The organism is Pseudomonas sp. B21128, assembly GCF_044218865.1.
GTDB classification, from domain to species: Bacteria; Pseudomonadota; Gammaproteobacteria; order Pseudomonadales; family Pseudomonadaceae; genus Aquipseudomonas; species Aquipseudomonas iridis.
The window spans coordinates 2823094-2880048 of the sequence record NZ_CP162590.1 but is presented as its reverse complement, the minus strand read 5'-3'; the positions used below and the strand labels follow the sequence as shown (position 1 = coordinate 2880048).

At 58.3% G+C, this 56955-nt stretch carries 50 protein-coding genes and 3 pseudogenes (2 of these 53 cut by a window edge); 25 read left to right on the top strand and 28 right to left on the bottom strand.

The features are described from left to right. A protein-coding gene (locus AB4P91_RS12745; RefSeq protein ID WP_395604899.1) for a dermonecrotic toxin domain-containing protein crosses the window boundary here: on the top strand, positions 1-7652 show its 3' portion. 136 nt of this gene lie to the left of the window's left edge; the window shows 7652 of its 7788 coding nt (coding positions 137-7788); the start codon falls outside the window, past its left edge; the stop codon is at positions 7650-7652. Positions 7653-7668: 16 nt separating this feature from the next. On the opposite strand, the gene argR is transcribed toward AB4P91_RS12745, so the two are convergent. The 7 genes from argR to acs all read right to left on the bottom strand — a co-directional run bounded on the left by argR (position 7669) and on the right by acs (position 15672). Continuing rightward, positions 7669-8649 (bottom strand): transcriptional regulator ArgR, encoded by a 981-nt coding sequence (gene argR / locus AB4P91_RS12740; RefSeq protein WP_395604898.1) that lies wholly within the window; start codon positions 8647-8649, stop codon positions 7669-7671. 184 nt (positions 8650-8833) lie between these two features. After that, a complete protein-coding gene (locus AB4P91_RS12735; protein ID WP_395604897.1) occupies positions 8834-9598 on the bottom strand; it encodes an ABC transporter ATP-binding protein in 765 nt (254 codons plus the stop codon). 27 nt (positions 9599-9625) lie between these two features. Further along, positions 9626-10738 carry a M14 family metallopeptidase gene (locus tag AB4P91_RS12730; protein ID WP_395604896.1) on the bottom strand — a complete coding sequence of 371 codons (1113 nt, stop codon included), beginning with the start codon at positions 10736-10738 and terminating at the stop codon, positions 9626-9628. A 1-nt stretch (position 10739) separates the two neighbouring features. Further along, the gene (locus AB4P91_RS12725) at positions 10740-11438 is read right to left on the bottom strand and encodes an ABC transporter permease (protein ID WP_042560548.1); all 699 of its coding nucleotides are present in this window, start codon (positions 11436-11438) and stop codon (positions 10740-10742) included. Beyond that, positions 11435-12124 (bottom strand): ABC transporter permease, encoded by a 690-nt coding sequence (locus AB4P91_RS12720; RefSeq protein WP_007912702.1) that lies wholly within the window; start codon positions 12122-12124, stop codon positions 11435-11437. The genes AB4P91_RS12725 and AB4P91_RS12720 overlap by 4 nt, the downstream gene beginning before the upstream one ends. A 91-nt stretch (positions 12125-12215) precedes the next feature. Beyond that, a complete protein-coding gene (locus AB4P91_RS12715) occupies positions 12216-12989 on the bottom strand; it encodes an ABC transporter substrate-binding protein (protein WP_395604895.1) in 774 nt (257 codons plus the stop codon). Between the two features lie 727 nt (positions 12990-13716). Then, a complete protein-coding gene (acs, locus tag AB4P91_RS12710) occupies positions 13717-15672 on the bottom strand; it encodes an acetate--CoA ligase (protein WP_042560550.1) in 1956 nt (651 codons plus the stop codon). A 462-nt stretch (positions 15673-16134) separates the two neighbouring features. Between acs and AB4P91_RS12705 the strand changes: the two genes are divergently transcribed. The 8 genes and pseudogenes from AB4P91_RS12705 (at position 16135) to AB4P91_RS12670 (ending at position 22700) form a co-directional block, all read left to right on the top strand. Further along, complete coding sequence (locus tag AB4P91_RS12705; protein ID WP_042560551.1) at positions 16135-16395, top strand: DUF2790 domain-containing protein; 261 nt, start codon at positions 16135-16137, stop codon at positions 16393-16395. Between the two features lie 550 nt (positions 16396-16945). After that, positions 16946-18196: a ribonucleotide-diphosphate reductase subunit beta gene (locus AB4P91_RS12700; RefSeq protein WP_042560552.1), complete on the top strand. Its 1251-nt coding sequence runs from the start codon at positions 16946-16948 to the stop codon at positions 18194-18196. A gap of 174 nt (positions 18197-18370) precedes the next feature. After that, a pseudogene (locus AB4P91_RS12695) lies at positions 18371-18817 on the top strand (phage antirepressor protein); the annotation flags it as partial. Positions 18818-18918: 101 nt separating this feature from the next. After that, positions 18919-19632, top strand: coding sequence for an HNH endonuclease (locus AB4P91_RS12690; RefSeq protein WP_150597766.1), 714 nt, complete (start codon positions 18919-18921; stop codon positions 19630-19632). Positions 19633-19811: 179 nt separating this feature from the next. Then, positions 19812-21008 (top strand): colicin E3/pyocin S6 family cytotoxin, encoded by a 1197-nt coding sequence (locus tag AB4P91_RS12685; RefSeq protein WP_395604894.1) that lies wholly within the window; start codon positions 19812-19814, stop codon positions 21006-21008. Continuing rightward, the gene (locus AB4P91_RS12680) at positions 21005-21235 is read left to right on the top strand and encodes a hypothetical protein (protein ID WP_150597765.1); all 231 of its coding nucleotides are present in this window, start codon (positions 21005-21007) and stop codon (positions 21233-21235) included. The genes AB4P91_RS12685 and AB4P91_RS12680 overlap by 4 nt, the downstream gene beginning before the upstream one ends. 61 nt (positions 21236-21296) lie before the next feature. Next, entirely contained in the window at positions 21297-21530 is a 234-nt protein-coding gene (locus AB4P91_RS12675; protein ID WP_395604893.1) for a hypothetical protein, read from the top strand. 180 nt (positions 21531-21710) lie between these two features. Further along, a complete protein-coding gene (locus AB4P91_RS12670) occupies positions 21711-22700 on the top strand; it encodes a hypothetical protein (protein WP_395604892.1) in 990 nt (329 codons plus the stop codon). Between the two features lie 3 nt (positions 22701-22703). Here AB4P91_RS12670 and AB4P91_RS12665 read toward each other — a convergent pair whose 3' ends face one another. Further along, positions 22704-23900, bottom strand: a complete 1197-nt coding sequence (locus tag AB4P91_RS12665; RefSeq protein ID WP_395604891.1) for a hypothetical protein — start codon at positions 23898-23900, stop codon at positions 22704-22706. Between the two features lie 63 nt (positions 23901-23963). Further along, complete coding sequence (locus tag AB4P91_RS12660; protein ID WP_395604890.1) at positions 23964-24779, bottom strand: sulfite exporter TauE/SafE family protein; 816 nt, start codon at positions 24777-24779, stop codon at positions 23964-23966. 112 nt (positions 24780-24891) lie between these two features. Between AB4P91_RS12660 and AB4P91_RS12655 the strand changes: the two genes are divergently transcribed. Next, positions 24892-25692 (top strand): AraC family transcriptional regulator, encoded by an 801-nt coding sequence (locus tag AB4P91_RS12655; RefSeq protein WP_395604960.1) that lies wholly within the window; start codon positions 24892-24894, stop codon positions 25690-25692. Between the two features lie 60 nt (positions 25693-25752). Next, positions 25753-26070 (top strand): XRE family transcriptional regulator, encoded by a 318-nt coding sequence (locus AB4P91_RS12650; protein WP_150592931.1) that lies wholly within the window; start codon positions 25753-25755, stop codon positions 26068-26070. Positions 26071-26137: 67 nt separating this feature from the next. Here the strand turns inward: AB4P91_RS12650 and AB4P91_RS12645 are convergent, their stop codons facing one another. Continuing rightward, positions 26138-27193: an MBL fold metallo-hydrolase gene (locus tag AB4P91_RS12645; protein WP_395604889.1), complete on the bottom strand. Its 1056-nt coding sequence runs from the start codon at positions 27191-27193 to the stop codon at positions 26138-26140. Positions 27194-27410: 217 nt separating this feature from the next. Here AB4P91_RS12645 and AB4P91_RS12640 point away from each other — a divergent pair, with 217 nt between their 5' ends. From AB4P91_RS12640 to AB4P91_RS12630, 3 genes are all read left to right on the top strand, one after another. Further along, positions 27411-28019, top strand: coding sequence for a TetR/AcrR family transcriptional regulator (locus tag AB4P91_RS12640; RefSeq protein WP_150592929.1), 609 nt, complete (start codon positions 27411-27413; stop codon positions 28017-28019). 223 nt (positions 28020-28242) lie between these two features. Next, positions 28243-29562: a PAS domain-containing methyl-accepting chemotaxis protein gene (locus AB4P91_RS12635; protein WP_150686878.1), complete on the top strand. Its 1320-nt coding sequence runs from the start codon at positions 28243-28245 to the stop codon at positions 29560-29562. Between the two features lie 183 nt (positions 29563-29745). Beyond that, on the top strand, positions 29746-30276 hold the full coding sequence (locus AB4P91_RS12630) for a DUF1003 domain-containing protein (protein ID WP_042560565.1): 531 nt from the start codon (positions 29746-29748) through the stop codon (positions 30274-30276). Between the two features lie 292 nt (positions 30277-30568). Here the strand turns inward: AB4P91_RS12630 and AB4P91_RS12625 are convergent, their stop codons facing one another. After that, a complete protein-coding gene (locus AB4P91_RS12625; RefSeq protein ID WP_115146165.1) occupies positions 30569-30895 on the bottom strand; it encodes a DUF2025 family protein in 327 nt (108 codons plus the stop codon). A 222-nt stretch (positions 30896-31117) separates the two neighbouring features. Here AB4P91_RS12625 and AB4P91_RS12620 point away from each other — a divergent pair, with 222 nt between their 5' ends. Both AB4P91_RS12620 and AB4P91_RS12615 read left to right on the top strand, forming a co-directional pair. Further along, on the top strand, positions 31118-32245 hold the full coding sequence (locus AB4P91_RS12620; RefSeq protein ID WP_395604888.1) for a glycerophosphodiester phosphodiesterase: 1128 nt from the start codon (positions 31118-31120) through the stop codon (positions 32243-32245). A gap of 162 nt (positions 32246-32407) precedes the next feature. Continuing rightward, positions 32408-32713, top strand: coding sequence for a PepSY domain-containing protein (locus AB4P91_RS12615; RefSeq protein WP_150592925.1), 306 nt, complete (start codon positions 32408-32410; stop codon positions 32711-32713). Positions 32714-32976: 263 nt separating this feature from the next. On the opposite strand, the gene AB4P91_RS12610 is transcribed toward AB4P91_RS12615, so the two are convergent. Continuing rightward, positions 32977-33585: a methyl-accepting chemotaxis protein gene (locus AB4P91_RS12610; RefSeq protein WP_395604959.1), complete on the bottom strand. Its 609-nt coding sequence runs from the start codon at positions 33583-33585 to the stop codon at positions 32977-32979. A gap of 1635 nt (positions 33586-35220) precedes the next feature. On the opposite strand from AB4P91_RS12610, the gene AB4P91_RS12605 reads away from it, so the two are divergent. Continuing rightward, positions 35221-36723 (top strand): inorganic phosphate transporter, encoded by a 1503-nt coding sequence (locus AB4P91_RS12605; protein WP_395604958.1) that lies wholly within the window; start codon positions 35221-35223, stop codon positions 36721-36723. Between the two features lie 54 nt (positions 36724-36777). Here the strand turns inward: AB4P91_RS12605 and AB4P91_RS12600 are convergent, their stop codons facing one another. Further along, complete coding sequence (locus tag AB4P91_RS12600; protein ID WP_150592922.1) at positions 36778-37215, bottom strand: multidrug/biocide efflux PACE transporter; 438 nt, start codon at positions 37213-37215, stop codon at positions 36778-36780. A gap of 89 nt (positions 37216-37304) precedes the next feature. Between AB4P91_RS12600 and AB4P91_RS12595 the strand changes: the two genes are divergently transcribed. Next, positions 37305-38159: a LysR family transcriptional regulator gene (locus AB4P91_RS12595; protein ID WP_150592921.1), complete on the top strand. Its 855-nt coding sequence runs from the start codon at positions 37305-37307 to the stop codon at positions 38157-38159. Positions 38160-38824: 665 nt separating this feature from the next. Here the strand turns inward: AB4P91_RS12595 and AB4P91_RS12590 are convergent. Genes AB4P91_RS12590 through AB4P91_RS12580 form a run of 3 tightly spaced genes read right to left on the bottom strand, consistent with a single transcriptional unit; the run spans position 38825 to position 40869 of the window. After that, positions 38825-40066 (bottom strand): RNA polymerase sigma factor, encoded by a 1242-nt coding sequence (locus AB4P91_RS12590; protein ID WP_395604887.1) that lies wholly within the window; start codon positions 40064-40066, stop codon positions 38825-38827. After that, positions 40059-40403: a YciI family protein gene (locus AB4P91_RS12585; protein ID WP_008081988.1), complete on the bottom strand. Its 345-nt coding sequence runs from the start codon at positions 40401-40403 to the stop codon at positions 40059-40061. Before AB4P91_RS12585 ends, AB4P91_RS12590 begins: the two co-directional genes overlap by 8 nt. Before the next feature lie 40 nt (positions 40404-40443). Beyond that, a complete protein-coding gene (locus AB4P91_RS12580) occupies positions 40444-40869 on the bottom strand; it encodes an SgcJ/EcaC family oxidoreductase (protein ID WP_150592918.1) in 426 nt (141 codons plus the stop codon). Positions 40870-41010: 141 nt separating this feature from the next. Between AB4P91_RS12580 and AB4P91_RS12575 the strand changes: the two genes are divergently transcribed. Both AB4P91_RS12575 and AB4P91_RS12570 read left to right on the top strand, forming a co-directional pair. Further along, positions 41011-41496: an N-acetyltransferase gene (locus AB4P91_RS12575; protein ID WP_042560576.1), complete on the top strand. Its 486-nt coding sequence runs from the start codon at positions 41011-41013 to the stop codon at positions 41494-41496. Positions 41497-41515: 19 nt separating this feature from the next. After that, the gene (locus AB4P91_RS12570; protein ID WP_150597747.1) at positions 41516-42121 is read left to right on the top strand and encodes a pyridoxamine 5'-phosphate oxidase family protein; all 606 of its coding nucleotides are present in this window, start codon (positions 41516-41518) and stop codon (positions 42119-42121) included. A 38-nt stretch (positions 42122-42159) separates the two neighbouring features. Here the strand turns inward: AB4P91_RS12570 and AB4P91_RS12565 are convergent, their stop codons facing one another. From AB4P91_RS12565 to AB4P91_RS12555, 3 genes are all read right to left on the bottom strand, one after another. Next, positions 42160-42648: a GNAT family N-acetyltransferase gene (locus AB4P91_RS12565; RefSeq protein ID WP_150592915.1), complete on the bottom strand. Its 489-nt coding sequence runs from the start codon at positions 42646-42648 to the stop codon at positions 42160-42162. 88 nt (positions 42649-42736) lie between these two features. Beyond that, positions 42737-43222 carry a GyrI-like domain-containing protein gene (locus AB4P91_RS12560; protein ID WP_150592914.1) on the bottom strand — a complete coding sequence of 162 codons (486 nt, stop codon included), beginning with the start codon at positions 43220-43222 and terminating at the stop codon, positions 42737-42739. A 68-nt stretch (positions 43223-43290) separates the two neighbouring features. Beyond that, positions 43291-43953: a LysE family translocator gene (locus tag AB4P91_RS12555; protein WP_395604886.1), complete on the bottom strand. Its 663-nt coding sequence runs from the start codon at positions 43951-43953 to the stop codon at positions 43291-43293. Between the two features lie 138 nt (positions 43954-44091). Between AB4P91_RS12555 and alaC the strand changes: the two genes are divergently transcribed. Next, entirely contained in the window at positions 44092-45309 is a 1218-nt protein-coding gene (alaC, locus tag AB4P91_RS12550) for an alanine transaminase (RefSeq protein ID WP_395604885.1), read from the top strand. A 181-nt stretch (positions 45310-45490) separates the two neighbouring features. Here the strand turns inward: alaC and AB4P91_RS12545 are convergent, their stop codons facing one another. After that, positions 45491-46843, bottom strand: coding sequence for a gluconate:H+ symporter (locus tag AB4P91_RS12545; protein WP_042560582.1), 1353 nt, complete (start codon positions 46841-46843; stop codon positions 45491-45493). Positions 46844-46925: 82 nt separating this feature from the next. Next, positions 46926-47459 carry a gluconokinase gene (locus tag AB4P91_RS12540; RefSeq protein WP_150592911.1) on the bottom strand — a complete coding sequence of 178 codons (534 nt, stop codon included), beginning with the start codon at positions 47457-47459 and terminating at the stop codon, positions 46926-46928. 216 nt (positions 47460-47675) lie between these two features. Here AB4P91_RS12540 and AB4P91_RS12535 point away from each other — a divergent pair, with 216 nt between their 5' ends. Then, positions 47676-48707, top strand: coding sequence for a LacI family DNA-binding transcriptional regulator (locus tag AB4P91_RS12535; RefSeq protein WP_150592910.1), 1032 nt, complete (start codon positions 47676-47678; stop codon positions 48705-48707). Positions 48708-48958: 251 nt separating this feature from the next. Here AB4P91_RS12535 and AB4P91_RS12530 read toward each other — a convergent pair whose 3' ends face one another. Beyond that, entirely contained in the window at positions 48959-49831 is an 873-nt protein-coding gene (locus tag AB4P91_RS12530; protein ID WP_395604884.1) for a LysR family transcriptional regulator, read from the bottom strand. Positions 49832-49952: 121 nt separating this feature from the next. Between AB4P91_RS12530 and AB4P91_RS12525 the strand changes: the two genes are divergently transcribed. Beyond that, positions 49953-50396: a PACE efflux transporter gene (locus AB4P91_RS12525; RefSeq protein WP_150597743.1), complete on the top strand. Its 444-nt coding sequence runs from the start codon at positions 49953-49955 to the stop codon at positions 50394-50396. A 110-nt stretch (positions 50397-50506) separates the two neighbouring features. Here AB4P91_RS12525 and AB4P91_RS12520 read toward each other — a convergent pair. Next, positions 50507-50935 (bottom strand): annotated as a pseudogene (locus AB4P91_RS12520) (methyl-accepting chemotaxis protein); the annotation flags it as partial. 162 nt (positions 50936-51097) lie between these two features. Further along, positions 51098-51721 (bottom strand): annotated as a pseudogene (locus AB4P91_RS12515) (PAS domain-containing protein); the annotation flags it as partial. An 860-nt stretch (positions 51722-52581) separates the two neighbouring features. On the opposite strand from AB4P91_RS12515, the gene AB4P91_RS12510 reads away from it, so the two are divergent. Continuing rightward, positions 52582-52992, top strand: coding sequence for a GNAT family N-acetyltransferase (locus tag AB4P91_RS12510; protein WP_150592905.1), 411 nt, complete (start codon positions 52582-52584; stop codon positions 52990-52992). A gap of 65 nt (positions 52993-53057) precedes the next feature. Here AB4P91_RS12510 and def read toward each other — a convergent pair whose 3' ends face one another. The 3 genes from def to AB4P91_RS12495 form a co-directional block, all read right to left on the bottom strand. Continuing rightward, positions 53058-53597: a peptide deformylase gene (def, locus tag AB4P91_RS12505; RefSeq protein ID WP_150597740.1), complete on the bottom strand. Its 540-nt coding sequence runs from the start codon at positions 53595-53597 to the stop codon at positions 53058-53060. Beyond that, a complete protein-coding gene (locus AB4P91_RS12500; protein WP_395604883.1) occupies positions 53594-54550 on the bottom strand; it encodes a YihY/virulence factor BrkB family protein in 957 nt (318 codons plus the stop codon). The genes def and AB4P91_RS12500 overlap by 4 nt, the downstream gene beginning before the upstream one ends. 164 nt (positions 54551-54714) lie before the next feature. After that, positions 54715-54906 carry a CsbD family protein gene (locus AB4P91_RS12495; RefSeq protein WP_150592902.1) on the bottom strand — a complete coding sequence of 64 codons (192 nt, stop codon included), beginning with the start codon at positions 54904-54906 and terminating at the stop codon, positions 54715-54717. Between the two features lie 195 nt (positions 54907-55101). Between AB4P91_RS12495 and AB4P91_RS12490 the strand changes: the two genes are divergently transcribed. Then, a complete protein-coding gene (locus tag AB4P91_RS12490) occupies positions 55102-55479 on the top strand; it encodes a hypothetical protein (protein WP_042560592.1) in 378 nt (125 codons plus the stop codon). Positions 55480-55840: 361 nt separating this feature from the next. On the opposite strand, the gene fadD1 is transcribed toward AB4P91_RS12490, so the two are convergent. Then, a protein-coding gene (gene fadD1, locus AB4P91_RS12485) for a long-chain-fatty-acid--CoA ligase FadD1 (protein WP_150597738.1) crosses the window boundary here: on the bottom strand, positions 55841-56955 show its 3' portion. 583 nt of this gene lie beyond the right edge of the window; 1115 of the gene's 1698 nt are visible here — the last part of the coding sequence; its start codon lies beyond the right edge, outside the window; it ends in the stop codon at positions 55841-55843.

The following is a 56955-nucleotide window of genomic DNA, read 5'->3' as shown; positions in this document are numbered from 1 at the left end:
CCTTTGGACGTCAGGCGCCCTTCCTGCCGCCAAAACTGAAGACGCAGCCGGACGTCAGGCATCAAGCCCTCATGGCGCTGAACGCCGCGCATTGGCGCGCGCAAAACGATGTTGAGAAACGCCTTGAACACCTGCAGGACGCCAGCGCCTTCGCCGAGCCGCTGCTCAAGGCAGAGCTGAAAGAGAAATTCGATCTGGATGTGGATGTCAGGACCACGTTCGTGCGCCTTTATGTTCCGGCGAAGACGCCGTGGTTCCCGATCAAAACCGGGGCGCGCGCCTGGACGGTCTCGTTGCTCGATGCCGCGCTGCACAACTTCGAACTCGCCGAGACCGAAGACGACGCCTACGAACCCGAGTCGACCTTCATCACCCAACCCGACGCCAAAGGACAGTTTGAAACCCTGCCCTCGCTCAAGGCCAGGCTGAGCATCGTGGCGTTCACCAAACTGTGCCGCGAGCTGGATATCGGCGCCCGATACCAGACCTACCTGCGCGAAGCCCTTGGCTCCAGCCATCCCGTTGCAGCGGCGGTGCTGCGACACAAAATCGATGCAAGCCAGAAGGCCGCGATGCAGGCCGCGCTGCAATGGGCACGGATGAGCGGTGACATCAGCGAGGACTCTTTCCTGCGGATCGAGGCACTGCTCGATGCAGCACCGGCTCCGCCCGGTGATCGGCCAGCATTGAAATGCCAGGATTTGTCGATGCTGGAAACGCCCCTGACCGGCATCGTCGTCTTTGCGCCCGACTTGCTCGAGCCAAGAACGTCGGCGCACGTTGTGGCCTACATACCGGATGACCCGGAGCATCCGGTCAAGGAGTATGCCTCGCCCGCCGAGATGTACGCCGAACTGACGCGACAACTGCGCTCAAGTGATTACCAGAAATTCTTCAGCCGGTTCGTCAATCTCGAACAGCGCGGCCTGTTCTTCGCGACGTTGAACGCGCGCCTGAGCGAGATGAAATGGCACGCACCGGTCGCCGGCAGCAGCGCGCCGCCCTGGCGCGAGACTCCACTTGAGCTGCCCAAACTGCAACTGACCGCCACACCGATCAGCGCTCCACTGTGGCAGCACCTCTACCAGAGCAAGCTGAACAAGATCCTCAATGATGCGGCGATCATCGCAGTGCCCACGGCAACGGTTGATCAGAAAGTGCGCTGGGCGTTCTGGGATTCGGTCGTCAACATTGTCTCGACGATCCTGCAGACGGTCGCGTTCATCCTCGCGCCATTCGTGCCCGGCCTCGGCGAACTGATGATGGCTTACATGGCTTATCAACTGCTCGACGAAGTGTTCGAGGGCATCATTGCCTGGGCGCAAGGCCGAACCACCGAAGCGTTCACTTACCTGATGGGCACCCTCGAATCGCTGGTCCAGTTAGGCACCTTCGCCATCGGCGGGGCGATTGGCGCCGGTGAGTTCCGCAAAGTCCTGCCGACGGAAATCGTCGAGTTCATCGACCGTTTCAAACCTGTGCAAATGCCCGGCGGCCAGACCAAATACTGGGAGCCGAACCTGGCCCGGTACGAGCACACAGCGTCTCCCGCCGCAAATTCCGCACCGAATGAACTGGGCCTGCACGCCCACGAGGGCCGTCAACTGCTGCCCCTTGATAACGCGCATTTTGCGGTGAGCGAAACAGCCGATGCCGGTGAATACCGAATTGCCCACCCGACCCAGGCCGACGCCTATCAACCCTGGGTACGCCATAACGGCGAAGGCGCCTGGCACAGCGAAATCGAACAACCGCTGACGTGGGACAGACCGACGGCGCTGCGCCGCATCGGCCATTCAGTCGAGTCGTTTTCAGCCGCCCAACGAGAAACGATCCTGCAGGTCAGCGGCCTCGACGAAGAAGTGCTGCGCACCATGCACGTCAATCAGGAAACGGTCCCGCCGCTGCTGGCGGACAGCATCCAGCGCTTCAGGATCGATCAGGACCTGCAACGCTTTGTCGATGATTTACACAGCGAATGGCCCGAGGCGTATTTGCGCGCTGATCCTGTTCTGCAGTTGCAACTGTTGACCGAACAGGGTCGCTGGCCGAAGGGCCAGCGCTTACGCCTGCTCGACCCTGCGGGCGAACTCGTCTGGCAGTCGTCCAGCGATGAGAGCCTGCCGCTGACAACCCTTGGCCAAGACAGTCTCAAGGACGGCGACCTGCTCAAGACCTTGCTCTCCTGCCTCGACGAACAGCAAGCCAAGGCCCTGCTCGGCGATTCCTTCGCCGGTCCGACGCTGGCGCTGGATGTGCGAAGCCAGGCGTTGAGACAGCAGTTGACAGAGATCGCCACACAGCAGCGCACTTCAATCTTCAAATCCCGCTACGACGCCCTTCAGCGCAATGACGATCCGCTCGCCAACCTGCTCGCACAACACGATTCAGGATTACCCGCCAGCGTCACGCGCGAACTGCTCGGCACCGCGACCGGAGAAGAGCTGGTGCAGATCAGCGACGGTCAGTTGCCCCCGCGCCAACAGGCGCTCATGCAACTGGCCAACCAGGAGCTGCGTGTCACCCGCGCTTACGAGGGGCTGGCGCTGAACTCGGTCAACAGTCCGGATACCGACACCCTGGCACTGCACAGCCTTAAACGTCTGCCCGGCTGGTGCGGTGAGGTGCGGCTGGAGATTCGTGACGGGCATTACGAAGGACAATTAGTCGACAGCACTGGAAGCAAGGAGGCGCCCACTCAAAAAGTCCTGGTGCGGCAAAGCGACGGCACTTATCAACCCTATGACGAGCGAGGTCAGGAACTGCATTCAGCGACCGATTTGTACTCCGGTATTCTCTACGCCCTGCCCGATAGCGAACGCCAAAACCTGGGTGTACAGATCGGTCAGGGCGACCGCCTCAAAGTAGCGATCCGCAAGCGGCCGATGGAGCGAAGCGAGTTACGCCTCGCAATTTCTCCTGCACCGATCCCGGAACCGGCCGTGGACACGCTGCGGCTGGTGGGGCGCGGTGGCCGTAGCGGCGGCGCCGGGATTGATGCGGCTTATTCCTTCGGCGCGCCGGACGCCGCAACGACGGATGTAGAACGGGTACGGGCGATTTTTCCGACCTATACACCTGAAGATGCACGGGCATTCGCCGCGCGGTTTCAGCGTGATCCCGCCGGGCTGACCAATGAACTGTCGCGCTTGCGGACGGAATTCAGCCGACTCAAGGATGACTTGCGGCGCTGGAAGAACGAGGCGCCTGCGAATGACCCGGACACCGGGGTAGCACTGACCGACATCCAGCGCCGGGCCGCGGTGCAGAACCGTGCGCTGTTCAAGAAAGCCGTAGAGGGTTGCTGGCGTAGAGAACCAGGGGGGGCCGACACCTACATGCTGCAGATTCTGGAGCCGGTGGCGGGAGAACTGCCGACGCTGGAGGCTGACTTCAGCCATGTCACCATGCTGTCCTTCAAGGGCTGCGCCGGTACACGTGGTGTTGAGCGTTTTCTGCAGCATTTCCCGTCCCTGCGCTACCTCGACATGCATGACCTGAACGTGCCCGATTTACCGCAAAGCTTTGCCAACATGCCGAACCTGCAGCATCTGGCGCTGCGCAACTGCGGCATAAGGCTTTCAAACGTGGACGCCGCCGGCTTCCCGCCCATGGAACAGCTTTCAATCCTTGATTTGCAAGACAACCCGCTGGGCGTGCCGCCCGATATCAGCACCCTGCCTGCCTTGCACTACCTCAACCTCGACAATACCGGCATCGCCACCACGCCCCCGGGATTGCTCGACCATCCGAACCTGTTTACCGGCAAGTTCGATGGCAACCAGATCACTGAAATACCCGAAGAGTTGCTGACGTCATCGCACTATTTGACCGGGCAACTGAGCTTTACCAACAACCCGCTATCCGCCGCCAGTCGGGAGTCGGTCAAAGCCCTCTTCAACCGAACGCAGAAAAATTTCGGCGTCACGATCGAGCCGGCGGATCTTCATCGCACCACCGAACTGTTTCCAGCACTGAGCGCTGAGCAAGCGAATGACCTGCTCTACAAATTGCCCGGCACCCTGGCCGAAGGCCGAAGCCAACTCGCCAACTGGGAGGCAGAGGTCACGCAATTACGCACTGAGCTTGCTCAATGGAAAACCCGGATTCCAGAGCACTCTGCGTCCAATGGCCAACCCTTGAATCTCAATGAACAGGTCAGTGAGCGTCTGGCAAGGGAGGACTTCGCCGACAAAATGGAACACTTCTGGCGCAACAGGTCGCCTCGCCAGCCAGGAGCCAGAGACAGCCATTTAGTGGCGACCCTTGAGTTCATGGGTGACATGCCTGTGCTCAGCGCAGACTTCAGTCATGTGAACCGATTGACGTTTAACGGCAACAAGAGCATTACGGCAATGTCACCGTTCCTACAACGGTTCAAGAGTCTGACCATTCTGGAGCTGCGTTCTTTCGATCTGGAGCCGGATTTCCTGCCAACCCTTGAACTGCCCCGGCTCACCGCCCTGGAACTCAAGAGCTGCGGCTTCGTACTCACGCCTGAAAACCAGGCAGCCTTGCTGAAGATGAACCAGATCGAGATCCTGGAGCTGAGCGACAACCCATTAGGCGCCCTGTTTGATTTGAGTCTTTTGCCCATGCTCACGAGCATCGATCTGTCCCTGACCGGCATCAACGAACTCCCGCCCAGGTTGCTCGATCTCCCCGAACTGCACATCGCGGTTCTGCGCGACAACTTCATCACGGAGTTGCCGGAAGCGATTTTCAAGCTACCGCTGGACCGTACACGAGGATTCGACTTTGCTGATAATCCACTTTCAAACGAATCGCGTAACCGGATAAAAACCTACTTCCGCGAGACCAGCCATGACTTCGAAGTGTCAGCAGACACCGCCGATGTCGAAATGGCCAGAGAGCTGTTTCCGTCACTCGACGTGCAGGATGCGAGCAACATGATCTACGGCCTGCCCGGCAACCTGGCAGAGGGCAGGATTCAACTGCAACATTGGCAAGCGGAGCGGGAAACCCTGAGGGCGGATCTCTCTGCGTGGACCACCCAAGGCTCGACGCATCACCCGGTGACCGGCGAAGCTCGCACGCCCGTGGATTTTCTCAATGACTTCAGGGCGCGAGAGGACTTTCGCGAGCAGATTTTACGATTCTGGGAAAGCCGCTCGGACGGCACCGGCACGCGTAACGACTTCTTCGAAGCGAGCCTGGGCTTTTCGGGAGATATGCCAAGGTTGACGGTCGACTTCAGTCACGTTTTGACGGTGGATTTCACCGGCAATCCGGGCATCACTGAAGTCGGCGGCTTTCTAGAGCACTTCCCCTACGCGCAAGTGGTGGAAATGCGCGATTTCGCGCTGGGTCAAATGCCAGACAACCTCACTCGCCTGACAGAACTCAAGGAGCTGTCGCTGATAAATTGCGGCATTACGTTGACCGCCGACGGGCAGAGCGCTCTGGAATCATTGAGTGAACTTGAGCTGCTTGACCTGCGCAACAACCCGCTGGGGGTGGCGCCTGACGTGGAGACAATGCCGCAGCTCAATGATCTTCGCCTTTCCAATACCGGTATTTCCAGCTTGCCGGACGGGCTCGCCGACCATCCCAACCTGCGTGATGTCCGGCTTGATGGCAACCGTATCGTCGAACTGCCCGACACCTTTTTTGAGGTCCTTCCCGAGCTTGCCGATGGCATCAACCTGGCGGGCAACCCGCTGTCTGCGAGCAGTCGCAATCGAATCAAGGGGCATTACCACGCCCTCAACCATTTCGGCGTGTTCCCCGACACGGCGGATATCGCCAAAGCCAAGGCACTGTTTCCAGCACTGAAGACCAAAGACGCCGTCCACGTGATCTATTCCCTGCCCGGCTCGCTGGCGGCTGGCAGCGCTCAACTGCTGCGCTGGGAAGCCGAGATAGCGACGATGATCAGCGACCTCGCGCAGTGGGCCGAACGCATTCCCCCACGCGACCCGAGCACGGGTCGTTTCGTCGATGCATTCGAAAGAGCCACACAGCATTTTGCCAGGACGGATTTCAGCCGGGAGTTGCAGACTTTCTGGCGCAGCCGACATGTCGATAAACCTGAAATTCGCTCCAACATCTTCGTTGCCGAACTCAGGTTTACCGGCGACATGCCGACGCTGACTGCTGATTTCAGTCATGTCGCCCAGCTCTCATTGCTGGGCAACGATGCGCTGAAGGTGTCTGATGGCTTTCTGAGTGGCTTCCGCAGGCTACAGGCGTTGGAGCTGCGCACCTTCGCTTTGGGGCGGATTCCCCCGGCGCTCAATCGGATGCCTACGCTCAAATCGCTGGTGCTCAGTAGTTGCGGCATCGTCTTCGATGCCGAGGGGCAAGCTGCGCTCTCTTCACTGTCGCGACTCCGGGCATTGGATCTGCACAACAACCCATTGGTCGAAGTGCCAGACGTCTCGGCGCTGCCGGAAATGATGTTCCTGGATCTCTCCAAAACCTCGATCGACCGTATACCGCCCGGACTCTCCAGCCTGCCCCATCTGGAGGACGTAATGCTCAATGAGAACAACATCCGCGAACTGCCCGATGAACTGCTCAACCTGCCCGCCGACGTCGCCCAGAGTATCGACTTGCATGACAACCCGATCTCGGCAGTTGCGCGGGAACGGATCAAAGTCTGCTACCAGACCAGTGGCTACACATTCGGCGTGCCGGTCGAAGCGATGGACAGGGAACTGGCCCTTACGCTTTACCCAGGTTTGACTGACAGTCAGATCAACGAACTGGTCTACAGCTTGCCCGGCACGCTGGCGGATGGTCATATCGAATTGGTGCGCCGCACCACTGAACTCGCCACGCTGACCCACGAGCTCGATGCATGGGCCAACGAGACACCGCTGGATCCGGCCAGCCGCAGTCCACTGACGGGCGACGCCCTGCGACAGGAACAAGCCAACAGGCAGTCGCTCAAGCAAAGTCTGGAAAACTGCTGGCGCCGGATCGTTGCACAGGGGCAAAACGAATTCGAATTCAACCTCAACGTCCCCGTGAGCGGGGATCTGCCCACACCTACAGCAGACTTCGCACATGTGCGCACTGTCTTCCTGGTGAACGGGTCTGGCGCGCCGTCGCGTCTCGGTCAGTTTCTGAAGCTGTTTCCTAACGCAGAGAAGCTGGCGATTCAGGGTTATCAGCTCAACGACATTGCAGCAGTCGTGTCGTCCATGGAAAAACTCACTGCATTGAGCCTGTCGGGCTGCCACATCACGCTGCCCCCAGCCAGCGTTGAGGTGCTGGCCACCAGGAGCAATCTCAACACGCTGATCCTAAGAGACAACCCGCTAGGCCTCACCCCCGATCTTAGCCGCCTGGAGCAGTTGTCTTGGCTGGATCTGAGCAACACCGGCATCAGCGAACCACCGCTCACGCTCCCTGTGGAGCGTCTGGAGTACGTCAATTTCGCCAACAATGCCATTGTCGAGTTGCCCGAAAACTTCTGGAACGCCAGCACTACCGAGTTCGATTTCAGCGGTAATCCGCTATCTGCGCAAACTGCGCAACACCTGGAAAGTTATCGACTCAGAAGAATTGCCGCATTGGCAGAGCGACCAACACAGCGAGTTCCGACGCCGTCCGAGTCGACATCCGCGTCCACAGAAACGCAAGGGTCAGTCATGTCGATCGACTCATCCGATATTTCACAATGACCGCGGACGGGGGCGGTTAACCGCGCTCTGACGGCACCGATGACAATTCAAACGGGCTGCTGCTGCGCCGCTGGTTACGATCTTCCCGCGGCGTGGCACCGAAGAAATTGCGATAGGCGCTGGAGAAGTGCGGCCCCGAGGAGAAGCCACACGACAAGCCGATCTGGATGATCGACTTGCTGGTCTGCATCAACATTTGCCGGGCCTTGTTCAGGCGCAGTTCCAGGTAGTACTGGCTCGGCACGCGGTTGAGGTACTGCTTGAAGATCCGCTCAAGTTGTCGACGGGACACGCACACATGCTGGGCGATCTCGTCGGTGGTCAGCGGTTCTTCGATGTTGGCTTCCATCAGCAACACGGCTTGCGTGAGCTTTGGATGACTGGAGCCAAGGCGATTCTGCAACGGAATGCGCTGACGCTCGCCGCCCTCGCGGATGCGCTCGACCACCAGTTCTTCCGAAACAGCGCCGGCCAGCTCTGCTCCGTGATCACGGGCCAGCAATGCCAGCAGCAGATCAAGCACGGACATGCCGCCGCACGCGGTCAGACGATCACGATCCCAATCGAACAGATGGCTGGTAGCGATGACTTTCGGAAAGCGCTCGGCGAAATCGTCCTGCCAACGCCAGTGCACCGCCGCGCGGTAACCGTCGAGCAAACCCATTTGCGCCAACGGGTACACACCGGCGGACAAACCACCGATCACACAACCGGCACGCACCAGTTGCTTGAGCGCACTGCTGAGTGCCGGGGCCAGGGTAGTCGGCGGCTCATCGGCGACCAGAAACAGTTTCTGAAAGTTTTCCAGCTTGCCGGCCCACGGTTCGCCGGGCAAATGCCAGGCGCCATCAATCGGCGGCTCGGCTTGCAAGAACGACAGTTCGTAGACCACGTCCGGATGCACACGCTGAGCAACACGCAAGGCCTCCTCCGCCAGCGCCAGCGTTAACGCTTTAGTGCTGGGCCAAATCAGGAAACCAATTCGATGGGCAGTCATGGGTGGGCGATCCGAAACGAACAACGGTGATGAAGGCATGGGCCAATGCTAGCCCGTAAATGAACAAAAATCGTAAAACCTGCGCAGATCGATTGTGGGAGCTGGCTTGCCAGCCCCACAGGAATTGTAGCCAGCCTTCAGGCTGCGAAGCATGCACTATTCCGGTGCATATCGGCAGACCTGTTTACTTGAGGCTACCCGACAGGAACTGCTGCAGGCGTTCCGATTGCGGATTGACCAGCACTTCGCGCGGATTACCACTCTCTTCAACAACACCTTTGTGCAGGAACACCAACTGGTTCGACACTTCACGGGCAAAGCCCATTTCGTGGGTCACGACCACCATGGTGCGGCCTTCCTGAGCCAGCGCCTGCATCACCTTCAAGACGTCGCCGACCAGTTCCGGGTCGAGCGCCGACGTCGGTTCGTCGAACAGCATCACTTCCGGTTCCATCGCCAGCGCTCGGGCAATTGCCACACGCTGCTGCTCGCCACCGGACATGTGCCCCGGGAACGCGTCCTTGCGATGCGCCACGCCCACCTTGTTCAGGTAGTGCTCGGCTTTCTCGCGGGCTTCGGTCTTGGAAACGCCGAGCACGTGCACCGGCGCTTCCATGATGTTTTCCAGCGCGGTCATGTGCGACCACAGGTTGAAATGCTGGAACACCATCGACAGGCGCGAACGCATGCGTTGCAGCTGTTTCGGATCAGCGGCTTTCAGCGCGCCGTCCTTGTTCGCCACCAGTTTCAGCTCTTCGTTATTGAGCAGAATTTTGCCCGCGTGCGGCTGCTCGAGCAGGTTGATGCAGCGCAGGAAAGTACTTTTGCCGGAGCCACTGGAGCCGATGATGCTGATCACATCGCCGGCTGCCGCTTTCAGGGAAACACCCTTGAGCACTTCGTGACTGCCATAGCGTTTATGCAGGTCTTGGACTTCAAGTTTGTACATGCGGTCGGTTCTCACAAAAACAGTCAGTCAGTCGTTGAGCAAGCGCCCGTGACGCAGCGCTTCGCGCCCCGCCACCTTGGCCAGCCAGAAACCGGGTTGGGCATAGCGCAGCCGTTCAATGGCAAACAGCACCCCGGACGTACCAGCACACACCGTGCTGACCCGATCGGACACAGGGTCGATCACTTCAAAAATCTCGTCACCGGCTTCAACCCACTCGCCGGGTTTACGCAGAAAACTCACCACGCCCGGGTGGGGCGCGAACAGCAATTGTGTGCCTTCAAACGGCATGCCTTCGCACGCCTCGTGCGCCGCCTTCGGCCACTCGCCGGTAATCAAACCTTGCTCGGCGAGGAACGCCAGAATGCCTTCAGCATACGCCTGGGCTTCAGCGCGACCGGTATCGGCCTGACCGCCCAGCTCAATGGTCGTCGCCAGGCACGCCAATGGAATCTGCGCATCGGGGAACTGCCGCGACAGGCGCAACCACGGCAGCGAACACGCTTCGTCGAAGGAGCTGCCGCCGGAATCTTCCGCCAGCAAACCGACTTTCACATTCAGATGCGCCGCCAGCGAACGCCACTGCGGCCAGTGCTGCGGCAGCGCGTACATGTGCAGCGCGGCTTCAGCGTCGCAGTGCAAGTCGAGCACCACATCAGCGTTGCAGGCGTGGCTGAGCAAGACGCGTTGCATGCCTTGCAACTGGCTGCTCGCCGCAGGCAACGCCGCCAGATGATCAGCCATCGCCTGACGGATCAGGCGAACGTTGGCGTGTGGATCATCACCGAGGCTGTCGGCCAAAGCTGCCGCAACCGGCGCGCTCAGCTCAGCGAAATCACGGTTGAAATTCTTGCCGCTGCCCGCCTCGAAACGGCCCTGGTGATTGCCTTGCAGCAATTGCCCCAGGCCCAGCGGATTGGCCACCGGGACCAACTCGATCACGCCGTTGAGCAAGCCTTTTGCTTCGAGTTCGCCAAGGCGCTTTTTCAGCTCCCAGGCGGTGCGCATGCCCGGCAATTCGTCAGCGTGCAGGCTCGCCTGAATGTAGGCCTTGCGCTCGCCGCCTCCGAAACGGAACACCGAAATCTTGCGCTCGCTGCCCAGGTGGCTCCACGGTAATACGTGATCGATGCGTTCCATATCAGTGCTTCCGCGGGGCCAGGTAGCTCAGCCAGCGGCGCTCGGCCAGCTTGAACAGCTTCACCAGAATGAAGGTCAGGCACAGGTAGAACACGCCAGCGGTGATGTACGCCTCGAACGGCAGATAGAACTGCGCGTTGACGGTACGGGCCGCACCGGTAATGTCGATCAGGGTCACGATGGACGCCAGACTGGTGGTCTGCAGCATCATGATCACTTCGTTGCTGTACTGCGGCAGCGCCCGGCGCAGGGCCGACGGCAACAGGATGCGTTTGTACAGCTTGAAGCGCGACATGCCCATGGCCTTGGCCGCTTCGATCTCACCGTTCGGCGTGGCCTTGAGGCTGCCGGCAATGATTTCAGCGGTGTAGGCGCTGGTGTTGACCGCGAACGCCAGGCACGCGCAGAACGTTGCACTGGACAGCCATGGCCAGAGGAAGCTTTCACGTACGGCCTCGAACTGCGCCAGACCGTAGTAGATCAAAAACAGCTGCACCAGCATCGGCGTGCCGCGAATCACGTAGGTGTAAAGCCACGCGGCGCCGTTGACGACCGGGTTCTTCGAGACGCGCATCAGGCCCAGTGGCAACGCCGCCAGCAAACCGAAAAACAGCGAAAACGCGAGCAATTTGAGGGTGGTCACCAGGCCGCCGAAGTACAGCGGCAGAGCCTCCCAGATGACGTTGTAGTCGAAGATCATAGATCAGCCGCCCTTACGCCTACCGAGTAGCGCTTCTCAAGTTGACGCAGTATCAGCAACGAAACGCTGGTGATGACCAGGTACATCGCCGCCACTGCAAGGAAGAAGGTGAAAGGCTCGCGGGTAGCATCAGCCGCCTGCTTGGCCTTGAACATCATGTCTTGCAGACCGACCACGGAAATCAGCGCAGTGGCCTTGGTCAGTACCAGCCAGTTATTGGTGAAGCCCGGAATCGCCAGACGAATCATCTGCGGCACCATCACCCGGAAGAACACCTGAAAACTGCTCATGCCGTATGCCATGCCTGCCTCGGCCTGGCCTTTGGGAATGGCCATGAACGCACCACGGAAAGTTTCCGACAGGTACGCACCGAAGATGAAACCGAGGGTGCCGATACCGGCGGCCAGCGGATTCAAATCGATGTAATCGTCATAGCCCAGCATCGGCGCAACGCGGTTGAGCAAGTCCTGACCACCGTAGAAGATCAGCAGGATCAGCACCAGATCGGGAATGCCGCGGATCACCGTGGAATACAGATCGCCCAGCCAGGCCAGCCAGCGCACCGGCGACAGGCGCAACGCGACACCGATCAGCCCGAGAACGATGGCCAGGGCCATGGAAGACAAGGCGAGCTGAAGCGTCAGCCATGCGCCATCGAGGATGACAGCCCCGTAGCCTTTCAACATGATTCAGGTCCTCGAAAGTTGGGATGAAAAAATGGCGCAAACCTCAGAGATCCTGTTGCTTGCGCCATTTCGGACTTGTCGCAGAGACGTGTTACTTGCCGTAGATATCGAAGGCGAAGTACTTGTCCTGGATTGCTTTGTATTTGCCGTTTTCACGGATGGCCGCGATAGCGGTGTTGATCTTGTCTTTCAGGGCGTCGCCCTTGCGCACTGCGATGCCTACGCCGTCGCCGAAGTATTTGACGTCGGTGAAGGCCGGGCCAACGAAGGCGAAACCTTTGCCTGCGTCGGTTTTCAGGAAGCCGTCATCCAGCAGGGTCGCGTCAGCCACGGTGCCGTCGAGGCGACCGGCGGCCACGTCCAGATAGATTTCGTTCTGCGAACCGTACGGCTTGATCTCGGCACCCAGTGGGGCCAGGACTTCGCGGGCAAAACGCTCGTGGATCGAACCACGTTGCACGCCGATGTTCTTGCCCTTGAGCTCAGCCAGACCTTCGCTGACCTGAGTGCCTGCCTTCATGACCAGGCGGGCCGGAGTGTTGTAGTACTTGTTGGTGAAGTCCACAGACTTCTTGCGATCATCAGTGATCGACATGGACGACAGGATCGCGTCGATCTTACGCACTTTCAGTGCCGGGATCAGGCCGTCGAATTCTTGCTCGACCCACACGCACTTGACCTTCATTTCTTCGCAGAGGGCGTTGCCGATGTCGTAGTCGAAACCGACGATGTTGCCGTCCGGCGACTTCGACGCGAACGGAGGGTAAGCCGCTTCGATACCGATTTTCAGAGGTTTTTCATCTGCGAAGGAATTGAGCGACAGCACGGACAGTGCCAGGGCGCCAAGCAGCACAAGTTTCTTCATCTTGGGACTCCATCGGTAAAGGGCAAAAACGGCAGAGTGAGCGACAGCCCAATATGCGAATGGTGAATCGAGAAATCGGTTGCTGCATCGGTGGGAAATTTCCCATTGAAACCGTCGCAGGTTTCAACGTCAGCCACGATGAGCGGGTGATCGGCATTCTAACGACAGGCCCGAAGCCGATATTTCTTCAATGCGACAACTAATTACAGATGCACAGAGAAACCCGCTTGAGCACATTGACAGCCCCGCACTTTCATGCAAGAGCGAACGATTGTGAACCGATCTATGCTGCAAATTGCGGGCCTATTATTCGCAAACCCTTCTAATCCGGCAAGCGCAGCGTTATGTCTTATTTTTCACTGGCGGGTTTGAGGCTCTAAAACGGGGCGATGCGTTTCCCTATGCCCCGGTTTGGCGCCAGCGGTTACATATTCGGTTACGTGAATCTGGCCCGGTAACAGTGGGAAATGTCTTACGGCGCAGATCGATAATTATTGGTTGGGTGGGTTTGCGGACTGATAGCGGACTACATCGGTGCCCGACAAATTGCCTTCGCGAGCAAGCCCGCTCCCACAGGGATCTGCATTGTGTCTGAAGGTACTCGGTCAAACTGTGGGAGCGAGCTTGCTCGCGAAGAGGCCAGACCTGCCACAACAAAACCTCCAGACACAAAAAAACCCCGCCCGGCAATCACCGGGCGAGGCTTTCAATGCATCAGACCGAAGGCTTACGCCACATTCATGGTCTTGTGCGTATCAATCAAATGCTGCACCACACCCGGATCAGCCAGGGTCGAAATATCGCCCAACCCGTCGTATTCCGCCGTAGCAATCTTGCGCAGAATCCGGCGCATGATCTTGCCCGAACGCGTCTTCGGCAAGCCCGGCGCCCACTGGATCACGTCCGGCGAAGCGATCGGCCCGATCTCCTTGCGCACCCAGTTTTTCAATTCCAGACGCAGTTGCTCACTTGGCTCTTCACCGCCAATCAAGGTGACATAGACATAAATGCCCTGCCCCTTGATGTCGTGCGGCACACCGACCACCGCTGCTTCAGCGACTTTCGGGTGGGCAACCATGGCACTTTCGATCTCGGCTGTGCCCATGCGGTGGCCAGACACGTTGAGCACGTCGTCGACACGCCCGGTGATCCAGTAGTAACCATCGGCATCACGACGTGCGCCGTCACCGGTGAAGTACATGCCACGGAAGGTCTTGAAGTAGGTGTCGACGAAGCGGTCATGGTCGCCATACAGCGTACGCGCCTGACCCGGCCACGAATCGAGAATCACCAGATTGCCTTCGGCCTCGCCCTCGATAATGTTGCCAAGGTTGTCGACCAGCGCCGGCACCACACCGAAGAACGGACGCGCCGCCGAACCCGGCTTGAGCGCGTGAGCCCCCGGCAGCGGGCTCATCATGTTGCCGCCCGTTTCGGTCTGCCACCAGGTATCAACGATCGGGCAACGCGACTTGCCGACATTCTTGTAGTACCAGTCCCAGGCTTCCGGGTTGATCGGCTCGCCCACCGAACCCAGCAGACGCAGGCTGCTGCCATCAGCGCCTTCAACGGCTGCCTGACCCGAGGCCATCATCGCGCGGATCGCGGTCGGCGCGGTGTAGAGGATGTTGACCTTGTGCTTGTCGATGATCTTCGCCACCCGGGTGATGTCCGGATAGTTCGGCACGCCTTCGAACAGCAACGTGGTCGCGCCATTGGCCAGCGGGCCGTAGACGATGTAGCTGTGGCCAGTGACCCAGCCGACGTCGGCGGTGCACCAGTAAACTTCGCCCGGGCGATAGTCGAACACGCGCTCGTGGGTCATCGCCGCGTACAGCAAGTAACCGCCAGTCGTGTGCTGCACGCCCTTCGGCTTGCCGGTCGAGCCAGAGGTATAAAGGATGAACAGCGCTTCTTCAGCGCCCATCTCTTTCGGCGCGCAAACGGTGCCCGCCACTTTCATCAGGTCTTCGTACCAGATGTCGCGATGCTGGTTCCACTTGATCTCGCCGCCGGTGCGCTTGCACACGATGACTTTCTGGATGCTGCTGGTTTCCGGATTGGTCAGCGCGTCGTCGACGTTGGCCTTAAGCGGGATCTTCTTGCCGGCACGGATGCCTTCGTCGGCGGTGATCACCACTTTCGATTTGCAGTCGATGATGCGACCGGCCAGTGCTTCCGGCGAGAAACCGCCGAACACGACCGAGTGAATTGCGCCGATCCGGGTGCAGGCCAGCATGGCGACCACGGCTTCGGGAATCATCGGCATGTAAATGGTCACCACGTCGCCGCGGTGTACGTCCTGACCACGCAGGGCGTTGGCGAGCTTGCACACTTGTTCGTGCAGTTCGCGGTAGGTGATGTTGCGGCTTTCGGAAGGATCGTCACCTTCCCAAATGATCGCGACTTGATCGCCGCGCTCGGCCAGATGACGGTCGAGGCAGTTGTAGGAAACGTTCAAGGTGCCATCGGCAAACCACTTGATGTCGACATGGTGATCGTCGAACGATGTCTGTTTCACCGTGGTGAAAGGTTTGATCCAGTCGAGACGCTTGGCCTGCTCGCGCCAGAAACCGTCAGGGTTGACGACCGACTGCTGGTACATGGCTTTGTAGGTCGCCTCGTCAGTCAGCGTGTTAGCCAGAACCTCGGGACGAACGGGATACAGAGAAGCCGCACTCATCTTTCCTACCTCGGTGTAATAGTTGTTTTTGTATGACCCTGTTGTAACGGGACCGGGCCCATAGAACCATTCGACGATGGTAGTAACAAGCCCCTACAAAACGTCCAGATATCCCTCGCGCAGGCCTTACACCGCACGGTCAAATCACCGCGGCCCCTGTGGGAGCTGGCTTGCCAGCGATTCAGGCCACTCGGTCTATCAGACACACCGCTTCGCCGCAGACACGACATCCAGCGATTGTTACCAAATCTGCCAAAAGTGTTTATCAAAACCCGCTCTGTTTACCCCTGCCCTACCTCCCTAAAATTCACCTCGCCAACAAGGCAAAGCGATTAACAACGTTACAGCCCCCACGAAGGCCGTTAATCCAGCTCTCCAGGTAATGCATCAAATACTCAAGCTCCACACGCAACCCCAAAAAGGTTGCGTGACCCCACTCGACCTCAAAAAGGTAACTTTGAAATGAAAGCTTTATTGGTTCTGGCCCTCAGCAGTCTGTGCGTAACCGCCATGGCAGACGAGGTCCCGACTGATGTCGCACAGCAACAACCGATCATCGAGGAATACACTTACTCGACTCACCTGGACATCGCCAACGTTGTATCGATGAGCGAGATTCCCAATGTCTGCGAAGTGGTACCGGCGAAAATGGAGTACGACGACTCCAAAGGCCAGCGTCACATCCTGCGCTATAGCGTGATGGGCAACGGCTGCACCAATTGATGATTGAGACTGCACCGAATTGAACCGCTCTGCGCAACATTGAGGGTCGATTCCAGCCCGACTTCGGTCGGGCTCAGTTGTGTCTGAAGTCGTTTAAAAGGCTTGCAAAACACTAGATGTAGTGAAAAACGCAGTTTTTTGTACGTTTTTTGATCAAATCCACAACTGCGATATTTTTCCAAAAAAAAATCTATCCCCGGCAAAGCCCTGTAAACCCTCACTCTCCTCGAAAAACCATCCTCCTCGACCGCTCCATGTGCGGATTCGCCTCAGCACAGCCGTGTTTTTTTCCCTATAATGCCGCCCTAATCGGGACAGCAATATTCCCTTACAGGGATGAAAAGCCAGTCTGAAGCCCCGCAGCAGCGTCCAACGCTGATTGCGCCCGTCAGAGGCTCTCGGAACCCCGAACAAAATTCTGTTTTATTGCCTGCCTTAGCTGCTGCAAAAAACGATTCCTTTAGATCCAACGCGGTCTGTATGGCCGTGTGAAAAACCAACCATCAGGTTTCACACGGGCGACAGGCCCTCACGCAGGAGACGACACGTCATGCTGAGCTGGGACGAATTCGACAAAGAAGACAGTGAAGTAGCAGCAGTGAAAGGCGCCAACGCCGGCCACGCTACCGAAGCCAACATGGACCGCCTCGACAGCGCCGGCGGTGCCGCCGCCCTCGAAGCACGCGCCGTAACGGCCAGTGACTCGGCTGCCGTGGCCCGCGCCAAGGCTGCACTGAACTCCCTCGACGTCGCCGAAGGCCTCGCCGAACTCGAAGGCGCCTCCGCCCGCGTCGCCGTTGACGAAAAGCGCATGATCAACTGCCGCGCCGACCTCAACCAACTCGTGCCATTCAAGTACGACTGGGCCTGGCAGAAGTACCTGGACGGTTGCGCAAACCACTGGATGCCGCAAGAAGTCAACATGACCGCCGACATCGCCCTCTGGAGAAACCCGGAAGGCCTGACCGACGACGAGCGCCGCATCGTGATGCGCAACCTCGGCTTCTTCTCCACCGCCGACTCGCTGGTTGCCAACAACCTGGTCCTGGCCGTGTACCGCCTGATCACCAACCCGGAATGCCGCCAGTACATCCTGCGCCAGGCCTTCGAAGAGGCGATCCACACCCACGCCTACCAGTACTGCATCGAATCGCTGGCCATGGATGAAGGCGAGATCTTCAACATGTACCACGAGATCCCATCGGTCGCGAAAAAAGCCACCTGGGGCCTGAAATACACCCGTTCGATCTCCGATCCGAAGTTCGAAACCGGCACCGTCGAAACCGACAAAGAGCTGCTGCGCAACCTGATCGCTTACTACTGCGTTCTGGAAGGCATCTTCTTCTACTGCGGCTTCACCCAGATCCTCTCCATGGGCCGCCGCAACAAAATGACCGGCGTCGCCGAGCAGTTCCAGTACATCCTGCGCGACGAATCCATGCACCTGAACTTCGGCATCGACGTGATCAACCAGATCAAAATCGAAAACCCACACCTGTGGGACGCCGAGATGAAGGAAGAAGCGACCCAGATGATCCTGCAGGGTACGCAGCTGGAGATCGAATACGCCCGTGACACCATGCCTCGCGGCGTACTGGGCATGAACGCGGCGATGATGGAGGATTATCTGAAGTTCATCGCTAACCGTCGTTTGTCGCAGATTGGTTTGAAAGAAGAGTACCCAGGGACGACTAACCCGTTCCCTTGGATGAGCGAGATTATGGACTTGAAGAAAGAGAAGAATTTCTTTGAGACTCGTGTGATCGAATACCAAACTGGTGGTGCTCTGAGCTGGGACTAACTAATAGTCTCGCTCGCCACGATTTGACGATTGCTGCCTGAGTCGACAAGTCGAGAAAGCAAAAAGCCCCGATTTAATCGGGGCTTTTTTATGGGCGATGGGTAATCCGTTTCCATCCCTACACCGCAGCGCTAAATCTCCTACAGCAGTTACAGCCGCTTCAGCATTGATACCCGCTTGATGGGTGTCCATCTGAGCGAACGCATGGTCAACAAACTGGACAAGGATCAGCGTCGCGTTTAGTGGATTGAGTATTTCCGACAACCCGAAAAACAACTGATGCTCAGCGAGTCCGGCGTCTACGCGCTATTGGTGTATCACTACGTTCCGGGGAATCGATTGTTGCGTGAGTGGTTGACTCATCAGGTGGTGCCGGCCTTGCGCGATGCTGAACACTTGGGCCATTCAGATCGGCCGCTGTTGAGTTTGTTGGATTGGCCGGAGATGTCATTGAGTCTGCTGCATTGGCAGGATGAAAGTTGGATTCGGCTGCGGGACATGCCCTATCTGTTGAGCGATCAGACACCACGAAAAGCTATGACGACGAAGCCTTGGTGGCGAAGGCTCGCTCATGCGTTTCAGTCGTCGAAGCATTCAATGGGGAAAGCGATGCTCTTGTAGGATCACATGCGAGATCCTTCGCTATTTTTTGTAGGAATTTTCGTAGACAGCAGTAATGGCCACTCAGTATCGTCCGAGGGTTTTCAACCCTCGGCGACTGTATGGATACCTCGAAAGAAAAGACTGGCTGGAGCGATGAGGAGCTAGAGGCTTCGGTGGACGCTTATCTGAAGATGTTGGCTCTTGAGCAGCAAAACCAGCCATTCAAAAAGGCAGACGAAAACCGTCTGTTGCGTGAAGGCCCACTGAGCAAACGCAGTGCCTCCTCCGTCGAGTACCGCATGCAGAACATCTCTGCGGTGATGGAGCAATTGGGGCAGCAGCGAATTACTGGCTACGTTTCTGCAAAGAACCTTGGTTCTGGCGTGAGTAAACGGATCAAGGAACTCCTCGCGAAGAAGGGCATCCACGCATTACGAAAAGGCGAACAGCGAGCTGTTACATTTACTCCGCTTCAGTTGGTCGAGGTCACTGCACCTCAACAAAATGAAGCGCCAGTGGGCGTTCTTAACCCTAAAGAGACGACCTCCACTGTCGTGAGACTTGCCCGCGCCCAGAGCGTAAAGAAATGGGTACTCAAGCACTCCCAAGGCATTTGTGAAGGTTGCGGGCAAACCGCACCATTCGTTAGTGCAAACGGCCGCCCCTTTCTTGAAGTCCACCATGTTAAGCACCTTATTGATGGCGGAACCGACCGCATATGCAACACGGTCGCGCTGTGCCCGAACTGCCATCGTCGTTGCCACCATTCCCGCGATAAAAAAGAGTTCACCGCTGAGTTTTATAAGAAAGTCGAGCGGTTGAGGCCTGAATAGAGGATCAAACTTGTGCCGGGGAATCCCAGCGTCCTAAGGGCTCTGCACTGACCTCCAAATTAAACAGCGACAATTCCTAACCTGATCCAAGACCCGTCCTACAGCCTCAATGCATCACCTTCGTTAACGTCGCCCGGCTTCTTTCCGGTGCTACCGATAAATGAACGAAAGGATGATCAGTGGCTGGCAAAAAGGATATTCCCCGGGTCAGGAACCCACCTTCAGGTGACGGGCATCACGTCACCTACCGGTTCATGAACACGACCGAACTGGCCGAGCGCGAAGCCAGGCAGAACGCTTACGAGGCCATGCTCGCCCGGCAGGATGCGTTTGAGGGCAGCCTGCAGGTCGCTGTCAAAAAAGACGAGGCGGTTCGGGCCGGATGCGTGTTCGCGAAGTCTTGCAAGCTGCCGGATGCAATCATTGATTACTCGAATCCCTGCGGGATGGTGCCGACCGACAGCCTGAGGAATTACGGCGAATTCGCGTTGCTCGGTACTCGTGAGGCCGATGATGCCGGGCTGCTGAATCTGCAAACCATTAGCGGCAATACCGTTTCACTCGGCCTCGGGCGCCTTGCTCTGCGAAGCCCGACACTCGCCACGCCAGCAACAGGTCTTGGAGCCGCCATCGGCGCTACCGGTGCCGCACTCATGACCGGCATGGTCGCTTTGCTCTGGACGCCCAGCCTGGGTGACAGCGCTCTCTACACCGAGGAACAATTGCGCGCCCTCAAGCAGGCCCGCACCCGAGTTCGCCTGCGCATCGAGCAACAAACCGATGGCAGTCTCAAAGGTTATGCCTTCTACACTGGCAAGAATCGCGACTGGGAAATGGTCGATGTCGTGAAGCTGGAAACCCGCGACAGCCAGTACGTCGCCAACCTGGGTGAAGGCGTCGAGCTGATCTGGACACCCGCCGTTGACGGCTCCGACATCCTCGGCATTCCTGCTCTGGAAGCCGCCCCGCAGGCCCCGCACATCTGGGTTTACCCGCCAACAAAAGCGGCGAACGACATCCTTGTGAATCCGGTTTACCCACCGGAGTACAGGGATTTCATTCTGGTGTTTCCAGAGAGTTCGGGGGTCAGGCCGGTTTATATTGTGGTGAGTGTTTCTGATCACAAATATCATCCGGCACCGTCCGGACTTGCAGCGTTCCCGGACGCGATCAAGGCAGATCGTAAGACTTCCGTTAAAGGAGGCGGCGGGCTTAGAAAGCGATGGAAAACCAGAAAAGGACTGATTTTTGAATGGGACTCACAACACGGTACTGTCGAGATGTATGACAAACGAGGTCGCCATCTCGGTGAGTATGACCCAGCAACTGGCGCGCAAACCAAACCAGCGGACGGCACGAGGACAGTAGAACCATGATCTATCTAATCGAGGCATTTGATAAAGAAAGCAGTTTCCTGGCTTTTGAAGAGGAACTCCCAAGTGGATCAGATCAGGCGATAAAAACCATCATGGGATGGACGGTGGAACAGCAAGGATGGGAGGGATACGATCTCTCGCACGAACAGCTTGGAGCCCTGGAAAAACTACTGGGGAAAGAAATCTATAACCCTGCTTATAAATTCCAGCTCAGCTGCAATGTGTAAACGATGGTTCTGACACCGGTGAGCAGAACAAACCGGCCTCTGCAAAGAGAAGGATAGAACCATGACTCACGTAATTTATGCGTTTGATCGATCCTCCGAAGCCCTGATTTTCGAAGTGCCTATTTCGGCAGAGGCTATCGAGCAGCTGCGAGTCATCATGAAATGGAACGACGCAGAAGACGAACTCTACGGTTACGATCTTGATTTTCAGCAGCTAGCACAACTGGAAACGTTGACCGGAAAATCTTTCTACGATCCTCAATACGATTACCAACTCGCTAGCTACGGAAACTAAAAATTTAGTCGCCTATCGTGTCTTGCGAGGTTGCTGTCGGGATCGACGATTGAGTTGATCCCACCAATCGCCAGCAGGCTGGCTCCCACAGATTCCGCATCATCCTGAAAACAATCAGTGCAACCCGCGCCACCTCCCGCTATTAATACCCCTCCCCCACTCAAGGATCCGAGCCCCACCATGAAATTCGATCTCGCCTACTGCCTCAGCCTCGACGACAAGTTGTCGATCTATGACGTTCGCGATCTCAATTTCGACGAGACGGTGGCGTTCGATTCCGCCAAAGAACACTTCCAGTGCCCCAACGATGCCTGCCGCTCTGCGTTCGAGGCTTCCAACGAGTTGGGCACGTTCAACGCCAAGAACGTGAATTACGTTCGCACGCCGCACTTCAAGAACCTGCCCACGACGCAGCATGTGGTGGGTTGTCCTTATGTGAGTTTGAAAGCTTCAGCCTCGGGAGTTGAAGCGGCAGATGGCGAGGCGGATGACGGTCGCGAGGAGCACTTCCCGTCGGAGCTGTTGCTCACGCGGCGTGAGTATGTGCGCAAACCTGTCGCGCCCGCGGGAGCTGCGGATGTGTTGCGCGATGATCCGGTTCGGGTAGCGGCGGACAGTGGAAAAGAGTCCGCAAATCGTGAGTCGGCGCCGGACAAGACCAGTGTTTTCGCGCATCCGGTGGAGTGTTTTGTTTCCAACTTCGCGGACAAGGATTTGCTCAAGCGGATGCCGTTGAAGGTCGGTGAGCATTCGGCGCCGTACAGTTCGTTCTTCAAGAAGATCGAGTATCTGACGGACAACAAGGGGCTGATTTACTGGGGGCGGATCAAGAAGATTGAAGACTTTCACAGCGGCGCCAGTTTCCGGATCGATTTCGTAGACAAGGTCTGGTTCAAGAAGCCGGAGGACAGTAAGAAGAAGCCTTATGCGGTCAGTGTTTATCTGAACAAGAAGCTGATCGACAACTACCGCAAGCGCAAGGCGTTTCTGGAGGAGATCAAGCACGCCGCTGATAGCGACAAGGCGTTGTTCTGTTTTTTCTTTGGTGTGACGCCGGAGTTGAAGCAGGTGCCGGGCAAGAAGAACCCCGAAAAGCCTTTCGAGGTCTTCAATGCCAATATCGAGAACCTGGATCACTTCATTATTCGTGAAGCGCCGGGTCTGGAGTGACGGTTAACCCCGGGGCAGTTGCAGTTTGACGGCGCCGGGGTGTTGCTTGACGACGGAGTACGGCAGGATCGACCAGTCTGGCGCATCGCAAGCGCGGGCCACACGAGCAAAGTAAGGGCCGAGATAGAGACCTTTCGCGGTGAAGTACCAGGGTGAGTATCCCCAAATGCTTTCGTCGCTGTAGTCGCAAGCGTTGTCGTCGTCCTCCGCTGGTTTCTTCATTTCATTGGGGTAAAGCGTGGTGAACTGCTTGATCAGCCAAGGCACCAGCACTTCGCGCTGATAAGTTGAATACGCTTCACTTTCCGAAGCACTCAACGGCTGGTCACCTGTGCTGTCGCGGTCGGCATGTGACAGTGGCTTGCCCGCTCCGACCCATAACACGTCAGCCAAAGACAACGTATGGCCGGTTCGTACATCAAGGTTGAGGGGTGAATCGCCGAAGTCCGGATGTGCACCGCCACAGTAATAGCTGGTGGAGATGTTAAGACTGACCACCGCTGGCGAGATCATCTTCGGTTCTGCTTGTTGCATGAAGTCGGTGTTCACGCCGCCTTGCAGCAGGCAGCCGTGATAACTGATCACCTCGCGCCACAACCTGCCGAGCAACTGCTGATTGACCCGCTGAAGGTCATCTTTTGGTAAACCGGATTCCACGCTGAACAAGGAGATCTTCGACTCTGGCTCAGTCCACCACTGCAGGTCGTAGCCCATGAAGTTTTCTTTCTTCGCGGGTTTGAGCTTGAGTCCCTGTAGGCGCAAATACTCATACGGTGCACTTTGGGGCAGCGTGGCAATAAATGGCAAAGTCATTGAGGTCGGCGCTGGGAGTTTGGCCTCAGCCAGCTTCACCGGCAGTTTGTTACCCTGCGGACTTTGCCATTCACCCTGCCAGCCGTTGCCGGTTTCTTCCAGCTTCAAAGTTGGTAACGGCTCATCTTCGCCATAGCGGTTTTCACCTTCTACCAGCGTCAAAGTGCTTTCGTGCAACGAACCGCTGAGTGCCAGATCGCGATGGTATTTCTCGTAGAAATAGCGGCCATTCACTTCGTCCGGCTGCGTGGTATTGAGCTCCACCACAATCGGTGTTTTACCCAACGTACCGGTGAATACGCGTCGGCCATCTTCAGCATGGGCGGCGGAAATCAGTGTGAACAGCGCCGCGGCGTATGGCGCCAGGCGCAGCAGTCCCTTGAGCATGAGTCGATCCCTGAATGAATGAGGCTGCGAAGTATGCAGAGGATGCGCGCAGGAATCGAGGCTCTACTTGAGCAGCATCCCCAGCATCACGACTATCAACAATCCAACATAAACCCACGCATGCACCCGATCCGGTATCCGCCCGATCCATCGCGTCGCCAATCGAATCCCCAGTAACGACCCCACCGTCAACAGCGCAAACGCCAGCAGATCCACATACCCGATGAACCACGGCCCGAGATCTGTCTCGCTGATACCGGCCAGCGCCATGTACGTCAGGGTCCCGGCCACTGCCACCGGCACGCTCAGCGGATTGGCCATGGATGTGGCCTGGGACATGCTCAACCCGCAACGGCGCAGGAGCGGCACGGTCATGACGCTTCCTCCTACACCAAGAAACGTCGCGATAGCACCAATGCCTACACCGCCGCCGGACGTTTCTATCCTGCCCAATCGGCGTGGGACTGCGTCTTTAGCGTGTGTGAGGAATCCGCGTCGCAGCAGGCAATCAATGATGGTCACGCCAAGGTAGGCGATGAACGCATAGCGGATGACTTCGCCGCTGACCCACACGGCGGCGATCGCGCCGAGGATCGCGCCCAATCCGATGAACCCGCCCAACGGCCAAAGGTAATCGCGAATGAGATTGCCGGCGCGGCGGTGTTTGTCGGTGGCGATCAGTGCGTTGACGATCATCACGCAGGTCGAAGTGGCGACGGCGATGTGCATCGCTGATTGGCCGATGGGGTCGTCGGCGCCGTGGCTGGCGGTGAGCATTCGGTAGAGCAGCGGCACAACGACGAAGCCGCCACCGAACCCAAAGAGCACCGCGGTGACGCCGGTCAGGCAGCCGAAGAGTGTCAGCAGGAGATAGAACATGGTGGGTCGTCCGGTTGTGGGGAGCGGTCGACGATAAAGCGACAGGGCTTGGCCTGCTTCAGCAAGTCAGCCAATAATGTTTGCGTTTACGCCAACCACTGAGCACCACTTGATGCGCAATGTTTCGATCAATCTGCTGGATGACACGCCGCGCCCGGTGGTGGCGATCGGTACGGATTATTCCCACGGTCATCTGCTGCCCTTTCATACGCATCGTCGAGCGCAATTGCTCTATGGCGCGACGGGAGTGATGCAGGTCAGCACCCATGACGGCAACTGGGTGGTGCCGCCGCAACGGGCGGTGTGGATTCCGCCGGGGGTGGCGCATGAGGTGTTGATGCTTGGGGTGAGTACCCGAAGTTTGTACATCGAACCGGGGGCGGTTGATTTGGGCGAACGCTGTCAGGTCATCGACGTGTCACCGTTGATGCGCCATCTGCTCATGGAAGCGGTGGAGGTTCCGCTGGCCTACGACCCGAGTGGGCGCGACGGTTTGCTCATCGATTTGTTGCTGCACGAAATTACACGCAGTGCTCCGTTGCCCCTGCACATTCCGTTGCCGGTCGACGGAAAACTACTCGCGCTGTGTCAGAACTTTCTGCATCAGCCCAACGCCCATCAGTCGCCACAACATTGGGCCGAGCAGTTACACATAAGCTTACGCACCTTCAACAGAGTGTTTCGCCAGCAGACCGGGATGAGCTTCAGTGAGTGGCGGCAAAGGGCCTGCGTGGTGCTCGCGTTGGCACGGTTGGCGGCGGGTGAAGCGGTGACGCGAATAGCCTTGGACTTTGGCTACGAAAGCCACGCAGCGTTTTCGACGATGTTCCGGCGCATCCTCGGCCAGCCACCGTCCGTCTGGTTGGAGGCGACAAATCAGGCCAAATCAAAAAATGCGTTTGATCCCGACTGAAAACAACTGTACAAAAACACAGTACATTTTCAATCAGCACTCTTGAGCCCGGAGCACACCATGGCCTCTCTTGCGATGAACCACATCCTCGAACGCATTGCCCTTTTCCAGTTCACCCCGACGCACTGCGTGCAGGCCAGAGGAATGCTGGGCTGGAGCGTGGAACAGCTATCGCGGGAGGCTGAAGTTTCGGTAGGCGACATTCAACGGTTTGAAGCGCAGCAAGAGGTGGCGGACGCGGCACGCCTGGCGTTGGCCTACCGGTTTGAGTCGCAGGGGCTGGTGTTTTTTCCCGGGTTTGCGCCGGGACGTAGTGCGAGTTTGAACGCGATGGCTTCGGAATCAGCAGGGCATGGGGAATATGCGATGGCTGAGTGAGGGTTTGTGGCGACGGGATGGATTCCTCGTCACCACCAAAGTCAACATCAGCACCGACTGAAGGGGATCAGGCGTTCTGCACAACTCCCTCACTCTCCCCTTCAACCCCCAACCACCAGGCATTGCCGCGCTGCGGTTGACTGATGTTGAACGCCTCCCCCATTTGCGGCGTCGTGATCGAAATGCTGCGCTCCCAGGCCAGCGCCAGAATCCGATCGAACGGTTCATGCCAGGCATGCATCGCCAGGTCGAAAGTGCCGTTGTGGATCGGGAACAGCCAGCGGCCCTTTAGGTCAATGTGGGCTTGCAGGGTTTGTTCGGGTTGCATGTGCACATGGGGCCATTCGACGTTGTAGGCGCCGGTTTCCATCAGTGTCAGGTCGAACGGGCCGAACTGTTCGCCGATGCGTTTGAAGCCATCGAAGTAGCCGCTGTCACCGCTGAAGAAGATGCGTTTGTCGCCGTCGATCATCACCCATGACGCCCACAAGGTGCTGTTGCCGTCGAACAGGCCACGACCGGAAAAGTGCTGCGATGGGGTGGCGATGAAGCGGACACCGGCGATTTCAGTGCCTTGCCACCAGTCAAACTGGCGCACCTTGTTCGCGTCGATGCCCCACTTGATGAGTGTGTCGCCGACACCCAACGGGGTCAGGAACAGATTGGTTTTGACCGCCAGCCTGAGCACCGCCTCGTAATCAAGGTGGTCGTAGTGGTTGTGGGACAGGATCACTGCCTCAATCGGTGGCAACTGGTCGAGGCTGATCGGTGGTTGGTGGAAACGCTTCGGGCCGGCCCATTGCACGGGCGAGGCGCGTTCAGCGAAGACCGGGTCGGTGATCCAGAATTTGTCCTGCAGCTTCAGCAACAGGGTCGAGTGGCCGAGGCGAAAAACGCTGTGGTTTGGCGCTGCCAGCAGATCTTCACGGGTCAGCGGTTGCACCGGAATTGCCGCGGCAGGTCGGGTATTGCGGGGTTTATGGAAGATCATGTTCCACATGATCCGTAGCATTTTGCGCAAGCCTTCGCGTTGCACCGGCGCATGATTGCGGAACAGCCCTTGATCCTGTCGAGAGGCTTCAGGCGTGGATGTTTTATCCGGAACGGAAACTGGATTGGCCATGACTGAGTGACTCCAGAAAACCCGCGCTATTCACGGTTTTCCTCGGTGGGACGATAAATGGCCAAAGCACGCACGCATCAGCCGAAACGGTCTGTTTTTTAGGCTGCGAGGATTAACGCAACATTACACTCGACGGTGTAGTTTCTAGGTTGCATCAAACAAGATGACAAGTAAACTGCCAAGTGTAACTTCACTCTTTTCCTGCCGAAGCGTACTCATGACAGCTCCACAGCGCCTCACCGACCGCAAACGCGAAGCCATCATTCAGGCGGCGATTGCCGAGTTCCGTGCCAACGGTTACGAAATCACCAGCATGGACAAAATCGCGGCGACTGCCGGTGTGTCGAAGCGCACGGTGTACAACCATTTCCCCAGCAAAGAAGAGCTTTTCGCCGAAATTCTCAACCAACTGTGGGCGCGTATCAGCGCAGAGCAAGTCGTCACGTACAGCGCGGATCAGCCGTTGAGCGGGCAATTACGTCAGATGTTCCTGGCCAAGCTGCAATTGATGGCCGATGACAACTTCCTCGGACTCGCGCGCGTGGCGATTGCCGCGACCATCCACTCTCCAGAGCGTGCGCAGGATATGGTCGCGCGCATGGGTGAGCGGGAGGAAGGCCTGACCGTGTGGATTCGTGCCGCTCAGGCTGATGGCAGGTTGAATGTTGTGGACGCGGATTTTGCTGCGAAACAGGTGCACGGTTTGCTGAAGTCATTCGGCTTCTGGCCGCAGATTTCCATGGGCCAGCCGCCACTCGACGCGGCGATGCAAAGCAGCGTTGCCGAATCGGCATTGGAAATGTTTCTGGCGCGTTACCAACAATGAGCCACCGGCTCGCACATGACGCAGCTCAATCATCAGCAAACTTTACAATGTTTCTAAGCAGGTAAATCTTGTACAAGATTATAAAGACTGTATAAGATTTGCCCGTCAGCCTGGATGCTGGCAATTTAGCGGCAATGCTGAACATTTTTCACGCATTCGACCTGCCAGCGCGGGAACAAGGACACCAGTCACGTCTTTTTCCTACTTCCGGGGTACTGCTCACATGTTCTTCAATCGCCACAAATCCGCCCTCGACAACCTCCAGCAAATCATCACTGAACAGAATGGTCTCCTTGACGCCATCAACCGCTCCATGGCGGTGGTCGAATTCGATCTCGACGGTGTGGTGATGCGCGCCAACGAAAACTTTTTCAAGACCATGGGCTATCGCGCCGAGCAGGTAATCGGCCAACCGCATCGAATGTTCTGCACGGCCGCGTTTGGCCGCAGCGCTCAGTACAACGAACTGTGGTCACGCCTGAAAAACGGCCAGTTTCAATCCGGCACCTTTGAACGGGTCGACAGCCAGGGCCGGCCAGTCTGGCTCGAAGCCAGTTACAACCCGATCAAGGATGCCGCCGGACGCGTGGTGAAAGTGGTCAAGTACGCGATGGACGTCACGGCCAAGGTGCAGCAGGAGAGCGAGGCCAATGCCAAGTTGGACGCTATCGACCGGGCGATGGCGGTGATTGAATTCAACCTCGACGGCAGCATTATCACGGCCAACCAGAATTTTCTGACGCGCATGGGCTACACACTCGCCGAGCTCAAAGGCAACCATCACCGTTTGTTCTGCACCGCAGAATTGGTCAACAGCAGCGCGTATCAGGATTTCTGGCGACGGTTGAATCAGGGGGAGCTCTTTCAGGGCCAGTTCGAACGCGTCGACAAGCGCGGCCAGACTGTTTGGCTGGAGGCCAATTACAACCCGGTTTACGACGCCTCCGGCCGTTTGTGCAAAGTGGTGAAATTCGCTTCGGACGTCACCGCTCGGGTCGAACAACACGAGCAAGACGCGCGCAGTGCCAGCGCCGCCTATCACATCTCGGTCGAGACGCGGAAAGTCGCCGAACAAGGCACTCAGGTCATTCAACAAGCGGCCAGCGAAATGCGCGAAATTGCCGAGGACATTGCCGCGTCTTCGACGCTGATCGCCCATCTGGGTGAACGCTCGGAGCAGATCACGGCCATCGTCAACACCATTCGCGCGATTGCTGACCAGACCAACTTGCTGGCGCTCAACGCTGCCATCGAAGCGGCGCGCGCCGGTGAACAGGGCCGTGGTTTTGCGGTGGTGGCCGATGAAGTGCGGCAACTGGCGGCGCGTACCAGCGGCTCCACAGCGGAAATTTCCAACATGATCGGCTTGATCCAGAGCGAAACCCGCCAGGCGATCAAGAGCATGGACGGCACCCGCGATCGTGCGGCCCAAGGCGTGGAACTGGCGGATCAGGCGGGTACGGTGATCTTGCAGATTCGTGATGGCGCCAGCGAAGCGGTGCAGGCGGTGAGCATGTTTGCCAATGAGCGGGCGCCGAATTGAGGGTTGTGCAGAGGCGATAGACCGAGTCGCGACCTTCGCGGGCAAGCCCGCTCCCACAGGGGCTGAGTCAATCACACATGTTGTGTACGACTGCTGAACCTGTGCGGACTTGCCAGCGAAAAGGCCGGCCGCCACTACGCAGAGCTATAGTGACGGCACGTCCGAAGTCCTGCCGAGCACACCATGAATAGCGAAAAACCCGAAACATCCCCCGCCCCCATCGATCACCTGCGCTTTCACCGGCCCCACGCCCACCTGAACACGACTTTCGGCAACGACGCCTTCGCCCTGCGCGCCGAAGCCTTTGCGCGGTTCTTCGGCACGCCGCTGTTCCTTGGCGCGCAAACCTTGATTGTTGCGGTGTGGATCGGCCTCAACGTTTGGGGCGTGACTCAATTCGACGTCTACCCGTTCATCCTGCTGAACCTGGCCTTCAGCCTGCAGGCAGCCTACGCCGCGCCACTGATCCTGCTCGCGCAAACCCGTCAGGCCGCGCGAGACAAAGCGCAGGCTGACGCCGATGCGCAGCACCGCGAAGCGCTGGCACAGGCCAACACCGAACGTCAGGCTGAAGCGGCGAAGAACTCCGCGCAATTGCTGGCGCTACTGGAACAAAACACCCGCCTTACCGAAATGACGAAAAACCTCACGGAGCGCATCGAAGGCCTAACCAGCGAGCTGCACGCTCACGTGTGCCAGAACCCACAGCGTTGATCAGGGCAACCGCAAGGCTCGCCCTGGTTCACGTGACCGCCCAGCGCATGATGGCCACGATCTACGGAATTTATTCAGCAGCGTGGTCGGTCGATCTGGTATTCGGCGTTTCATACGCGGGTGTGTCGGGTGGAGCGAGAATATTGATTTGGCCAGTGAGTATTGCGATGTACTCACAGGCCCCATCGCTGGCAAGCCAGCTCCCACAGGTTAGGTGTTGCTCTGAAGATCACGCCGTACCTGTGGGAGCTGGCTTGCCAGCGATGGGGCCCTGACAGCCACAGCCAAAACCTCAGCCCCGTACCAAACTCCGCACCGCTTCAATCTCCGGCACTTCACGCTTGCTCATATACACCCGCAACGGCTCGGTGATGTTGATCCGGTCGTCAATATTCTGATCCAGCAGCAGCTGAATCAGCTCTCGCTTCAACGTCATGGTCGTTGGCGAAATCGGGGCCCAGACGAATTCGCTGGTCGGGATAATGCCGTCATCCGCTACGTCCATGCCGAATGAGTCTTCGCTGAAACGCACAATGTACTGGCCGGTCTTGCGGTTGAGGCCGACAAAGCCCTTGAGGTCGTCGGCCGCCTGGCAGATGAGTTGGGAGGTGATGCGCATGGTAAACCTCACGAAATGTTGATCGATGGTTTACACGCAGGACAACTGAACGGCGCGCCCTCTGCCGGGACGTCTGCCGAGGGCAAGCGTACTGCAAACAGCACCACAAAAGTGCAGGAAATATCGCTTTTAATAGGTTTATGTCGGTCTGGCGATAGCATGCAATCGATTCAGTTGTTAAAAGGTACGTCTTTTAAAATGCCCTGCGAAAGGAACTCGACCATGCCCGCCACTTTCACCAAAAGCGCCCTCATGCTGAGCCTGTTGCTTGGCTTCAGTCAGGCGCATGCCGCCACGCACAGCGATCCGGGCGCCGTGGCTGCGGCTCACGGCATCCCGCACCCGGCGGTGATCGCCCACCGTGGCGCGTCCTTCGATGCACCGGAATCCACCGCTGCAGCCTATAAACTGGCCCGTGACCTCGGTGCCGACTATCTGGAAATGGACCTGCAACGCAGTAAGGACGGCGTGTTGTTCGTGCTGCACGATGACAATCTGCAGCGCACCACCGACGTTGCCAGTAAATTCCCGGATCGCAAGGACAGCCCGGCCAACGCCTTCACCATGGCCGAGCTGAAAACCCTCGATGCCGGCAGTTGGTACAACACCCAATACCCGGACCGCGCGCGCCCGTCCTACGCCGGGTTGAAAATCCTCACCCTCGATGAAGTCATCGACATCGCCCAAGCCAATCCGCAGCACAAACCGGGCCTGTACATCGAGACCAAAGAGCCGCAGTTGTTCCCCGGCCTCGAAAAAGACTTGAAGGAGAAACTGCAGGATCGCGGCTGGCTCAGCCCGGCCGGCTCGAAACTGGCGAAAAGTGCGTTGGGTGTCGGTCAAGGCAAAGGCAAGGTGATCCTGCAGACCTTCGAGAAAAACAGCCTCGAGCTGCTGCAAAAGGAAATGCCGCAAGTGCCGAAGATTCTGCTGCTGTGGGTCGGCGAAGGCAGCATAGAGCCGAAATCCAAGGTGACGTTTGCCGAATCCGGTGAGAAAGACAAAAACGCTTTCTATGGCAAGCAGGAACCGAAATCCGAAGCTGAATTCAAAAAGTGGATTGATTACGCCAAGGCTCAGGGCGCTATCGGCACAGGCCCTTCGGCGAAGCTCACCCAAGGTGGCGACCAGAGCTATTCGGATCTGGTGCAACCGTGGATGAACCAGTACACCCATGACCAAGGGATGCTGGTGCATGTCTACACGGTCGATGAACCGGTGGACTTCGAAAAAGTCATGGCCGCAGGCGTCGACGGTATCTTTACCAACCGCGCCAGTGAACTGTTGAAGTTCTACAAACACCCGGCGGCCGGTAGTGTTGATCAGGTGTTAAAGCGCAACGGTTTATGATCGCTGAACAACGCGCCTTCATCGCGGGTAAAGTACGCTCCCACAGCTTCTATGCCCGCGTTGTATCAAGAGTTTGCAAATTTAAGGGTGAATTAAGTTGCGCTGGCTAATCTGAACTCACTTCAACAGAACACGCACTTAAACAAACCAAGGAATGAACTTATGAAAACTTTGACTGCCCTGTTTACCGCTGCTGCCCTGACCCTCACCGCTGGTATCGCTCAGGCTGATGTACGCGTCGATCAGATCCCTGAGTTGGTCAAGTCCGGCAAGATCAAGTCGCTGGAATCGATGAACGAGGCTGCACTGAAACTGCATCCGGGTGCGACCATCACTGACACCGACCTGGACAACCACTTCAACGGTTACGAGTATGAAGTTGAATTGAAAACGGCTGATGGCAAAGAGTTCGACGTCGACTTCGATGCCACCACTGGCAAAGTGCTGAGCGACAAGCAAGACACTTGATATACCGTTTAACCAGAGCCGCACGATTGTAAGATCGTGCGGCTTTTTTACGTCTGGGGTCTGGCCTGGATGATGTGTCGCAAGAAAAATCGCCCCCCTCACCCCAGCCCTCTCCCCCGAGGGGGCGAGGGGGAAAGGGAGCCGATCGGGGAATAGTCGAATCCGGAGCTCGACACTGAATCTTCAGGTCGATGGATGACGCGAGAACACTCCGGTCGGTCCCCTCTCCCCCCGGGAGAGGGCCAGGGTGAGGGGCCATGGCATCACGCGCTCAAGCGGGCGGTGACTTCGTTCAGTTGCCCGGACAGGCCGTGCAGATTCTGGCTGGCGCTTTCGGTGCGCTGCACATTGTCGAGGTTGGTGCTGGCGATCGAGGTGATCTCGGTCAGGTTGCGCGAGATGTCCTCGGCGACCGAAGTCTGCTCTTCGGCGGCCGTGGCGATCTGACGGTTCATGTCGCGAATCGCTTCCACCGCGTGGGTGATGCGCTCCAGCATGGCGCCTGCCTGCGTCACTTGCTCAACGCTTTCGTCGCTGCGGGTCTGGCCGCTATCGATGGCTTGCGCCGCGTCTACCGCGCCCGTCTGCACACTCTGAATGATCTGGTTGATTTCGATGATCGACTCCGCCGTGCGCTGCGCCAGGTTGCGCACTTCGTCAGCGACCACCGCAAAACCGCGCCCGGCCTCACCGGCGCGCGCCGCTTCAATCGCGGCATTGAGCGCCAGCAGGTTGGTCTGTTCGGCGATGCCGCGAATCACTTCCAGCACTTTTCCGATGCGTCCACTGTCGGCTTCCAGACGACGAATGACCGTGGCGGTGTTGGCGATTTCGCTGCGCATCAGCGTGATGGAATGGATGGTGCTTTGCATGACCTTTTCACCCTGCTGGGCGGACTGGTCAGCATCGTCGGCGGCTCGCGCGGCATCGGCGGCGTGACGCGCGACTTCCTGGGCGGTGGCGGACATTTCGTTCATCGCCGTGGCCACCTGATCAGTGCGGTTGAACTGCTCGTTGGTGCCGCCGGCCATGGTCGTGGCGATGGCGTTCAACTCGCCGCTGGCGCTGTCCAGATCACTGGCGCTGCGCTGCAAACGGGTGAACGTATCCGCGAGAAAATCGCGCAGGGTATTGGCTGCGGCGGCGAGGTTACCCAGCTCATCCTGACGGTCGCTGACCACCCGTTCGGCCAGTTTGCCGCGGCTCAGTTGGGTGACGTAGTCGATGAGGTTGCGGATCGGTTCGATCAGGTTGCGGTTGACCAGCCACAGGCTCAACAGCCCGATCAACAGACCCGAAGCGAGCATCACCAACAGCCCCAGCCATACGGTGCGATCGGCCTCGGCACTGATCAGCGCCGACTGCTCGGTGCCCTGCTTGCGCAATTCGGCGACCAGCTCGCTCATCTGATCGCTGGCGGCGCGATCGACACCTTTGACAGCGGCGTCGCCGGCAGCAGAATCGCCACCCGCGGCGACGTAGGCATCACGGCCCTTCTGGTAGGCGCCGGCCAACTGACGATGCTCTTCACGCAAGCGCTCGATGCGGGTTTTCAGGCTTGGCTCGATGCCTTTCTGGCTGGCCAGCTCGCCGAGGATTCTCTGCACATCGCGCTGGCGATCTTCAAACTGACTCCAGTACTTGGCCAGATCCGCAGGCTGCTTGCCGCGCAGCAGGACGTTTTTCCATTCCTGTACCTGCACCTTGAATTGCAGGTTGGCTTCATCGATCAATTGCGAAGTGTGCAACGGGCCGGCGATCAATTGGCTGTAGCTTTGCACGCCGTTGGAGAGGAAGTGAAAACACGCCAGCGCGATCAACAACACCGCCAGCAGGCTACCGCTCAGCAGGGCGAGAATTTGCGCTCTCAGGGATTTTTGCAGCATCGCAGATACTCAGGACAGGGATGAGGCACGCCAGTAAAAGGCGTGAAATATTGCCGGACGTCCCTGTCGGCGAACCTTGGCCAACGGCCAGTGGCGCGCAACCTAACTCACCTGAGATCGGCGCGCCAGAGCCCTTCTTGAACGAATCGCGACCGCCGGTAACACTTTGATTTGACGTCATTTAGCTGTCACACAAACGTCATGTGACATTGCGATGATTTGGGGTTGCGAGGCGGTGGGCATTTCGCAAGCGTGGGGATTATCAAGATCTTCAGATCAATAACCTCCCCTTGTGGAAGCGAGCTTGCTCGCGAAGGCGACGTGCCAAACACCATCACTGTTGAATGACACACCGCTTTCGCGAGCAAGCTCGCTCCCACACAGGTGCTTCACCGCTCTTCAGATCAGTGGTTGAGCTGACGAACCAAACACTGACCTGAGGCAGTCTCTCTGTAACATTCTGCAACGATCATGGGCGACATTCCTTCCCTCGCTCAGGATTGTCCTCTCATGGCTACTCCCTCCCTGACCGCCAGCCCAGCGTCCGCCGCCAGCGGCAGGCCATCCCTCGACAAGAAAACCAGCCCGTTCACCTACGTATTGTTTTTTGCAGTGCTGGCCATGGGGATGCTGTTCACCGCCTACAGTCTGATGCACGACGTTCAGGAAGTCGGCACGACGGTCACCACCTGGACGCCATTTCTGCTGCTCGGCGTGGCGTTGGTGATTGCGCTGGGTTTTGAGTTCGTCAACGGTTTCCACGACACCGCCAACGCCGTCGCCACGGTGATCTACACCCACTCGCTGCCGCCGAATGTTGCGGTGGTCTGGTCGGGGTTCTTCAACTTCCTCGGCGTGTTGCTGTCGAGCGGTGCGGTGGCATTCGGCATCATCGCACTGCTGCCGGTGGAGCTGATTCTGCAGGTCGGTTCGTCTGCTGGTTTCGCGATGATCTTCGCCCTGTTGATCGCAGCGATCCTGTGGAACCTCGGCACCTGGTGGCTGGGTTTGCCGGCCTCGTCGTCGCACACCCTGATCGGTTCGATCATCGGCGTCGGCGTGGCCAATGCCTTGATGCATGGCCGCGACGGCACCAGCGGTGTCGATTGGGCGCAGGCCACCAAGATTGGTTATGCGTTGCTGCTTTCACCGCTGGTGGGTTTTGGTTGTGCGGCGCTGTTGCTGCTGGCATTGCGCGCATTCGTGAAGAACCGCGCGCTGTACAAGGCACCGAAAGGCAACACCCCGCCGCCATGGTGGATTCGTGGTCTGCTGATCCTGACGTGCACCGGCGTATCGTTCGCCCACGGCTCCAACGACGGCCAGAAAGGCATGGGCCTGATCATGCTGATTCTGGTCGGCACCTTGCCGATGGCCTATGCATTGAACCGCACCATGCCCGAAGAGCAATCGCTGCAGTTCGCCGCCGTGGCGCAAGTCACCCAACAAGCCCTGGTGAAAAGTGCGCCGCAGCCGGCACCTGCCGATCCGCGCCCGATCCTCTCGGATTACGTGCGCAGCAAGGAAGCCACGCCGCAACTGATCCCCGCCCTCGCCGCCCTCACCGGGCACATTGGCGACGAAGTCAAAGGCTACGGTTCGTTGGCGAAAGTCCCGGCCGAGGCGATGGGCAACGTGCGTAATGACATGTACCTGGCCAGCGAATCGATTCGCCTGATGGACAAGAACAAGGTCGGCCACTTCGACGCCGACACCGCAGGCAAGCTGCAACTGTTCAAGCAACAGATCGACAACGCCACACGGTTTATCCCGCTGTGGGTGAAGATCGCCGTTGCTATCGCATTGGGGCTCGGCACCATGGTCGGCTGGAAACGCATCGTGGTGACGGTGGGCGAAAAAATCGGCAACACCCACCTGACCTACGCGCAAGGCGCCTCGGCGGAAACCGTGGCGATGCTGACCATTGGTGCCGCGGACATGTTTGGTTTGCCGGTGTCGACGACCCATGTGCTGTCCTCAGGGGTGGCCGGGACCATGGTTGCCAATGGCGGTGGATTGCAGATGAGGACCATCCGTAATCTGCTGATGGCGTGGGTGCTGACGCTGCCGGCGGCGATCCTGCTGTCGGGTAGCCTCTACTGGCTGTTCACCCAGATCTTCTAACCGAAAATCCCACTGCAGGAGTTGCGGAAGGCAGCTCCTACACGGAAATGAGGGTTAGCCCTGGCAGGCGTTGCGCATCAGGAAGCGCTCGCGGAGTACGTCGTAACCCCAGTGATACACATAGGTGTACGGCAGAAAAAACAGCAACACGCCGATGTCGAGCAAGAACGCCTGCCACAGACTGACCGACAGCCACCAGGCAATCAGCGGCACGCCCATCACGATCAAACCACCCTCGAACAGCAAGGCGTGAACGACCCGCACCCAAGCGTTATGGGCAACATTCATGCGCTCGAGCAGGCGGTCGAAAAACCGGTTGAACACCACGTTCCAGCCCAGCGCCAGCATCGCGATCAACACCGTCACCGCGCCCATGTCGAGCAGCGGCTTTTTCATGATCCACGCCAGCAATGGCGTGCAGATCAGAATCGCCAGCAATTCGAAACCGACAGCCTGCAAGATGCGTTCAGTGATGGATTTTTGGGCAGTCATGGCCTGACTCCTTGAGTGAAGGTGGTTGCCATGATCTGCGCCCCCACCGATACTTCAAAACCAATAACCATCGATCAAGGCGATAGTTCATGGCCTCGCAAGAAGTGCTTTTGGCGTTTGTCCAGGCGGCGACCCAAGGATCGTTTTCGGCGGCGGCGCGCAAACTCGGCCGCAGTCAGTCGACCATCAGTGCGGCGGTGGCGAGTCTGGAGATTGATCTGGACCTGGTCTTGTTTGATCGCAGCAGCCGCAAACCGACGCTGACACCCGCCGGCCACGTCATGCTGCAACGCGCCGAGGCGATTCTGACGGCCAACAGTCGCCTGGAAATGACCGCGCGGCAATTGTCCCAAGGTGTTGAGCCGAAGTTGACCGTGGCGATTTCCGACACCTATCAATCCGCGCGTTTCGAAGCGGCGCTGTTCGGGTTTGAACAGCGCTATCCGGACCTGGAACTCGAATGCCTGATTGCCGAATGCGATGACTTGATCGAACTGGTGCAGCGCGGTCGGGCGCATCTGGCGTTTGCCGAGATGCAGGACAATTACCCGCCGGACCTGGTGACCTCGACTGTGGCCGAGCGCACCGATATTGCCCTGTTCGTCAGTCGCGGCCATGCGCTGGCGACACTGGAACACGTCGATCAGCCAATCCTGGAGCAGCATCGCGAGTTGCGTCTGGCGACGATCGTCAATCCCTACGACAGTCGCGCCAAGGGCCGCGTGTGGTCGGCGCCGAGTTATCTGATGCTGATGGAAATGGCCGAAATGGGTTTCGGTTGGGCGCCGTTGCCGCGCTGGCTGGTGGGGCGTTTCGGCAATGGCACGCTGGTGGAGCTGACCGTGCGCGGCTGGCCGAAACCGGTGTTTGTCGATGCCTTGTGGTCGCGGCTTTATCCGCCGGGGCCGGCGGGGAGCTGGTTGCTGAGCAAGATGCTGGAATAGAAGCCCCTCACCCCAGCCCTCTCCCGGGGGGAGAGGGAGCCGACCGAGGTGTCTTTCGTCTTTCAGTGATCTGAAAAACCGGATTGATTGTGGGTTCGAAACAGCAACAACCAGCAAAGGGCAGAAGCCCCCTCACCCCAGCCCTCTCCCGGGGGGAGAGGGAGCCGACCGAGGTGTCTTTCGTCTTTCAGTGATCTGAAAAACCGGATTGATTGTGGGTTCGGAACAGCAACAACCAGCAAAGGGCAGAAGCCCCTCACCCCAGCCCTCTCCCGGGGGGAGAGGGAGCCGACCGAGGTGTCTTTCGTCTTTCAGTGATCTGAAAAACCGGATTGATTGTGGGTTCGGAACAGCAACAACCAGCAAAGGGCAGAAGCCCCCTCACCCCAGCCCTCTCCCGGGGGGAGAGGGAGCCGACCGAGGTGTCTTTCGTCTTTCAGTGATCTGAAAAACCGAATTGATTGTGGATTCGAAACAGCAACAACCAACAAAGAGCAAAAGCCCCCTCACCCCAGCCCTCTCCCGGGGGAGAGGGACCCGACCGAGGTGTCTGGCGGCATTCAGCGACTTGAAATACCGAGCGATTATGGATTCAAAGTTAATCGTGCAAGTCGGTGAGACTCTCCAATATTCCCCGATCGGTCCCCTCTCCCCTTGGGAGAGGGTTAGGGTGAGGGCCATTCCAGCGCCCTGAGCCGCCCTTCAATAAAACGCCGTTCAGGCGCTTGCCGGGTTAACTCCAACGCCCGCAAATAAGCCACCCGCGCCTCCTCTACCCTGCCCAACTGCCGACAAAACTCCGCCCGCGCCGAATGCGCCAAGTGGTAGTCCTGCAACTCCCCTCGCGCCAGTATCCCCTCGATCAACGTCAATCCTGCCAACGCCCCATCCCGTTTGGCCACCGCCACCGCGCGATTCAACTCGATCACCGGTGAAGGCATCGCCCGCAACAACACGTCATACAGCCCGACGATCTGCTGCCAATCGGTTTCCTCGGCGGTTGGCGCCTCGGCGTGCACGGCGGCAATTGCCGCTTGCAGGCAATACGGCCCGAATCGTCGGGTGGTCAGCGCCCGCTCCACCAACGCGCAACCTTCAGCGATCAACTCAGCATCCCACTGCGAGCGATCCTGATCGTCCAACAGCACCAATTCGCCATCGGGCGAAGTGCGCGCCGGGCGCCGGGACTCGTGCAGCAGCATCAACGCCAGCAACCCCATCACCTCGGGTTCCGGCAACAACTCCATCAGCAATCGCCCGAGCCGGATCGCCTCACGGGTCAGGTCCTCGCGGGTCAGCTCAGCACCCATCGACGCCGAATAGCCCTCGTTGAACACCAGATAAATCACCCGCAACACACTGTCCAGTCGCTCGGGCAGTTCGCTCAGGCTGGGGACTTGATAAGGGATTTTCGCGTCTCGGATCTTGGCTTTCGCGCGCACGATGCGCTGGGCAATGGCCCCCGGCGCCGAAAGAAAAGCGCGGGCGATTTCCTCGGTGGTGAGGTCGCAGACTTCACGCAAGGTCAGCGGCACTTGCGCATCCGCCGCCAGCGCCGGGTGACAGCAGGTGAAGATCAGCCGCAGGCGATCGTCTTCCACGTCTTCGTCGCTCCAGTCGGCCTCTTCGAGCTCTTCGAGTTGCGCCAGCAACAATGGCTGCGTGGCTTTGAAGCGTGCACGGCGGCGTAACACGTCGATTGCCTTGAAACGCCCGGCTGACACCAGCCAGGTGCGTGGATTGTCCGGCACGCCGTCACGCTGCCAACGCTCGACCGCGACAAAGAACGCCTCGTGCAACGCTTCTTCGGCAAGGTCAAAGTCGCCGAGCAGGCGGATCAATGTCGCCAGAATCCGCCGCGAGTCTTCGCGATAGACCTGCTCGACCCGCGCCGCGACCTCAGACATTCAACTGCCGCACGGGGCGCACTTCAACGCTGCCGACCCGAGCCGCCGGGATGTTCCCGGCGACCTGAATCGCTTCGTTGAGATCCTTGGCGTCGATCAGGTAGAAGCCGGCCAGTTGCTCCTTGGTTTCGGCGAACGGCCCATCGGTGATCGACAATTTGCCGTTGCGCATGCGTACCGTGGTGGCGGTCTGCACTGACTCCAGCGCCTCGGCGGCAACCATCCGCCCACTGCCCTGAATCGACTCGGCATAGGCCCAGCATTCGGCGTCTTCGGGGCTGTCGGGCGACGAGTGCAGCAGGCGTTCATCGCTGTAGACCAGGCATAGATACTTCATGGCGTGCTCCTGATTCGAACGGATCAACTATGGCTGAAGATCACGGTTGCACATCGAACAGCGTCGCGCCGCTCATCGGATCAAACGGTGCCGACCAGTGCTCATGGGCAATCCGCCACGCGCCGCCGACCTGCCGATAGCAGGCGGTGACGCGCATCCAGCAACTTTGGGTTTCACCCTTCTCGTTGGTGCCGCCGCAATTGGCGACCCAGTGGGCGAAGGCGATGTTGTCGGCGGTTTCGATGACGACTTCCTGAAACTCGAAAATGTGCGGGCCGGGGCACATCTGCATGCAGTCCACCCAATGCGCGCGGTAGGCCGGTTTGCCCTTGAATTGCAGGGCCTTGATCGCGTCGAACGAGACGATGTCGTCGGCGTACAGCGCCATGACTTTCTCCACGTCCTTGGTCATGACGGCGTCGCGGTAGGTATTGATCAGGGTTTGAATGTCAGCTTGTGCGCTCATGGTGTTCTCCGTGATTTTTGTTGGAAAGACACCCTTAGTCGTTCGGCACTTCGGCAGATCGACAACCAAAACAAAAAAATTCCGCAGGAGGCAAAGTCGCTAGAATCCGAAGCTCATCTTTGTAGGAAAAAGGAAATTCCCGTGTCAGCCCAACTTGTGCCGTACGACAGCCTGAACGCCCAGCAGCGTGAGCAAGTCGAGGCGATTGAAATCCATCCCGAGCAAATCAAGTTCTCCGGCGACATCCACGGCGCCCTGCACACCTTGCTGTCGAAACCCGGCCCTGGCGTGAAGGGTTTTGCACTGCTGGCTGATGAGGTGCCGGTGGCGTTCCTGCTGCTCAAGCGTCCGCCGGTGTTGCCGGCATGGGCCGATGAACACAGCGCCACGCTGCATGCGTTGCAGGTCGATCGCCGGGCGCAGGGCAAGGGTTACGGCAAGGCGTGTCTGCATGCGTTGCCCGAGGTTGCCCGCCAGGCCTGGCCTGAGATCAAGGGGCTGGAACTGTCGGTGGACGCCGACAACGAGGCGGCCATCGCGCTTTACGCCAAACACGGCTACGTCGACAGCGGCGAAGCGTACAAGGGCCGAATCGGTTACGAGCGGCGCATGGGTCTGTTTTTTTAAGTCATCGAGGGGATGCACGATGATCGATTCAATCGAAGCACTGGAAGCTATTTACGGATTGCCGCACGAACGTGCGGTGCGCAAGCAGATCACTTTTCTCAACGAAGACTATCAGGCGATGGTGCGGGTCTCGCCGCTGGTAATCGTCAGCTCGGTGGGGGCCGATGGTCTCGACAATTCGCCGCGCGGTGATGCCCCGGGGTTTGTGCGGATCGTCGATGAACGCACGCTGGCCCTGCCGGACCGCCCAGGCAACAACCGCATCGATACCTTGAGAAATGTGCTGCACGACCCACGGGTGTCGATGCTGTTCATCATTCCGGGAATTGGCGAGACGTTGCGGGTCAACGGCACGGCGTTGATCAGTGATGAACCGGCGTTATTGGAGAGTTTTGCGGTGAACGGCAAACCGGCGAAAACGGTGTTGCTGGTGAAGGTGGAAGCGGCGTTTTTCCATTGTTCGAAAGCGTTTGTGCGCTCGGATGCGTGGAACCCTGAAACGCATCTGCCGCGCTCGGCACTGCCCACGGCTGGCGCCTTTCATAAACGCCTGAACGATGGGCAATTCGACGCCGACACGTATGACCGCGAAGCGCCGACGCGGGTGCGCGACAGTCTTTACTGACGCTGAGCTACAAACACTACGAAAACCTGTGGGATGACTTACAGGGTCAGGATCATCTCGTGCCACGCCATCCCGCCGTGATCCGACTCCGACGGCTTGATATAGGCAAAGCCGAACCCGGCATACAGCGGGATGTGCGTTTCCTTGCACATCAAATGAATCGTCGCTTTATCCATTCCGCGCATACGCTCGATGAACTCGGCCATCAAGCGCTTGGCCAGACCCTGCCCCTGGTAATCCGGGTGCACCACCACCGACATGATCACCACGTTCGGCCCCGCCGGATCGTGGCCGATCAGTTCCTTGAACGCTTCATCCGACATCTGTACATCAAACGCCGCGCCTGAGTTGACGAACCCGGCGACCTCGCCATCCACCTCGGCAACGATGAAACCATCCGGCCAGGTCGCGATGCGCGTGGCGATCTTCTCGCGGGTGGCGGCTTCATCGCCTTCGTAGGCAACGGTTTCAATGGCGTAGCAGCGATCCAGGTCAGTGGCAGTGACGTTGCGGATGAGGGTAATCATGGCAGCTCGAAAATCAGTGAAAACAAGGCTGCCAAGCATAAAGCAGAAACGGCGAGACAGGTCATAGACCCGCCGCGCCGCGCGCAATTCACGCCTTGAGCGGCAGCCAGATTTCCAGCGTGCCGGTATGCAACTTGGGGTTGAAATCCTCACTGTAGCGTTCGAACTCCGGCGCATCAGCGGCTTCGCGTCCGGACTGCGGCAGCCAGGTTTTCCAGATGTACTGGAAGGTCTCTGGCAACTGATCCAGTGACCCTTTGTGCTCGAACACCGCGTAATCCTGCGGTTGCACCTCGATCCAACGGTACTGTTCCGGCAGGTCATCGAGTTTGCTGATCTCGACCCCGGCGATGTATTCGAAACCACCCTTGCCATCCGCATTGCAGCAGACGCCGAACGTCACTTCGTTCTTTTGCCCGGGAATCTTGCCCAGATGCGGGATGAATTTTTCCCACAGCGCGGGGATGCCATCGGTGGTGTCCTGAGTAAACCGTCCGCCAAGCCCTGCTATCAGCAGGAACTGCCCATGTTCGAAGCGAGGTTCTGCCACTTCGACGCGTGTTTGCTCATCCATGACTCAACTCCTGGAACGAAAAAAGTGGGTTCGGCTGGGAGTATAGAAGCCAAACCCGATTCGCAACATCAGAGCGTATGCAGGGCCTCGGCCGCACCCGACCCGACAAACTCGTTATAGCCAGATACGATCACGTACACCGCGAAATAGCAGAAGATCGCTGCAGATGCCATATAGGAGTAGCGCAGCAGCTTATCGCCCAGGAGCTTGCCACCATGGCTTGCGGCGAAGCACAAACCGGCCGACCACAACAGCCCGGCGCACAGAAACCCGCCGAGGAATAACGCCGAGCTCAAAGGCCCGCCGCCACCCGAGCGGGCGATCAATGTGCCGCCTACCGCAGCGAACCAGAGAATCGCGCTCGGCGAAGACATTGCGAGGAAGATCCCTCGCAGGAACTCCTTGCGATGGGAGTTGTGCCCCACCTCCGCCGTCTCGGCCAGTAGCGCCTCATGATGGATTGCCGAATAGATCATCTTCGCCGCAAAGTAGATCAGCAGCGCCGAACCGCCGATCCACAGCACCCAACGCACGGTTCCGTATTGCAGCAACACGGTCATCCCGGCGAGCGCCAGCACCGCGTAAATCAGATCGCCGACACAGGTGCCGAGGCCCAGCGCGAAGCCCTGGAAATAACCGCGCTGCATGGCCAGCGTGATCATTGCGATGTTGGCCACGCCGATATCCAGGCACAGCGAGAGGCTCAGCAAAAAGCCACTGGTGAATTCCATCAACCGATTTCCTTGGAAAAATTTGTTTACGCGCAGGCTGGACAGTCTGCCATCACAGCCCTTATCTTCGCCAACAGGTCACCGCAGTGACCAGCGTCGCTCGGACGGTTCCGGGCGCTTACGTTATCCGAGGCAACAATGGCTGAACAAGGTTCGCCGCGCCGCTTTGCGCGCATAGATCGACTCCCCCCTTACGTTTTCAACATCACTGCCGAGCTGAAGATGGCCGCGCGGCGTCGTGGTGAAGACATCATCGACTTGAGCATGGGCAACCCCGACGGGGCCACGCCGCCGCACATTGTCGAAAAACTCGTGCAAGTCGCCCAGCGTGACGACACCCACGGTTATTCCACGTCCAAGGGTATTCCGCGTCTGCGTCGGGCGATTTCCAATTGGTACAAGCAGCGCTACGAGGTCGATATCGACCCGGAAAGCGAAGCCATTGTCACCATCGGTTCCAAGGAAGGCCTGGCGCATCTGATGCTGGCGACCCTGGATCAGGGCGACACGGTGCTGGTGCCCAACCCCAGCTACCCGATTCACATCTACGGCGCGGTGATTGCCGGCGCCCAGGTGCGTTCTGTACCGCTGGTGCCAGGCGTGGACTTCTTCGCCGAACTGGAACGGGCGATTCGCGGCTCAATCCCGAAGCCGAAAATGATGATTCTCGGCTTCCCGTCAAATCCGACTGCGCAGTGCGTGGAACTGGATTTCTTCGAACGGGTGATCGCCCTCGCCAAGCAGTACGACGTGCTGGTGATCCACGATCTGGCTTACGCCGACATCGTCTACGACGGCTGGAAAGCCCCGTCGATCATGCAAGTGCCGGGCGCCAAGGACATCGCGGTGGAGTTTTTCACCCTGTCCAAGAGCTACAACATGGCCGGTTGGCGCATCGGTTTCATGGTCGGCAATCCGGAATTGGTCAACGCCTTGGCGCGGATCAAGAGCTACCACGACTACGGCACTTTCACACCGCTGCAAGTCGCCGCGATTGCTGCGCTGGAAGGCGATCAGCAGTGCGTGAAAGACATCGCCGAGCAGTATCGCCAGCGCCGTAATGTGCTGGTCAAAGGCCTGCATGAACTGGGCTGGATGGTCGAAAACCCAAAGGCTTCGATGTACGTCTGGGCGAAAATCCCTGAGGCTTATGCGCATCTGGGTTCGCTGGAATTCGCCAAGAAACTGCTGGCCGAAGCCAAGGTTTGCGTCTCGCCAGGGGTGGGGTTTGGTGAGTATGGTGATGATCACGTGCGCTTCGCACTGATCGAAAACCAGGACCGCATTCGCCAGGCGGTGCGCGGGATTCGCGGGATGTTACGGGCGGATGTATTAGCCCCGAAATCCAGCACCTGACACCTGTCGCCCTGTGAGAGCGAGCTTGCTCGCGAAGGCATCGTATCAGTCAAATTCAGTGCTGAATGATCAACCGCTTTCGCGAGCAAGCTCGCTCCCACAGGGATTTAGAAGGCCCTTGGAAATCATCACCCACAAAAAAACCGCATCGCTGCGGTTTTTTTGTGTCTGGCGTTTGCTGTTAGACGAACATCGACAACAGCAGGATAAAGCCCAACGCGACCACCGAGAGGATGGTTTCCATCGCCGTCCAGGTCTTGAACGTCTCGGCCACGGTCATGTTGAAGTATTGCTTCACCAGCCAGAAACCGGCGTCGTTGACGTGGGACAGGATCAACGAACCGGCACCGGTGGCCAGCACCAGCAGTTCACGGTTGACGCCCGGAACCATCCCGACCACCGGCACCACGATGCCCGCGCCAGTGATGGTCGCAACCGTTGCCGAACCGGTGGCAATACGGATAACCGCCGCCACCAGCCATGCCAGCAGGATCGGCGAAATCTGCGCGCTGACCGCCATGTGGCCGATCACATCGCCCACGCCGCTGGTCACCAGCATCTGCTTGAAGCCACCGCCGGCACCGATGATCAGGATGATCGCGGCGGTTGGCGCCAGGCTCGCATCCAGCCACTTGAGGATCTGGTTGGAACCGATGCCCTGCTTGTAGCCGAAGGTGTACAGCGACAGCAGCAAGGCCAGCAGCAGTGCCGAGATCGGGTGACCGATCATGTCCATCCAGGTGCGGAAGAAGTTACCGTCCGGCAGCGCCACGTCAGCGAAGGTTTTCAGCAGCATCAGGAACACCGGCAGCAGCACGGTGATCAGGGTGATACTGAAGCTCGGCAGGACAGCGGTATCGTTTTCGCGGGCCAGTTGATCGACCAGTTCCTGATTCGGGTGACCCGGAATGTGCTTGGCGATGAACGTACCGAAGATCGGCCCGGCAATGATTGCAGTCGGCAGCGCAACGATCAGACCGTAGAGAATGGTCTTGCCGATGTCAGCGCCAAACACGCCGATGGCCAGCAGCGGGCCCGGGTGCGGTGGCACCAGACCGTGCACGGCGGACAGGCCGGCGAGCAACGGGATACCGATCTTGATGATCGACACGCCCGTGCGGCGGGCAACGATGAACACCAGCGGAATCAGCAGCACGAAGCCGATTTCGAAGAACAACGGAATGCCCACCAGGAACGCGGCGAACATCATTGCCCACTGGACTTTGTCCTTGCCGAACGCGCGAATCAGGGTTTGGGCAATCTGGTCTGCCCCGCCCGATTCGGCCATCATTTTGCCGAGCATGGTGCCCAGAGCGAGGATGATGCCGACAAAACCGAGCACGCCACCAAAGCCGTCCTGGAACGCTTTGATGATGGTGCCGATCGGCATGCCGGACGTCAGGCCGAGGAATGCGGCGGCGATGGTCAGGGCAATGAAGGGGTGAATCTTGAACTTGGTGATCAGGATGATAAGTCCGATCACCGTGACCACTGCATCAAGCAGCAGGTAGGCGTCGTGGGACATGCCAAACATTAGGGGTGTCTCCTGGTTTGTTGTTGTTATTAAAGCGGGTTAATCAGAAGTCGTAAGGACAGCGCTGTCTGCATGAACACACTCATACCGCCTGTTTCAGGCCATTGGCCTGCCACCAGACGTGAGCTTGCTCAGCCAGTTCTTCAACGCTGTGGATCGAAGCGTTCAACGCCAGGGTCAACGGCTCGCCTTTGGGCGATTCGAGGGTGGCGAACTGGCTTTCGATCAACGTGGCCGGCATGAAGTGGCCCGGACGATGGGACACCCGCTCGGCGGCAACTTCAGGGGTCAATTCAAGGAACACGAAGCCCAGGCCCGGCAAGGCACTGCGCAGGATTTCGCGATAACTGTGTTTGAGGGCCGAGCAGGTCAGCACCGGGCGCTGGCCCGTGGCGTCAACGCGACGCAGCTCCTCGCACAGGCTGTCGAGCCAGCCGGCACGGTCGTCGTCGTTCAGGGGGATCCCCGCGCTCATCTTTTCGATGTTCGCGGCCGGATGGAAAGTATCGCCTTCAATGGCAGTGGCGCCGCTCAATTGGCACAGGGCCTCGCTGACGCACGTCTTGCCGCAACCGGCAACGCCCATGATGACCAGGGCGGTGATGGGATGATTCATGAAACACCTCAGCGCGCAGACAGCGCTACCTTTGCAAGCTATGACTCTAGTGCACAGATAGAAGTTGCCGACGCCTTCTTGTCGTTTTTTTGGGTTGCAGCAGGTTTGTTCCCGACACCAAAAAGCGAAGATCAGGCAGGACCTCGCTTACGCATTTGCAGCTGCATCAGGACAGCGCTACCTTAGTGCCTTGATTTTTGTTTGGCAAGCCGCCCGATGACCACGCCTAAAAACGATAAAAATACCCGCACCACTGGCCGTCCCACCCTTAATGAAGTCGCTCGCCTTGCCGGCGTCAGCCCGATTACCGCTTCCCGTGCCTTGCGCGGGGTCAGCACCGTGGCCACCGAACTGGTGGACAAAGTCCGCAAGGCCGCCCTCGAGCTCAACTACGTGGTCAACCCTGCCGCCCGTGCCTTGGCCTCGGCGCAGAGCCATTCTGTAGTGGTTTTGGTGCCGTCACTGTCCAACCTGTTGTTCATCGATACGCTGGAAGCCATTCATCGGGTTTTGACGCCCAAGGGCTTTGAAGTGCTGATCGGTAACTTCCACTACTCCCGTGATGAAGAAGAAAACCTGCTGCGCAACTACATGGCTTATCAGCCGCGCGGGTTTCTGCTGACCGGGTTTGATCGCACCGAAAGTTCGCGGCGGATGATCGAGGCCAGCAACATTCCCTGCGTGTACATGATGGAACTGGACAGCGCCGCCGGCGTGAATTGCGTCGGCTTCTCTCAGCTCAGCGCCGGCGAAACGGCGGCTGCGCATTTGCTCTCGCGAGGGCGCAAACGTCTGGCTTACATCGGTGCGCAACTTGATCAGCGCACGTTGCTGCGTGGCGAAGGTTTTCGCAAAGCGTTACAGAAGGCAGGGCGTTATGACCCGGATCTGGAAGTGCTGACGCCGCGCGCTTCGTCAGTGGGATTGGGTGGCGAGTTGTTTGTGCAATTGCTGGCGGCGCACCCGGATGTCGATGCGATCTTCTTCGGCAACGATGACCTGGCACAAGGCGCATTGCTGGAGGCCCTGCGCCACGGCATCAAAATCCCTGAGCAAGTGGCGATTCTGGGCTTCAACGACTTGCCGATGTCTGAGTACATGGTGCCGCGCCTGAGCAGCATCAACACGCCGCGTGAGGCGATTGGCCGACGCGCGGCGGAGCAGATGCTGACGTTGATGGCCGGGAACAAGGTGGCACGGCCGATGGAAGACATGGGCTTCGAGCTGAAGATCCGCGAAAGCACATAACCCCTGAAATTCCTGTGGGAGCTGGCTGGCCAGCGATGGCGTCCGGTCAGTCGATACATTTTTGGCTGATACACCGCTATCGCTGGCAAGCCAGCTCCCACAGGTTTTGTGGTGTTCACAAAATTCAAGGTTGAATTACAATCCCGGTGGGAGCGAGCCTGCTCGCGAAAGCGTCGTGTCAGATAAGCAATTGACGACTGACACGGCGCTTTCGCGAGCAGGCTCGCTCCCACATTGGATCTCCACCGTCTCTAGTGACTGAGCAGGTCAACGAGGGCCAATGCGCCTTTCTGTAGCGGCTGGCTCTTCAGCCAAACCGCGTGCACCGGCAGCACCAGGCCATTTTCGATGTTGCGAAAATTCAGCCGTTTCAAACGCCCGGCATCCAGTCGCGACTGCACCACCGACAGCGGGAAATTGCCCCAGCCCAATCCCGCCTCGACCATCTCCATCGCTGTTTCCAGCGTATCGGTGCGCCAGTGAGATTCAGCCACCAACGGCCGCGTCTCACTGATCGGCAAGTCACGACTGGCGACGAAGATTTGCCGTACGTGCACAAGGTCTTCCAGAAACAGATCCTGGCCCTGCAAGAGCGGACTGTCCGCCGCCAGCGTAGCGATCATCCGTTCGCTGCCGACAAACTGAAAGCGCTCCAGCACGTTCATGCTCAACCCGGCGAACGCCAGACACACACTGACGCGGCCGCTGTGCAGCATCGCCAGCACATCATCCTGCGGCGCCGTCAGCACTTCGATGTCGAGCAGCGGATGGCGCTCGGCAATAGCCTTGATCGCCGCCAGCAAACGCCGACGGTCGATGTCCGCGGTCACGCCAATCGACAACCTGCTCTCCAGCCCCAATGACAACTCCACCGCGTGCACTTGCAGTTGCTTGAGCTGCCCGGCGATCAGCCGGGCATGAGGGACCAGTGAAAGCGCCATTGCCGTCGGTTGCGGTTCGCGATGGCTGCGATCAAACAGCGAATAACCCAGTTCGGCCTCAATGTTGCCGATGCCCATGCTCACGGCCGACGGGACTTTGCCCAATGCGCGGGCGGCGGCGGAAAACGAGCCGCGTTCAATCACCGCAAGGAACAGTTCAATGCTGTCGCTGTTGAAATTCAATGGATCAACCTATCAATAAAACTGAAAGCTTCTGACTTTTTCTGTCAACCCTATTGAAGCTATCTTTCGCCGCCTCCGCCAGTCCCACTGGCAACAAATGGCAAGAAAGAGGCAAATCTGCATGCAAGGCGTCAAACGCAAACTGGTCTATGTGTCGCTCTACGAAGTGATCGGCATGACCTTTTCCGCCCTTGGTCTGGCGCTGTTGTCGGGCACCTCGCCGGGCAGCACCGGGCCGTTGGCTGTGATCATCACGACCATCGCCGTGACCTGGAACTTCATCTATACCTCGATGTTCGAGCACTGGGAAAGTCGTCAGCAGTCACGCACCCGCACCGTAAAACGACGCATCGCCCACGCAATCGGTTTTCAACTGACGTTGATCGTGTTCCTGATTCCGTTGATCGCGTGGTGGATGAATATCAGCCTGGTGCAGGCTTTCCTGCTGGATCTGGCGCTGATCATCTTCATCCCTTGCTACACGTTTGCCTTCAACTGGCTGTTTGATCGAGTGTTTGGTCTGCCCGCTTCGGCGTTGCCGGATTCGGCGGCGGCGACGTCGTAGGACTACGCCCGCTCGCGATCACAGTGGTTCATTCAACGAAGATGTTGAATGAACCAGCGTCATCGCGGGCAAGCCTGCTCCCGAAGGGTTAAGGGCTGATCAGACTCACATCAGTTCAGCTGCAAGGTCTCATTGAACTGGCTGATCGCATCCACCACATGCCGCGAGCCTTGCTGGATTTCCAGGATCACCTCGCCCGCCTCGTTCGCCAATTCAACCCCAAGCCCGGTGCGGCTCAAACTCGATTGCATGCTCGATACCGCGCTTAGCGACAAATCGTGGTTCTTGCGCACCACCTCGACAATCTCCAGCGTCGCCTGACTGGTGCGAGCAGCAAGACTGCGCACCTCATCCGCGACCACCGCAAAACCCCGCCCGTGTTCGCCGGCCCGCGCCGCTTCGATAGCCGCGTTGAGCGCCAGCAAATTGGTCTGATCGGCAATGCCGCGAATGGTCTGGACGATGGTGCCGATGATGTCGGACTGCTTGCTGACCGCATCGATGCTGACCGCCGCTTCGTTGAGATCGCGGGAAATGTCCTGAATGATCTGCACCGTTTGCTGCACGACCTGTGAGCCTTTTTGCGCGCAGGCGTCGTTTTGTACCGAAGTGCTGTGGGCCGATTCCGCGGCGTTCTGCAACGTGGTCATCTGATGGGTGATGTCGCTGGCGAACTTGACCACTTTGTACAAACGCCCCTTGGCGTCGAACAACGGGTTGTACGAAGCTTCGAGGTAAACCATCTGCCCGGACTTGTTTTTGCGCTCGAAGCGATGGGAGTGATATTCGCCGCGATTGAGCGAAGCCCAGAATGCCTTGTATTGCATCGACTCGGCTTCGGCGCGATGGCAGAACATGCTGTGATGATGGCCGACGACTTCGCTGAGCGTGTACTGCGTGGTCTTGAGGAAGTTTTCGTTGGCGGTGATCACATTGCCCTCCGGCGTGAATTCGATCACCGCCATCGAGCGACCAATCGCCGCCAGCATGCTTTCCTCTTCATGTTCCTTATTGATCCGCGCGGTAATGTCCGACGCCACTTTGATCACACTTTTAACTTGGTTGTCCTGGCCATAGACCGGCATGTAACTGGCTTCGAGCCAGACCTCCTTGCCGCCCTTGTTCAAACGCAGGAACGTCCCGCTGACCGGCTCGCCCCGGGCCAGGTCACGCCATAACTTCGCGTACTCCTCACTGCGATAAAACGCTTCTTCGCAAAAGATCCGGTGATGTTTGCCGCGCACTTCTTCGGCGCCATAACCCATGGTTTTGCAGAAGTTTTCATTGGCATCCAGAACGATGCCATCGGGGCTGAACTCGATCATCGCCATCGAACGGCTGATCGCTGCCAACTTGGCATTGGCTTCAGTCAAGGCACAGCTGAAGCGCTCGATTTCCTTCAGGTCAGCCTTGTGATGTAGGTTGAACATGGTTGTATCACCTTCCGCGCGTTCTTTTGATTTGATGAAAGTTCAGGTCTTTCAGAATCCACCACTACGTTCCACAGAACAGGCACACGCATTCCTCCACGGGAGGAAGTTGTCAGGTGATAAATGATGATTAATCGGAGCGTCCATGCAGCAACGCTCTAATCAAGACATCCTTCTCTTGATAGCCCGGTTGCGGGCCAGCCCTAACGATTTGAAGAACTTCCATTTAAATGACGCTCCTTGTTGGTTCAGTGTCGGTGCCTCGGGTTGCGCACTCTGGCAGCATGAATCACGGACTAACCCTATGCACTCGCCATGCCTTGGCATGACGGTCGACATAGTTAGTTAGGTGTCAGCATAGCCAGCGCAAAGACTGATGCAAGGCCACTAGTCGGCCAGTATCTGGCACTTTTTGCACAAAAATCGGTTCAGCCAGAAACAAAAAAAGCCTTCTGGAGGCTTTTGTGCAAGGGCGAGCGTGAAATCCGCAAATTATTTCTGATGAAGGCAGGAGCCCAGGAACCGGGCTCCCGAAGGGCGTGATCAGTGACCGAATACGTCTACCTTCTTGGCTTTTTTCTCCGCCCGCTTCTCAATCGCGGTCTTGGCCGGTTTCTTCTTCGCGGCTTTCTTTGAATCCATACCTTTGGACATGATGATGACTCCACTCACAGGGCTGTAGGCTCAGGTATACACCTATCCAGTGACGCACGTTCTTTTATAATCGCCGCCTCCTCCACCGCCAGTCCGATCCCATGCCCGACACCCAGTACAGCCTGCTCGACGAATCGTTATGGCCGTTGATGAACAAGTTTTACCGCCGCCACCAGTCTTCGATGAAAGCCGTGCGCGAGGCGCAACTGTGGGTGGCGCGACGTGGCGACATTGTTGCGGCGCTGTGCCTGCGGCCGGTGGCGGGTGGGATGTGGTTAACGGGGTTGTTTGTTGATCCGGAGTGCCGTGAGCAGGGAGTTGCTGCGCAGTTGATCAGCATTGCGGTGAAGGATGTGAAAGAGCCGGTGTGGCTGTTCTGCCATCCGGATTTGCGCGGGTTTTATGAGCGGCGCGGGTTCAGTGTCGACCCCGCCCTGCCCCAGGCGATGGCGGAACGGTTGAGCCGGTATGCGCGGAGCAAACCGATGATTGCGATGGGCTTGAACCCTTGAAACTGATAAAAACCAATGTGGGAGCGAGCCTGCTCGCTCCCACAGGGGATTATTGTGGACTCGGTTTATTCGTCCGCTGCGGGATCAAGGTCGGGGAAGATCACTTCGGTAAAACCGAACTTGCTGAAATCAGTAATCCGCGACGGGTACAAGCGGCCGATCAAATGGTCGCATTCATGCTGCACCACCCGCGCATGGAAACCTGAAGCGACCCGCACAATCGGCTCGCCCTTCGGATCAAAGCCTTCGTAGCGAATCAGTTGAAAGCGATCCACTGCGCCCCGCAAACCGGGCACCGACAGGCAGCCTTCAAAACCTTCTTCCGTCAACGTATTGAGCGGCGTGATCAGCGGATTGATCAGGATGGTCTGCGGTACCGCTTCGGCGTCCGGGTAACGTTCGCTGTGCTCGAAACCGAAGATCACCAGCTGCAGATCGACACCGACCTGCGGCGCGGCCAGGCCGACGCCGCCGACGCTTTCCATGGTCTGGAACATGTCGTCGATCAGTTGCCACAGCTCCGGGCTGTCGAACATTTCCGGCGGAACCGGCGGGGCGATACGCAGCAGGCGCTCGTCGCCCATTTTCAGAATTTCACGAATCATGATCTGGCTTCGTCAGTGTCCGGCTTGATCGAGTGATCGCGACCCAGGCCCGAGACGTGTTGTTTGGGAGTTTCATCGAGTTCGCCGGGGACTTTCTCGCCCGCGTCCTTGCCTTCGTTCGACATGTGCTCGATCACCGCATTCATCTCCGCGCCGAGCAGCAACACGGCTGCGGAAATGTAGAAGTACAGCAAGAGCACAATGATCGCCCCGATGCTGCCATACATCGCGTTGTAGTTGGCGAAGGTTTTGACGTAAAACGCAAAGCCCAACGAGGCAATGATCCATACCACCACGGCCAAGACCGAGCCCGGTGTGATGAAGCGAAACTCCTGTTCGACGTCCGGCATCACGTAGTAGATCAGTGCCACGGCGACCATCATCAGAATCACGATCACCGGCCAGCGCGCGATGGTCCACAGGGTGACGATGAATTCCTCAAGCCCCACCTGCGCGGCGATCCAGCCCATCACCTGCGGCCCGAGCACCATCAGCGCCGCCGCCACCAGCAACATGCCGGCAATGCCGACGGTGTAGACGATCGACAGCGGGAAGCGCTTCCAGACAGGTCTGCCTTCGACAACGTCATAGGCGGCGTTCATTGCGCTCATCATCAGGCGCACACCGGCAGACGCGGTGTACAGGGCAATGACGATACCCACCGAGAGCAAGCCGCCCTTGGACTGCTGCAGCTGATCAATTACCGGGTTGACCTGCTCCAGCGCTTGTGGCGGCAGCACCAGCTCCGACTGCAGGCGCAGCCAGGAGAAGAAGTCCGGCAGGTGCAGGAAACCGATCAGGGCAATCAGAAACAGGATGAACGGGAACAGCGAGAACAGCATCTGGTAGGCCAGTGCCGAGGCGTAGGTCGACATCTCGTCGTCGATGAACTCTGTGACCGTGCGCACCATCACCCGGTGCAAGGGCAGACCTTTCATGTTCGGAAAAATCATTCGCGTCTCCTTTCGCCGCAATACAGGTTGAAGTCGTGGCGACTCAGGGGCCGTTTTTTACATCACGGTAGCCTGTTTGGCGACCCTTGCAGGATAACCGCAGGCTTTTGACACAAAAACGGCCATCCTTGGATGGCCGCTCGTGTCGTTTGTTCAAGGCCGGATTACGCCTTGTCGACAGTGTTCTTCACTGCATCTTTGGCTTTGCCTACTTCTTGCTGGGCTTCGCCTTTCTTCTCTTGGATTTTGCCTTCGACTTGCAGCTTGTCATTGTCGGTAGCTTTACCGACGCCTTGCTTGACGTTGCCGACGGCTTCGTTGGCCATGCCTTTTACTTTATCGCCTGTGCTACTCATGGTGTTTCTCCTTGGTGCAATGAGGGGAAAGTCAGTACGTAATGATTGACTGGTCGGGTTTGCGCCAAGTTTCATTTATTTTTGGCGGCTCATTTCGTCGCGGCGTGCAGGTTGGGCTTTATGTTTGCTCGCCCAGCCCCGAGAATGCGCACCTATGGGCGCCGTGCGCCAGATATCCGATCCCGCAGGAATGTTATGAAACTCGATAAAAAGCTGGCCATTGCCCGTAGAAACCAGGAACTGGGCGGTGCCGTGCTCGGCGTCAACAACTGCCACTTCGCCGAACTGAACCGTAACCGCAACATCTGGTGGTTCGACCTGCCGGTGGCGCGCCTGGCCGTCGGTCAGTACGAGTGGATTCACCTGCTGATGCACACACCGGCTACCGACGAACTGCTGCACCTGAAAGTGCCGACCGTGTTTCTGCGTGAGAAGCTCGAAGGGCTGGTGATTCGCAATGAAGGCAAGCGCAAGGCTGCGTTGAGCCTGGAATTGAGTGCGGACAAGGATTCGTATCTGCAGGACATGCGTCCGACGGGGACTAACGTGAATTTCGCGCCGTTCCGGCAGTGAGACAGGGGAACGCCCTCTTCCCTCACCCTAGCCCTCTCCCAGAGGGAGAGGGGACTGACCGAGGTGTCTGGATGAGCTACACCGACCTGAAATATCTAGTCGAACTCAGGTTCTGAAATGCCCCCGATTGGCTCCCCTTCCCCTCGCCCATTGGGAGAGGGGATTGGCCGAGGCGTTTGGATGAGCTACGCCGACCTGAGAGATCAAGTCGAACTCGGGATTTGAAAAGCATGAAGATCTGCCCCCTCTCCCATTGGGAGAGGGCTGGGGTAAGGGGCTGGTTTCAAGTAGCCACATATTCCTCAAGCCGAAAGCCAAATCCTTCAGCAACAAAAAGCCCCGCATCTGCGGGGCTTCTTGTTTACGCGGCGTTTTTCGCCTTGATCTTCTTCAGCTCTTCATCGCGCAGTTCGCGGCGCAGGATCTTGCCGACGTTGGTGGTCGGCAGCGCATCGCGGAACTCCACCGAGCGCGGCACCTTGTAACCGGTGACGTTGGCGCGCATGTGTTCCATCACCTGTTCTTTGGTCAACGTGACGCCCGGTTTGGCGACGATGAAAATCTTGATCGCCTCGCCCGACTTCTCGTCCGGCACGCCGATGGCGGCACACTGCAACACGCCCGGCAGGGTTGCCAGCACGTCTTCCAGTTCGTTCGGGTAAACGTTGAAACCGGAGACCAGAATCATGTCTTTCTTGCGATCGACAATACGCATGTAGCCATCCGGCTGGATCAGCGCGATGTCACCGGTTTTCAGCCAGCCGTCACTGTCGAGCATTTCATCGGTGGCGTCCTGACGCTGCCAGTAACCCTTCATCACCTGCGGGCCCTTGACGCACAGCTCGCCGATTTCACCCAGCGGCTGCTCGACACCGGCATCGTCGATGACCTTGCACAGGGTCGACGGCACAGGAATGCCGATGGTGCCGATCTGGATGTGCTGGATCGGGTTGACCGTGGCCACCGGGCTGGTTTCGGTCATGCCGTAACCTTCGCAGATCGCACAACCGGTGACCGCTTTCCAGCGTTCGGCAGCGGCCAGTTGCAGGGCCATGCCGCCGGACAGGGTCACTTTCAGCGCCGAGAAATCCAGCTTGCGGAAACCTTCGTTGTTGCACAGCGCCACGAACAGCGTGTTCAGGCCGACGAAACCGCTGAACTTCCACTTCGACAGTTCCTTGACCATCGCCGGCAGGTCGCGCGGATTGCTGATCAGGATGTTGTGGTTGCCGATCAGCATCATCGCCATGCAATGAAAGGTGAACGCGTAGATGTGGTACAGCGGCAGCGGCGTGATCAGGATCTCGCAACCTTCGTTAAGGTTGGAACCCATCAGCGCCTTGCATTGCAGCATGTTGGCGACGAGGTTGCGGTGGGTCAGCATCGCGCCTTTGGCCACGCCGGTGGTGCCGCCGGTGTATTGCAGCACCGCCACATCACCGCTGTCCGGGTTGGCTTCAGCCACAGGCTGACCCT

What these genes read in the sequence shown, in the direction of transcription:
- AB4P91_RS12580 (WP_150592918.1), bottom strand. Translation starts at nt 40,869, where the DNA reads ATGAGCGCACAAGCTGACATTCAAACCCTGATCAATACCTACCGCGAC.
- AB4P91_RS12630 (WP_042560565.1), top strand. Translation starts at nt 29,746, where the DNA reads ATGAATAGCGAAAAACCCGAAACATCCCCCGCCCCCATCGATCACCTG.
- AB4P91_RS12590 (WP_395604887.1), bottom strand. Translation starts at nt 40,066, where the DNA reads ATGTCTGAGGTCGCGGCGCGGGTCGAGCAGGTCTATCGCGAAGACTCG.
- AB4P91_RS12670 (WP_395604892.1), top strand. Translation starts at nt 21,711, where the DNA reads ATGAAATTCGATCTCGCCTACTGCCTCAGCCTCGACGACAAGTTGTCG.
- AB4P91_RS12640 (WP_150592929.1), top strand. Translation starts at nt 27,411, where the DNA reads ATGACAGCTCCACAGCGCCTCACCGACCGCAAACGCGAAGCCATCATT.
- AB4P91_RS12725 (WP_042560548.1), bottom strand. Translation starts at nt 11,438, where the DNA reads ATGATCTTCGACTACAACGTCATCTGGGAGGCTCTGCCGCTGTACTTC.
- AB4P91_RS12560 (WP_150592914.1), bottom strand. Translation starts at nt 43,222, where the DNA reads ATGGATGAGCAAACACGCGTCGAAGTGGCAGAACCTCGCTTCGAACAT.
- AB4P91_RS12585 (WP_008081988.1), bottom strand. Translation starts at nt 40,403, where the DNA reads ATGAAGTATCTATGCCTGGTCTACAGCGATGAACGCCTGCTGCACTCG.
- def (WP_150597740.1), bottom strand. Translation starts at nt 53,597, where the DNA reads ATGATTCGTGAAATTCTGAAAATGGGCGACGAGCGCCTGCTGCGTATC.
- AB4P91_RS12645 (WP_395604889.1), bottom strand. Translation starts at nt 27,193, where the DNA reads ATGGCCAATCCAGTTTCCGTTCCGGATAAAACATCCACGCCTGAAGCC.
- AB4P91_RS12490 (WP_042560592.1), top strand. Translation starts at nt 55,102, where the DNA reads ATGAAACTCGATAAAAAGCTGGCCATTGCCCGTAGAAACCAGGAACTG.
- AB4P91_RS12690 (WP_150597766.1), top strand. Translation starts at nt 18,919, where the DNA reads ATGGATACCTCGAAAGAAAAGACTGGCTGGAGCGATGAGGAGCTAGAG.
- AB4P91_RS12735 (WP_395604897.1), bottom strand. Translation starts at nt 9,598, where the DNA reads ATGTACAAACTTGAAGTCCAAGACCTGCATAAACGCTATGGCAGTCAC.
- AB4P91_RS12705 (WP_042560551.1), top strand. Translation starts at nt 16,135, where the DNA reads ATGAAAGCTTTATTGGTTCTGGCCCTCAGCAGTCTGTGCGTAACCGCC.
- AB4P91_RS12610 (WP_395604959.1), bottom strand. Translation starts at nt 33,585, where the DNA reads ATGCAAAGCACCATCCATTCCATCACGCTGATGCGCAGCGAAATCGCC.
- AB4P91_RS12675 (WP_395604893.1), top strand. Translation starts at nt 21,297, where the DNA reads ATGACTCACGTAATTTATGCGTTTGATCGATCCTCCGAAGCCCTGATT.
- AB4P91_RS12600 (WP_150592922.1), bottom strand. Translation starts at nt 37,215, where the DNA reads ATGACTGCCCAAAAATCCATCACTGAACGCATCTTGCAGGCTGTCGGT.
- acs (WP_042560550.1), bottom strand. Translation starts at nt 15,672, where the DNA reads ATGAGTGCGGCTTCTCTGTATCCCGTTCGTCCCGAGGTTCTGGCTAAC.
- AB4P91_RS12665 (WP_395604891.1), bottom strand. Translation starts at nt 23,900, where the DNA reads ATGCTCAAGGGACTGCTGCGCCTGGCGCCATACGCCGCGGCGCTGTTC.
- AB4P91_RS12545 (WP_042560582.1), bottom strand. Translation starts at nt 46,843, where the DNA reads ATGTTTGGCATGTCCCACGACGCCTACCTGCTGCTTGATGCAGTGGTC.
- AB4P91_RS12715 (WP_395604895.1), bottom strand. Translation starts at nt 12,989, where the DNA reads ATGAAGAAACTTGTGCTGCTTGGCGCCCTGGCACTGTCCGTGCTGTCG.
- AB4P91_RS12625 (WP_115146165.1), bottom strand. Translation starts at nt 30,895, where the DNA reads ATGCGCATCACCTCCCAACTCATCTGCCAGGCGGCCGACGACCTCAAG.
- AB4P91_RS12655 (WP_395604960.1), top strand. Translation starts at nt 24,892, where the DNA reads ATGCGCAATGTTTCGATCAATCTGCTGGATGACACGCCGCGCCCGGTG.
- AB4P91_RS12635 (WP_150686878.1), top strand. Translation starts at nt 28,243, where the DNA reads ATGTTCTTCAATCGCCACAAATCCGCCCTCGACAACCTCCAGCAAATC.
- AB4P91_RS12720 (WP_007912702.1), bottom strand. Translation starts at nt 12,124, where the DNA reads ATGTTGAAAGGCTACGGGGCTGTCATCCTCGATGGCGCATGGCTGACG.
- AB4P91_RS12595 (WP_150592921.1), top strand. Translation starts at nt 37,305, where the DNA reads ATGGCCTCGCAAGAAGTGCTTTTGGCGTTTGTCCAGGCGGCGACCCAA.
- AB4P91_RS12650 (WP_150592931.1), top strand. Translation starts at nt 25,753, where the DNA reads ATGGCCTCTCTTGCGATGAACCACATCCTCGAACGCATTGCCCTTTTC.
- AB4P91_RS12535 (WP_150592910.1), top strand. Translation starts at nt 47,676, where the DNA reads ATGACCACGCCTAAAAACGATAAAAATACCCGCACCACTGGCCGTCCC.
- AB4P91_RS12615 (WP_150592925.1), top strand. Translation starts at nt 32,408, where the DNA reads ATGAAAACTTTGACTGCCCTGTTTACCGCTGCTGCCCTGACCCTCACC.
- AB4P91_RS12510 (WP_150592905.1), top strand. Translation starts at nt 52,582, where the DNA reads ATGCCCGACACCCAGTACAGCCTGCTCGACGAATCGTTATGGCCGTTG.
- AB4P91_RS12680 (WP_150597765.1), top strand. Translation starts at nt 21,005, where the DNA reads ATGATCTATCTAATCGAGGCATTTGATAAAGAAAGCAGTTTCCTGGCT.
- AB4P91_RS12525 (WP_150597743.1), top strand. Translation starts at nt 49,953, where the DNA reads ATGCAAGGCGTCAAACGCAAACTGGTCTATGTGTCGCTCTACGAAGTG.
- AB4P91_RS12500 (WP_395604883.1), bottom strand. Translation starts at nt 54,550, where the DNA reads ATGATTTTTCCGAACATGAAAGGTCTGCCCTTGCACCGGGTGATGGTG.
- AB4P91_RS12700 (WP_042560552.1), top strand. Translation starts at nt 16,946, where the DNA reads ATGCTGAGCTGGGACGAATTCGACAAAGAAGACAGTGAAGTAGCAGCA.
- AB4P91_RS12620 (WP_395604888.1), top strand. Translation starts at nt 31,118, where the DNA reads ATGCCCGCCACTTTCACCAAAAGCGCCCTCATGCTGAGCCTGTTGCTT.
- AB4P91_RS12565 (WP_150592915.1), bottom strand. Translation starts at nt 42,648, where the DNA reads ATGATTACCCTCATCCGCAACGTCACTGCCACTGACCTGGATCGCTGC.
- AB4P91_RS12570 (WP_150597747.1), top strand. Translation starts at nt 41,516, where the DNA reads ATGATCGATTCAATCGAAGCACTGGAAGCTATTTACGGATTGCCGCAC.
- AB4P91_RS12660 (WP_395604890.1), bottom strand. Translation starts at nt 24,779, where the DNA reads ATGTTCTATCTCCTGCTGACACTCTTCGGCTGCCTGACCGGCGTCACC.
- AB4P91_RS12495 (WP_150592902.1), bottom strand. Translation starts at nt 54,906, where the DNA reads ATGAGTAGCACAGGCGATAAAGTAAAAGGCATGGCCAACGAAGCCGTC.
- alaC (WP_395604885.1), top strand. Translation starts at nt 44,092, where the DNA reads ATGGCTGAACAAGGTTCGCCGCGCCGCTTTGCGCGCATAGATCGACTC.
- AB4P91_RS12605 (WP_395604958.1), top strand. Translation starts at nt 35,221, where the DNA reads ATGGGGATGCTGTTCACCGCCTACAGTCTGATGCACGACGTTCAGGAA.
- AB4P91_RS12540 (WP_150592911.1), bottom strand. Translation starts at nt 47,459, where the DNA reads ATGAATCATCCCATCACCGCCCTGGTCATCATGGGCGTTGCCGGTTGC.
- argR (WP_395604898.1), bottom strand. Translation starts at nt 8,649, where the DNA reads ATGACTGCCCATCGAATTGGTTTCCTGATTTGGCCCAGCACTAAAGCG.
- AB4P91_RS12730 (WP_395604896.1), bottom strand. Translation starts at nt 10,738, where the DNA reads ATGGAACGCATCGATCACGTATTACCGTGGAGCCACCTGGGCAGCGAG.
- AB4P91_RS12555 (WP_395604886.1), bottom strand. Translation starts at nt 43,953, where the DNA reads ATGGAATTCACCAGTGGCTTTTTGCTGAGCCTCTCGCTGTGCCTGGAT.